This window comes from Streptomyces sp. NPDC058464, assembly GCF_042721035.1.
Taxonomy (GTDB): Bacteria; Actinomycetota; Actinomycetes; order Streptomycetales; family Streptomycetaceae; genus Streptomyces.
On record NZ_JBHXMA010000026.1, the window covers coordinates 110396 to 166832 of the forward strand.

48 protein-coding genes, 3 tRNA genes and 1 pseudogene (2 of these 52 cut by a window edge) are annotated in these 56437 nt (G+C 73.0%); 28 read left to right on the plus strand and 24 right to left on the minus strand.

The window, feature by feature from the left end; translation table 11 throughout:
* The 4 genes in view from ACFWPQ_RS31105 to ACFWPQ_RS31120 are tightly spaced (at most 57 nt apart) and all read right to left on the minus strand, a layout consistent with a single transcriptional unit that may run on beyond the window.
* Positions 1-2183 carry the 5' portion of a 3-hydroxyacyl-CoA dehydrogenase NAD-binding domain-containing protein gene (locus ACFWPQ_RS31105; protein ID WP_384041942.1) on the minus strand. It extends 13 nt beyond the left edge of the window, so 2183 of the gene's 2196 nt are visible here — the first part of the coding sequence; the start codon lies at positions 2181-2183; its stop codon lies off the left edge, out of view.
* 45 nt (positions 2184-2228) lie between these two features.
* Entirely contained in the window at positions 2229-3443 is a 1215-nt protein-coding gene (locus ACFWPQ_RS31110; protein ID WP_361290507.1) for an acetyl-CoA C-acetyltransferase, read from the minus strand.
* 57 nt (positions 3444-3500) lie between these two features.
* A complete protein-coding gene (locus tag ACFWPQ_RS31115; protein ID WP_384041945.1) occupies positions 3501-4514 on the minus strand; it encodes an LLM class F420-dependent oxidoreductase in 1014 nt (337 codons plus the stop codon).
* The gene (locus ACFWPQ_RS31120) at positions 4514-5755 is read right to left on the minus strand and encodes a CaiB/BaiF CoA transferase family protein (protein ID WP_384041948.1); all 1242 of its coding nucleotides are present in this window, start codon (positions 5753-5755) and stop codon (positions 4514-4516) included. The genes ACFWPQ_RS31115 and ACFWPQ_RS31120 overlap by 1 nt, the downstream gene beginning before the upstream one ends.
* A 179-nt stretch (positions 5756-5934) precedes the next feature.
* On the opposite strand from ACFWPQ_RS31120, the gene ACFWPQ_RS31125 reads away from it, so the two are divergent.
* Positions 5935-7113, plus strand: coding sequence for a saccharopine dehydrogenase family protein (locus ACFWPQ_RS31125; protein ID WP_384041951.1), 1179 nt, complete (start codon positions 5935-5937; stop codon positions 7111-7113).
* A 15-nt stretch (positions 7114-7128) separates the two neighbouring features.
* Here the strand turns inward: ACFWPQ_RS31125 and mmpA are convergent, their stop codons facing one another.
* From mmpA to ACFWPQ_RS31140, 3 genes are all read right to left on the minus strand, one after another.
* The gene (gene mmpA / locus ACFWPQ_RS31130) at positions 7129-7275 is read right to left on the minus strand and encodes a morphogenic membrane protein MmpA (protein WP_384041954.1); all 147 of its coding nucleotides are present in this window, start codon (positions 7273-7275) and stop codon (positions 7129-7131) included.
* 87 nt (positions 7276-7362) lie between these two features.
* Positions 7363-8055: an endonuclease V gene (locus ACFWPQ_RS31135; RefSeq protein WP_384041957.1), complete on the minus strand. Its 693-nt coding sequence runs from the start codon at positions 8053-8055 to the stop codon at positions 7363-7365.
* Positions 8056-8098: 43 nt separating this feature from the next.
* Positions 8099-9202, minus strand: a complete 1104-nt coding sequence (locus tag ACFWPQ_RS31140) for a WD40/YVTN/BNR-like repeat-containing protein (protein WP_384041960.1) — start codon at positions 9200-9202, stop codon at positions 8099-8101.
* Positions 9203-9405: 203 nt separating this feature from the next.
* Between ACFWPQ_RS31140 and ACFWPQ_RS31145 the strand changes: the two genes are divergently transcribed.
* Positions 9406-9822 (plus strand): SsgA family sporulation/cell division regulator, encoded by a 417-nt coding sequence (locus tag ACFWPQ_RS31145; protein WP_361290489.1) that lies wholly within the window; start codon positions 9406-9408, stop codon positions 9820-9822.
* A 1-nt stretch (position 9823) separates the two neighbouring features.
* Here the strand turns inward: ACFWPQ_RS31145 and ACFWPQ_RS31150 are convergent, their stop codons facing one another.
* Positions 9824-10669, minus strand: coding sequence for an isocitrate lyase/phosphoenolpyruvate mutase family protein (locus ACFWPQ_RS31150; protein ID WP_384041964.1), 846 nt, complete (start codon positions 10667-10669; stop codon positions 9824-9826).
* A gap of 352 nt (positions 10670-11021) precedes the next feature.
* On the opposite strand from ACFWPQ_RS31150, the gene ACFWPQ_RS31155 reads away from it, so the two are divergent.
* From ACFWPQ_RS31155 to ACFWPQ_RS31170, 4 genes are all read left to right on the plus strand, one after another.
* Positions 11022-12659, plus strand: coding sequence for an ABC-F family ATP-binding cassette domain-containing protein (locus ACFWPQ_RS31155; RefSeq protein ID WP_384041967.1), 1638 nt, complete (start codon positions 11022-11024; stop codon positions 12657-12659).
* 97 nt (positions 12660-12756) lie between these two features.
* Positions 12757-13533 carry a dimethylargininase gene (gene ddaH, locus ACFWPQ_RS31160; RefSeq protein WP_384041970.1) on the plus strand — a complete coding sequence of 259 codons (777 nt, stop codon included), beginning with the start codon at positions 12757-12759 and terminating at the stop codon, positions 13531-13533.
* Between the two features lie 226 nt (positions 13534-13759).
* A complete protein-coding gene (locus ACFWPQ_RS31165; protein WP_361290477.1) occupies positions 13760-14734 on the plus strand; it encodes an acyl-ACP desaturase in 975 nt (324 codons plus the stop codon).
* A gap of 67 nt (positions 14735-14801) precedes the next feature.
* Positions 14802-15647, plus strand: coding sequence for a hypothetical protein (locus tag ACFWPQ_RS31170; RefSeq protein WP_384041973.1), 846 nt, complete (start codon positions 14802-14804; stop codon positions 15645-15647).
* Here ACFWPQ_RS31170 and ACFWPQ_RS31175 read toward each other — a convergent pair whose 3' ends face one another.
* A complete protein-coding gene (locus tag ACFWPQ_RS31175; protein ID WP_384041976.1) occupies positions 15648-16259 on the minus strand; it encodes a hypothetical protein in 612 nt (203 codons plus the stop codon).
* A 329-nt stretch (positions 16260-16588) separates the two neighbouring features.
* Positions 16589-16668, minus strand: a tRNA-Trp gene (locus ACFWPQ_RS31180).
* 92 nt (positions 16669-16760) lie between these two features.
* Here ACFWPQ_RS31180 and ACFWPQ_RS31185 point away from each other — a divergent pair.
* On the plus strand, positions 16761-18164 hold the full coding sequence (locus tag ACFWPQ_RS31185; protein WP_384041978.1) for a hypothetical protein: 1404 nt from the start codon (positions 16761-16763) through the stop codon (positions 18162-18164).
* Positions 18165-19988: an AAA family ATPase gene (locus ACFWPQ_RS31190; protein ID WP_384041980.1), complete on the plus strand. Its 1824-nt coding sequence runs from the start codon at positions 18165-18167 to the stop codon at positions 19986-19988.
* A gap of 3 nt (positions 19989-19991) precedes the next feature.
* Here ACFWPQ_RS31190 and ACFWPQ_RS31195 read toward each other — a convergent pair whose 3' ends face one another.
* The 5 genes from ACFWPQ_RS31195 to ACFWPQ_RS31215 form a co-directional block, all read right to left on the minus strand.
* Positions 19992-21191, minus strand: a complete 1200-nt coding sequence (locus ACFWPQ_RS31195; protein WP_384041983.1) for a ribonuclease inhibitor — start codon at positions 21189-21191, stop codon at positions 19992-19994.
* A complete protein-coding gene (locus ACFWPQ_RS31200) occupies positions 21188-22516 on the minus strand; it encodes an SDR family NAD(P)-dependent oxidoreductase (RefSeq protein ID WP_384041985.1) in 1329 nt (442 codons plus the stop codon). Before ACFWPQ_RS31200 ends, ACFWPQ_RS31195 begins: the two co-directional genes overlap by 4 nt.
* A gap of 32 nt (positions 22517-22548) precedes the next feature.
* Positions 22549-22620: transfer RNA gene (locus tag ACFWPQ_RS31205), tRNA-Glu, on the minus strand.
* A gap of 11 nt (positions 22621-22631) precedes the next feature.
* Positions 22632-22703, minus strand: a tRNA-Gly gene (locus ACFWPQ_RS31210).
* 67 nt (positions 22704-22770) lie between these two features.
* The gene (locus ACFWPQ_RS31215; protein ID WP_384041988.1) at positions 22771-23025 is read right to left on the minus strand and encodes a WhiB family transcriptional regulator; all 255 of its coding nucleotides are present in this window, start codon (positions 23023-23025) and stop codon (positions 22771-22773) included.
* A gap of 259 nt (positions 23026-23284) precedes the next feature.
* On the opposite strand from ACFWPQ_RS31215, the gene ACFWPQ_RS31220 reads away from it, so the two are divergent.
* Positions 23285-24076 carry a VOC family protein gene (locus ACFWPQ_RS31220; RefSeq protein WP_384041991.1) on the plus strand — a complete coding sequence of 264 codons (792 nt, stop codon included), beginning with the start codon at positions 23285-23287 and terminating at the stop codon, positions 24074-24076.
* Positions 24077-24104: 28 nt separating this feature from the next.
* On the opposite strand, the gene ACFWPQ_RS31225 is transcribed toward ACFWPQ_RS31220, so the two are convergent.
* A complete protein-coding gene (locus tag ACFWPQ_RS31225) occupies positions 24105-25133 on the minus strand; it encodes a LacI family DNA-binding transcriptional regulator (protein WP_384041994.1) in 1029 nt (342 codons plus the stop codon).
* A gap of 120 nt (positions 25134-25253) precedes the next feature.
* Positions 25254-26273 carry a non-homologous end-joining DNA ligase gene (gene ligD, locus ACFWPQ_RS31230; RefSeq protein ID WP_384041997.1) on the minus strand — a complete coding sequence of 340 codons (1020 nt, stop codon included), beginning with the start codon at positions 26271-26273 and terminating at the stop codon, positions 25254-25256.
* A 140-nt stretch (positions 26274-26413) separates the two neighbouring features.
* Here ligD and ACFWPQ_RS31235 point away from each other — a divergent pair, with 140 nt between their 5' ends.
* Together ACFWPQ_RS31235 and ACFWPQ_RS31240 are read left to right on the plus strand one after the other, a co-directional pair.
* Positions 26414-27478: an ATP-dependent DNA ligase gene (locus ACFWPQ_RS31235; protein WP_384042000.1), complete on the plus strand. Its 1065-nt coding sequence runs from the start codon at positions 26414-26416 to the stop codon at positions 27476-27478.
* 110 nt (positions 27479-27588) lie between these two features.
* The gene (locus tag ACFWPQ_RS31240) at positions 27589-28584 is read left to right on the plus strand and encodes a DUF3048 domain-containing protein (RefSeq protein ID WP_384042003.1); all 996 of its coding nucleotides are present in this window, start codon (positions 27589-27591) and stop codon (positions 28582-28584) included.
* On the opposite strand, the gene ACFWPQ_RS31245 is transcribed toward ACFWPQ_RS31240, so the two are convergent.
* Positions 28554-29045 carry a MarR family winged helix-turn-helix transcriptional regulator gene (locus tag ACFWPQ_RS31245; protein WP_384042006.1) on the minus strand — a complete coding sequence of 164 codons (492 nt, stop codon included), beginning with the start codon at positions 29043-29045 and terminating at the stop codon, positions 28554-28556. The two genes, ACFWPQ_RS31240 and ACFWPQ_RS31245, sit on opposite strands and share 31 nt — an antisense overlap.
* A 184-nt stretch (positions 29046-29229) precedes the next feature.
* Between ACFWPQ_RS31245 and ACFWPQ_RS31250 the strand changes: the two genes are divergently transcribed.
* From ACFWPQ_RS31250 to ACFWPQ_RS31285, 8 genes are all read left to right on the plus strand, one after another.
* Complete coding sequence (locus ACFWPQ_RS31250) at positions 29230-29985, plus strand: CoA transferase subunit A (protein ID WP_384042009.1); 756 nt, start codon at positions 29230-29232, stop codon at positions 29983-29985.
* A complete protein-coding gene (locus tag ACFWPQ_RS31255) occupies positions 29985-30629 on the plus strand; it encodes a CoA transferase subunit B (protein ID WP_384042011.1) in 645 nt (214 codons plus the stop codon). Before ACFWPQ_RS31250 ends, ACFWPQ_RS31255 begins: the two co-directional genes overlap by 1 nt.
* Positions 30626-31867 carry a thiolase family protein gene (locus ACFWPQ_RS31260; RefSeq protein WP_384042014.1) on the plus strand — a complete coding sequence of 414 codons (1242 nt, stop codon included), beginning with the start codon at positions 30626-30628 and terminating at the stop codon, positions 31865-31867. The genes ACFWPQ_RS31255 and ACFWPQ_RS31260 overlap by 4 nt, the downstream gene beginning before the upstream one ends.
* 126 nt (positions 31868-31993) lie before the next feature.
* On the plus strand, positions 31994-32767 hold the full coding sequence (gene pcaH / locus ACFWPQ_RS31265; protein WP_384042017.1) for a protocatechuate 3,4-dioxygenase subunit beta: 774 nt from the start codon (positions 31994-31996) through the stop codon (positions 32765-32767).
* A 6-nt stretch (positions 32768-32773) separates the two neighbouring features.
* Positions 32774-33376: a protocatechuate 3,4-dioxygenase subunit alpha gene (pcaG, locus tag ACFWPQ_RS31270; RefSeq protein ID WP_384042020.1), complete on the plus strand. Its 603-nt coding sequence runs from the start codon at positions 32774-32776 to the stop codon at positions 33374-33376.
* Entirely contained in the window at positions 33373-34713 is a 1341-nt protein-coding gene (gene pcaB / locus ACFWPQ_RS31275; RefSeq protein ID WP_384042023.1) for a 3-carboxy-cis,cis-muconate cycloisomerase, read from the plus strand. The genes pcaG and pcaB overlap by 4 nt, the downstream gene beginning before the upstream one ends.
* The gene (gene pcaD, locus ACFWPQ_RS31280) at positions 34710-35825 is read left to right on the plus strand and encodes a 3-oxoadipate enol-lactonase (RefSeq protein WP_361304272.1); all 1116 of its coding nucleotides are present in this window, start codon (positions 34710-34712) and stop codon (positions 35823-35825) included. Before pcaB ends, pcaD begins: the two co-directional genes overlap by 4 nt.
* Positions 35826-35889: 64 nt before the next feature.
* Positions 35890-36681, plus strand: a complete 792-nt coding sequence (locus tag ACFWPQ_RS31285) for an SDR family NAD(P)-dependent oxidoreductase (protein ID WP_384042028.1) — start codon at positions 35890-35892, stop codon at positions 36679-36681.
* Positions 36682-36752: 71 nt separating this feature from the next.
* Here the strand turns inward: ACFWPQ_RS31285 and ACFWPQ_RS31290 are convergent, their stop codons facing one another.
* Positions 36753-39434 (minus strand): ATP-binding protein, encoded by a 2682-nt coding sequence (locus ACFWPQ_RS31290; protein WP_384042031.1) that lies wholly within the window; start codon positions 39432-39434, stop codon positions 36753-36755.
* 179 nt (positions 39435-39613) lie between these two features.
* On the opposite strand from ACFWPQ_RS31290, the pseudogene ACFWPQ_RS31295 reads away from it, so the two are divergent.
* From ACFWPQ_RS31295 to ACFWPQ_RS31305, 3 genes and pseudogenes are all read left to right on the plus strand, one after another.
* Positions 39614-40872 (plus strand): annotated as a pseudogene (locus ACFWPQ_RS31295) (MFS transporter).
* Between the two features lie 4 nt (positions 40873-40876).
* Positions 40877-42019, plus strand: a complete 1143-nt coding sequence (locus tag ACFWPQ_RS31300) for an anhydro-N-acetylmuramic acid kinase (RefSeq protein ID WP_384042034.1) — start codon at positions 40877-40879, stop codon at positions 42017-42019.
* 124 nt (positions 42020-42143) lie between these two features.
* Positions 42144-43241 (plus strand): DUF2510 domain-containing protein, encoded by a 1098-nt coding sequence (locus tag ACFWPQ_RS31305; protein WP_384042037.1) that lies wholly within the window; start codon positions 42144-42146, stop codon positions 43239-43241.
* Positions 43242-43395: 154 nt separating this feature from the next.
* On the opposite strand, the gene ACFWPQ_RS31310 is transcribed toward ACFWPQ_RS31305, so the two are convergent.
* On the minus strand, positions 43396-44010 hold the full coding sequence (locus ACFWPQ_RS31310) for a TetR/AcrR family transcriptional regulator (RefSeq protein ID WP_361304290.1): 615 nt from the start codon (positions 44008-44010) through the stop codon (positions 43396-43398).
* A 224-nt stretch (positions 44011-44234) separates the two neighbouring features.
* Between ACFWPQ_RS31310 and ACFWPQ_RS31315 the strand changes: the two genes are divergently transcribed.
* On the plus strand, positions 44235-45029 hold the full coding sequence (locus ACFWPQ_RS31315; protein WP_384042041.1) for a phosphatase PAP2 family protein: 795 nt from the start codon (positions 44235-44237) through the stop codon (positions 45027-45029).
* Positions 45026-45961, plus strand: coding sequence for a hypothetical protein (locus ACFWPQ_RS31320; RefSeq protein ID WP_384042044.1), 936 nt, complete (start codon positions 45026-45028; stop codon positions 45959-45961). Before ACFWPQ_RS31315 ends, ACFWPQ_RS31320 begins: the two co-directional genes overlap by 4 nt.
* 204 nt (positions 45962-46165) lie before the next feature.
* On the opposite strand, the gene ACFWPQ_RS31325 is transcribed toward ACFWPQ_RS31320, so the two are convergent.
* From ACFWPQ_RS31325 to ACFWPQ_RS31335, 3 genes are all read right to left on the minus strand, one after another.
* Positions 46166-48214 carry a phosphocholine-specific phospholipase C gene (locus ACFWPQ_RS31325; RefSeq protein WP_384042045.1) on the minus strand — a complete coding sequence of 683 codons (2049 nt, stop codon included), beginning with the start codon at positions 48212-48214 and terminating at the stop codon, positions 46166-46168.
* A gap of 203 nt (positions 48215-48417) precedes the next feature.
* Entirely contained in the window at positions 48418-48873 is a 456-nt protein-coding gene (locus ACFWPQ_RS31330) for a hypothetical protein (protein ID WP_384042048.1), read from the minus strand.
* A 92-nt stretch (positions 48874-48965) separates the two neighbouring features.
* Positions 48966-49901 (minus strand): hypothetical protein, encoded by a 936-nt coding sequence (locus ACFWPQ_RS31335; RefSeq protein ID WP_384042052.1) that lies wholly within the window; start codon positions 49899-49901, stop codon positions 48966-48968.
* A gap of 396 nt (positions 49902-50297) precedes the next feature.
* On the opposite strand from ACFWPQ_RS31335, the gene ACFWPQ_RS31340 reads away from it, so the two are divergent.
* The 4 genes from ACFWPQ_RS31340 (at position 50298) to ACFWPQ_RS31355 (ending at position 55946) form a co-directional block, all read left to right on the plus strand.
* On the plus strand, positions 50298-53348 hold the full coding sequence (locus ACFWPQ_RS31340; protein ID WP_384042055.1) for a BTAD domain-containing putative transcriptional regulator: 3051 nt from the start codon (positions 50298-50300) through the stop codon (positions 53346-53348).
* A 106-nt stretch (positions 53349-53454) separates the two neighbouring features.
* Positions 53455-54120 carry a M15 family metallopeptidase gene (locus ACFWPQ_RS31345; protein WP_384042058.1) on the plus strand — a complete coding sequence of 222 codons (666 nt, stop codon included), beginning with the start codon at positions 53455-53457 and terminating at the stop codon, positions 54118-54120.
* A 53-nt stretch (positions 54121-54173) separates the two neighbouring features.
* The gene (locus tag ACFWPQ_RS31350; protein ID WP_384042060.1) at positions 54174-54722 is read left to right on the plus strand and encodes an RNA polymerase sigma factor; all 549 of its coding nucleotides are present in this window, start codon (positions 54174-54176) and stop codon (positions 54720-54722) included.
* A 147-nt stretch (positions 54723-54869) separates the two neighbouring features.
* Positions 54870-55946: a C40 family peptidase gene (locus tag ACFWPQ_RS31355; protein WP_384042114.1), complete on the plus strand. Its 1077-nt coding sequence runs from the start codon at positions 54870-54872 to the stop codon at positions 55944-55946.
* Between the two features lie 54 nt (positions 55947-56000).
* Here the strand turns inward: ACFWPQ_RS31355 and ACFWPQ_RS31360 are convergent, their stop codons facing one another.
* Positions 56001-56437: the 3' portion of a PadR family transcriptional regulator gene (locus tag ACFWPQ_RS31360; protein WP_384042063.1), read on the minus strand. Its footprint extends 142 nt past the window's final position; 437 of the gene's 579 nt are visible here — the last part of the coding sequence; its start codon lies off the right edge, out of view; it ends in the stop codon at positions 56001-56003.

The following is a 56437-nucleotide window of genomic DNA, read 5'->3' on the forward strand; positions in this document are numbered from 1 at the left end:
GTGAAGGTCTCTCCCTTCTCCGCCTTCGCCACCAGCAGCGCGGGCGGCGTGAACCGCTCGCCGTAGGTCTCGGCGAGTTCACGCGCGCGTGCCACGAAGCCGGGCAGGCCCGCACCCGCCCCGCCGTAGGCGTCGTAGCCGTTGATGTACTGCAGGACGCCGCCGGTCCAGCCGGGGAAGCCGATGCCGAAGAGCGAGCCGATGTTGGCGTCGGCGACCGAGGTGAGGACGCCCTCCTCCACGAGGCGCACGGTGTCCAGGGCCTCGGAGAAGAGCATCCGCTCCTGCATGTCCCGGAACGGGATCTCGTGGCCGGGCTGGGTGAAGTGCTCGCGCAGGCCGGGCCACAGGGCGCTGCGGCTGCCGTCCTCGGCGTAGTCGTAGAAGCCCGCTCCCCCGCTGCGGCCGGGGCGGCCGAACTCGTCGACCATGCGGTCGATGACCGCCTCGGCGGGGTGCGCGGTCCAGGTGCCGCCGGCCTCCTCGACGGCCAGCCGCGACTCGCGGCGGATCTTCTGCGGGAGGGTGAGGGTGAGCTCGTCCATCAGGGAGAGCACCTTGGCCGGGTAGCCGGCCTGGGCCGCCGCCTGCTCCACGGAGGCGGGCTCGATGCCCTCGCCGACCATGGCGACGCCCTCGTTGATGAAGTGGCCGATGACGCGGGAGGTGAAGAAGCCGCGCGAGTCGTTGACGACGATCGGCGTCTTGTTGATCTGCCGGACCAGGTCGAAGGCGCGGGCCAGGGCCTCGTCGCCGGTGCGCTCGCCCTTGATGATCTCGACGAGCGGCATCTTGTCGACGGGCGAGAAGAAGTGCAGGCCGATGAAGTCGGTCTGGCGCTCGACGCCCTCGGCGAGGGCGGTGATGGGGAGCGTGGAGGTGTTGGAGCAGAGCAGGGCGTCGGGGGCGACGACGGACTCGATCTCCTGGAAGACCTTGTGCTTGAGGGCGGTGTCCTCGAAGACGGCCTCGATGACCGCGTCGCAGCCGGCGAGGTCCTGCGGGTCCGCGGTGGGCGTGATGCGGGCGAGCAGGGCGTCGGCCTTCTCCTGGCTGGTGCGGCCCTTGGCGACGGCCTTTGCACAGAGCTTCTCGGAGTAGCCCTTGCCCTTCTGGGCGGCTTCGCCGGAGACGTCCTTGAGGACGACGTCGATGCCCGCGCGGGCGCACGAGTAGGCGATGCCGGCGCCCATCATGCCCGCGCCGAGGACGGCGACCTTGGTGACCTTGCGGGGCTCGACGCCCTTGGGGCGGTTGGCGCCGGAGTTGACGGCCTGGAGGTCGAAGAAGAACGCCTGGATCATGTTCTTCGAGGTCTGCCCGGCGGCCAGCTCCACGAAGTAGCGGGCCTCGATGACCTGGGCGGTCTCGAAGTCGACCTGGCTGCCCTCGACGGCGGCGGCGAGGATGCGGCGCGGCGCCGGGTAGGGGGCGTTGTTGGTCTGCTTGCGCAGGCTCGCCGGGAAGGCGGGCAGGTTGGCGGCGAACTTCGGGTTGGCGGGCGTGCCGCCGGGGATCCGGTAGCCCGGCTTGTCCCAGGGCTGCTGCGACTCGGGGTTGGCGTCGATGAACGCGCGGGCCTTGGCCAGCAGGTCCTCCGGCGACTGGGCCACCTCGTGGATCAGGCCGTTCTGCAACGCGCGCGTGGCGTTGTACTGATTGCCCTGGAGGAGGACCTTCAGCAGGGCGTCGGCGATGCCGAGGAGGCGGACCGTGCGGACGACTCCGCCGCCGCCCGGGAGCAGGCCGAGGGTGACCTCGGGGCAGCCGATCTTGGTGCCGGGGGTGTCGAGGGCGACACGGTGGTGGCAGGCGAGGGTGAGTTCGAAACCGCCGCCCAGGGCCGCGCCGTTGATCGCGGCGACGACCGGCTTGCCGAGGGTCTCGATGCGGCGCAGGTTGCGCTTGACGCCGAGGCCGCCGTCGAAGAGGTCCTGGGCGGTCTCGGGGGTGACCCGGATGAGGTCGCGCAGGTCGCCGCCGGCGAAGAAGGTCTTCTTGGCGGAGGTGAAGATGACGCCCCGGATCGAGTCCTGTTCGGCCTCCAGGCGGTCGGTGACCGCGGCGAGGGACTCGGCGAAGGCCGCGTTCATGGTGTTCGCGGACTGGTTGGGGTCGTCCAGGACGAGGGTGACGACGCCGGTGTCGTCCTGTTCCCAGCGGATGGTGGTGCTCTCGGTCATGTGAGGGTCTCCGTGAAGTCTCTTGGTTCCGGTTCCGCCGGGGTTTCAGACGCGCTCGACGATGGTGGCGATGCCCATGCCGCCGCCGACGCACAGGGTGGCGAGGCCGTAGCGCTTGTCCTGGCGCTCCAGTTCGTCGACGAGCGAGCCGAGGATCATCGCGCCGGTGGCGCCGAGGGGGTGGCCGAGCGCGATGGCGCCGCCGTTGACGTTGACCTTGTCCAGCGACAGGCCCATGTCCTTCACGAAGCGCAGCACGACCGCCGCGAACGCCTCGTTGATCTCGACCAGGTCGATGTCGTCGATGGTGAGTCCGGCCTTGGCGAGGGCCTTGCGGGTGGCGGGGGCGGGGCCGGTGAGCATGATGGTCGGCTCGGAGCCGGAGACGGCGGCCGCGACGATCCGCGCGCGGGGGGTGAGGCCGTAGCGCTCGCCGATCTCCTTGGTGCCGATGGCGACCAGGGAGGCGCCGTCGACGATGCCGGAGGAGTTGCCCGCGTGGTGGACGTGGTCGATCTTCTCGACCCAGTGGTACTTCTGCAGGGCGACCGCGTCGAAGCCGCCCAGTTCGCCGATGTCGGCGAAGGAGGGCTTGAGCCTGGCGAGGGAGTCGGCGGTGGTGCCGGGGCGCAGGTGCTCGTCGTGGTCGAGGACGACCAGGCCCGCGCGGTCCTTCACGGGGACCACGGAACGCTCGAAGCGGCCCTCCTTCACGGCGGTCGCCGCGCGCTCCTGGGAGAGCGCCGCGTACTCGTCGACGTCCCGCCGGGAGAAGCCCTCGATGGTGGCGATCAGGTCGGCGCCGATGCCCTGCGGCACGAAGTTGACGGCCAGGTTGGTCATCGGGTCGTTGAACCAGGCGCCGCCGTCCGAGGCCATCGGCACCCGGGACATCGACTCGACACCGCCCGCGAGGACGAGGTCCTCGAAGCCCGAACGGACCTTGGCGGCGGCCATGTTGACGGCCTCCAGGCCGGACGCACAGAAGCGGTTCTCCTGTACGCCGGCGACCGTGTCCGGCAGTCCGGCGGCGATCGCGGCGATCCGCGCGATGTCGGAGCCCTGGTCGCCGACCGGGCCGACGACACCGAGCACGACGTCGTCGATCGCCGCCGGGTCGAGGTCCGGGAAGCGGTCGCGGATCTCGTGGATGAGGCCGACGACCAGGTCGATGGGCTTCGTGCCGTGCAGGGCGCCGTTCGCCTTGCCGCGGCCGCGCGGGGTGCGGATCGCGTCGTACACGTACGCTTCGGTGCTCACTGACAAGCCTTTCAACGAGGGTTTTTCACGAAACGAGGGTTTTCAGGAGAGCGCGGGTCAGAGCCAGTTCTTGACCGTCTCGACCAGGCGGGCCGGGTCCGGGCCGACGGGGGCGATCTCCAGCATGGTCACGCCCGCCTCGCGGAAGGCGGCGATGCGGTCCCGGACGTAGCCCTCCGGGCCGCACAGGGATATGAGCTCGCAGAACTCGTCCGGCACGGCCGCCTCGGCCTCCTTCTTACGGCCGGCGAGGTACAGCTCCTGGATGAGCCGGGCCTCCTTCTCGTAGCCGTAGGCGACGGCGAGGTCGTTGTAGAAGTTCTTGCCGGGGGCGCCCATACCGCCGACGTACAGGGCGATCCGGGGGCGGGCCAGGTCGCGTACGGCGGCCGCGTCCTCACCGATGGCGAGCAGGCCGCCGGCGACGATCTTCAGCTCACCGAGGGCCGGGTCCCGGCGGGCGGCGCCCTCCGCCAGGGGCGTGCCCCAGACCTGGTGGGCCTTCTCGGGGATGAACAGGGTGGGCAGCCAGCCGTCGGCGATCTCGGCGGTCATCCGGACGTTGGCGGGGCCCAGCGAGGCCACGTAGAGCGGGACGTCGGGGCGGACCGGCTTGGTGAGGATCTTCAGGGGCTTGCCGAGGCCGCCGGGGCGGGGCATGTCGGTGATGCCGTGGTGGTCGATGACCTCGCGGCGCAGGATCCGCCGGGTCAGCTCGATCGTCTCGCGGGTACGGCCGAGGGGCTTGTCGTAGGCCTTCCCGTGCCAGCCCTCGACGACCTGCGGGCCGGAGGCGCCGAGCCCGATGATCGCGCGGCCGCCGGAGACCGCGTCGAGGCCGGCGGCCGTCTGGGCGATGAGGGCGGGGGTGCGGGAGTAGACGTTGAGGATCGCGGAGCCGATCTTCATACGTTCGGTGCGGGCGGCCAGGTAGCCCATGAGCGTGGGCGAGTCGAAGCCGTAGGCCTCCGCGACCCAGACCGCGTCGAGGCCCGCCGACTCCAGTGCGGCCGCCTGGTCCGCGGCGGCACGCGGGTCGCCCGCGTAGTCGAGGAAGGTCGAGAGCTCCATCAGGTGGCGTCCTTGTCGTGGTCGGCGTGAGCGTCGTGGTCGGCGTGAGCGTCGTGGTCGGCGTGAGCGTCGTGGTCGTCGTGATCTGCGTGGTCGTCGTGATCTGCGTGGTCGGCGAGGAGTGCCGGTACGTCCCAGTCGTGGGCCACCTCGGCGGTGTCGGCGCCCGGCCGGGCGGGGGCGGTGCGCACGGTCGTGGGGGTCGCGGAGAAGCGCGGGGCGGGGGCCGGCTGGGTGATGCCGCCGTGGTCGGTGAAGGTGCCGCGGGCGGCCAGGTGGGGGTGGTGCGGGGCCTCGCGGAGGGAGAGGACGGGGGCCACGCAGGCGTCGGAGCCCTCGAAGACCGCCGTCCACTCGTCCCGGGTACGGGCCTTGAAGCGGGCGGCGACGCGTTCGCGCAGTTCGCCCCAGCGGGTCCAGTCCTTGCGGGCGTCGGCCAGGTCGTCCAGGCCGCCGAGCAGCGTGAGGAACTCCGCGTAGAACTGGGGCTCCAGGGCGCCGACCGCCATGTGGCCGCCGTCGGCCGTCTCGTAGGTGCCGTAGTACGGGCAGCCGCCGTCCAGCAGGTTGGCCCCGCGCCGGTCCTGCCAGCCGCCCGCGGCCACCATGCCGTGGATCATCGCGGAGAGGTGCGCGGTGCCGTCCACGATGGCGGCGTCCACGACCTGGCCGGTGCCGCCCGCGCGCGCGTGGTGCAGTGCGGCCAGGACGCCGACGACGAGGTAGAGGGAGCCGCCGGCGTAGTCGCCGAGCAGGTTGGCGGGGACGGCCGGGGGCTCGTCGGGGCGGCCGATCATGCCGAGGGTGCCGGTGAGGGCGATGTAGGCGATGTCGTGGCCCGCGCGGTGCGCAAGGGGCCCCTGCTGGCCCCAGCCGGTCATCCGGCCGTAGACCAGGCGGGGGTTGCGGGCGTGACAGTCCTCGGGGCCGACGCCGAGCCGCTCGGCGACGCCGGGTCGGTAGCCCTCGATCAGGATGTCGGCGTGTGCGGCCAGGTCGAGGACGCGGGCGGGGCCGTCCGGGGACTTGAGGTCGACGAGCACCGAGCGCTTGTTGCGGTTGGTGACGTCGTACGCCGGGTCGATGGCGAGCCCCGGACCGCCGGGCCGGTCGACGCGGACCACGTCGGCGCCCAGGTCGGCGAGGAGCATCGCGGCGAACGGGCCGGGGCCGATGCCGGCCAGCTCGACCACGCGCACGCCGGAGAGCGGGCCGTGTCCTGGCGTCCCTGCCGTGGTCATGCCGCCCCCAGTCATGTGACACAACTGATGTAACACCGACGATGCTAAGAACACGTTCCACTGGGCACAAGAGTGGACGAGCAAGCGCTTAGTCAAGATACCCGGTGGGGGTGCGTCCGCACTCCTCACGCTAGCCTCAGCCACCGACAACGGCACGGGTTGCAGGACCGAGAGGTGTCATGAGCAGGCTGAAGACGACGGACCGTCCCTACGACCTCGTGCTCTTCGGAGCCACCGGCTTCGTCGGCGAGCTCACCGCCGAGTACCTCGCCGCGCACGCGCCGGAAGGCCTGCGCTGGGCCGTCGCGGCCCGGGACGAGCGCAGGCTGCAGGCGCTGCGCGAGCGGCTGCCGGGCGGCGCGGAGGTCGGGGTGCTGCGCGCCGACGCGGCGGAGCCCGCCACGGTCCGCGCCCTCGCGGAGCACGCGCGCGTGGTGGCCACGACGGTCGGCCCCTACGGCCGGTACGGCGAGGACCTGGTCGCGGCCTGCGCGGACACCGGCGCCGACTACCTGGACCTGTGCGGCGAGCCGGAGTTCGTGGACCTGACGTACGTCCGGCACGACGCACGCGCGCGTGAGACGGGCGCCCGCCTCGTGCACGCCTGCGGTTTCGACTCGGTCCCGCACGACCTGGGCGCGTACTTCACGGTGCGGCAGCTGCCGGAGGGCGTGCCGCTGACCGTGGACGGGTTCGTGACCGCCGACGCGGCCTTCTCCGGCGGCACCTTCGCCTCCGCGCTGGACCAGTTCGCGCGCCCCCAGCAGATACTCGCCGCCGCGCGGGACCGCGCCCGGCACGAGCCCCGGCTGCTGGGCCGCCGGGCGAGCGCGCCGACGGGCGTCCCGCGCTTCGCGCCCGAGGTCGGCGCCTGGGCGCTGCCGCTGCCGACCATCGACGCCCAGATCGTGCGCCGCTCGGCGCGGGCCCTGGACCGCTACGGCCCCGACTTCCGCTACCGGCACTACGCGGCCGTCAGACACCTGCCGATGGCGCTCGGCGGGGTCGCGGCCGTCGGCGCGGTCACCGCGGCCGCCCAGCTGCCGCCGGCCCGGCGCTGGCTGTCGGACCGGCTCAAGCCCGGGGACGGGCCGGACGCCGAGAAGCGGGCCCGCAGCTGGTTCACGGTCCGGTTCGTCGGCGAGGGCGGCGGACGACGGGTGTTCACGGAGGTCTCGGGCGGGGATCCCGGCTACGGCGAGACGGCGAAGATGTTCGCCGAGGCCGCCCTGTCGCTGGCCTTCGACGACCTGCCGCCGACGGCCGGCCAGGTCACCACCGCGCAGGCGATGGGCGACGCGCTGACCGAGCGGCTGCGCGCGGCCGGGATCGGGTTCCGGGTGGCTGCAACGTTCTAGGCGACTCGGACGCCGTCAGGACTGCCACTGCACCACGGTGTAGAGCATCCCGACGATCCAGGCGAACCCCGCCACCGCGGCGAGGACCAGTGCCGCGTTCACGGCGCGCTCGGCGGACTGGGCGGGCTGGGCCGCGGACTTGGGGGCACGGTGTGTCGTCATGCGGGCAAGCCTGCCGTCGAACGGTAACAGCGGCATCCGTACTAGTACTCAGAATCGCTACTCATGATCGCCGCTCAGGATCGCTGCTCAGGCCTGGGCTTCGCGCAGCGCCCTACGGCACAGCGCGTCCGCGCGGCGGGTGGTCTCCGGGAGGCGGTACTCCGGGGTGAGCGCCAGCGTGTGGGCGCAGGCGTTGTCGAGGCTCACCCGGTGGCCGACGGAGACGAACACCGGTTTCACGCCGTCCCGGGTGCGCAGGGCACGGCCGACCTCCTCGGTGCCGGCGAGCAGCGGCGCGTGGCTGCCGCGGGAGGCGTCCGGGTCGTCGTACGCGAAGGTGAAGGGGTTCTTGGCGACGCCGACGGTGGGCAGGCCCGTGAGGACGCCCAGGTGGCTGGCGAGGCCGAAGCGGCGGGGGTGGGCGAGACCGTAGCCGTCGCAGACGACCAGGCCCGGCGGGCAGGGCAGGGCGTCGAGGGCGGCCCGTACGGTCGGGATCTCGCGGAAGGCGAGCAGTCCCGGCACGTACGGGAAGGACACCCGGCCGACGGCGGTCGCCTCGGCGACGACCGCCAGGGTCGCCGCGTCCAGGACGACGGCCGCGGCGGCCACCAAATCGCGCTCGTCGTCGTAGGCCACGTCGACGCCGGTGACGTGCCCGGTGCCGGGCGCCGGGCCCGGCTCGTCGAGGACCACCCGCCCCCGCAGCTCGTCCTGCACGGCCAGGGCCGCTTCCTCGGTCGCGGGCCAGCCCGCGGGTACGCCTACCGTCGTCGTCATGGTGGACACGAGCGTACGGCGCCGCACGCGCGTGGAGTGCGGGTCAGTTCTCCAGGCGTGCCGCCCGCCCCTGCTCGCCGGCCGCCCAGCAGCTGAGATCCGGTGTGCAGGTCACCGTGTCGTACGAGCCGGTGTCGACCGTCCGCCAGGTGCGGCCGCCGTCGGTGGTCAGGTCGGTGCCGGTGGGCCCGACGGCGAGCGCCGTGGTGCGGCTGTGCGGGAGCCAGGCGGCACCCGAGCGGTAGGCGGGCGGCGGGGTGGCGGCGGGCCGCCAGCTGCGGCCGCCGTCCGGGGTGACCGCCGCCGCCTGCGGTGAGGCCTGGTCGGCGCGGTAGTCGCCGCCGACCGCGAGGCCGTGGACGCGGTCGCGGAAGGCGAGGGCGAAGACGCCCTTGGCCGGATCGCCCGCCGGGACGGGCGTGTCGGCGGCGGTCCAGGTCAGGCCGCGGTCGGTGGAGTGCAGCACGCGCGCGTGGGCGCCGCCGCCGGTGGCCAGCCAGGCGTCCCTCGGCCCGGAGGTGACCAGGCACTGGCCGCTCGCGGCGAAGCCCGCCTCCCCGTCCAGGGCGGCCGGCATCCCGTCGTTCGGCAGCACGCGCCACGAACGGCCGCCGTCGCTCGTCGACAGGATGCGGAACCTCCCGTCGACCGGGTCGCTCATGGCGAGGCCGTGGCGGCGGTCGAAGAAGGCCATGCAGTCGTAGAAGGCGGCGGGGTCGGCGTTGCGGAAGGACTCCGTCCAGGTCCGGCCGCCGTCGTCGGTGCGGTAGACCCGGGACGCCTCGCCCTCGCCGATGGCCAGCACCACCGCGCGGTGCGCGTCGAACGCCTCGACGTCCCGGAACTGCAGGTCGCCCGCACCCGGCGGAGAGACGTTCCGCCAGCTCGTCCCGCCGTCCGTGGTGCGCAGTACGGTGCCGCCGGTACCGGCCAGCCAGGCGGTGTTCCGGTCGACGGCGGCCAGGCCCCGGAACCGCACGTCCGGGGTGCCGGTGTCCTTCAGCACCCAGTGCGGTGCCCGCGTCGTGGCCTGTGCGGAACCGGCGGTCAGCGCGGCCAGCGCCGCCGCGCACGCCACCCCCACCACGGCCGCCCGGCCGGTACGTCGGGCTCGTCCTGTGCGTCGCGTGCTCCCCAAGCGCCTCATGGCGCGCGAAGCTAGCCGACCGTCACGGCGCCGTCCAGAGGACCCCTCAGCCCCGCGTGGCAGGTAAGCCCCGGGTGTGAATAGCACCGGTGACGGAGGTCACTCGCACTTCGCGTGCACGGATCGGCCGCTTCCGTCGTCTCTTCCAGTGCCAGGTCTCACACGCCCGGAAATTCGTACAGCCGTCACGAGGGAGCAAGGCGTTGTCCATCGTCATCGAGCAGCCCGTAGAGGCCCGCCTGGTCGCCGCGTCACCGCGCATGCCGAGCATTCCCGCCACCCTGCGCTACGACCGCGAGGACCCCTTCGCCGTGCGCATGACCTTCCCGGCCCCGGCCACCCTGGAGGGGGTCGACGTCTGCTGGACGTTCTCCCGCGAGCTGCTGGCGGCCGGCCTGCACGCCCCCGAGGGCAGCGGAGACGTCCGGGTACGGCCGTACGGCTACGACCGGACCGTGCTGGAGTTCCACGCCCCCGAGGGCACCGCCGTCATCCATGTGCGCACGGGCGAGATACGCCGGTTCCTGGAGGCGACCGGCGACCTGGTCCCCACCGGTCTCGAACACCTCCAGCTGGACCTGGACCACGACCTGGCCGAACTGATGCGGGACGCCTGCTGAGTCAGCTCTCCCGCGCCAGCAGGGCGTTGAGCTCGCCGTAGCCGAGCCCGCCCGCCGGCGCGCCGTACGTTCCCGCGTCCAGCAGTTCCCGCGCGGCGCGGCGGACGGCCGCGTGCGCGACCTCGGCCAGGCCGGAGCCCGCGCTCACCCGGGCCACGCCGAGGGCGGCCAGTTCGGCGACGGCCGGCGCGCCCGGGCCCACCAGCACGTTCAGCGGCCCGTCGACTCCCTCGACGAGCTCCTTGACCGTCTCCGGATCGACGACCCCGGGGACGAAGATCCCGTCGGCGCCCGCGGCCCGGAAGGCGGCGGCCCGCTCCAGGGTGGTGTCCACTCCCCCGGCGGCGCGCAGGAAAGTATCGATCCGGGCGTTCACGAACAACGGCACACCCTCCTTGTCCGCGGCCTCACGCGCGGCGGCTATCCGCTCGGCCTGCCCGGCGACCGACCGCAGTGGCCCGTTCCCCTCCTCGTCGCCGTACAGGGCGTCCTCGATGTTGACGCCCACCGCGCCCGCCGCGAGCACCGCGCGGACGGTGTCGGCGACGCCCGCCGGGTCCTCGGCGTACCCGCTCTCGATGTCGGCGCTGACCGGAACCCGCACCGTGGCGACGATGCGCCCCACGGCCTCCAGCGCACGCCCCCGGTCCAGCCGGTCGCCGTCTGCGGCGCCGAGGGCCCAGGCGAGCCCGGCGCTGGTGGTCGCCACCGCGGCGGCGCCCGCGTCCTCGGCGAGCCGGGCGCTCACCGCGTCCCAGGCGTTCGGGAGGACGAGCGGCCGCCCCGGGACGTGCAGGGCGTGGAAGGCGAGGGCGCGGTCCCGGAGGGTGCTCTGGTTCGTCGTCATGCGGACGACTCAACCACCCGGTTCCGGAGGGAGGCTGGCAGGAATCCGACATGCATGTGGAGGCCGGCCGGGCTCGCGTTCGACGCGTTGACGCCGCGGTTTAATGCGTTGACGCCTCGCCGGGCCCGCTCCTACGGTGGTGCACGTCCTGTTGTCGCCGATTGGAGAAGGACGTTGCTCGTCTGAGGTCCTGAGACACCGCGTCACACCCGTGAGGTGTGTCTGTGGCGTTCGACCTCGGCGTGTGAGCCGTCCTCCCGGCACAGGATCTCCCCCTGGCCCTCTCGGCTGCTGCCTCGCGGTGTCTCGACACGCGTTTGCCCCCGACACCGCAAGCAACCGCGAGGCGCCCATGTCTGCTTCCGTCACCATCACGTCCCTGTCCTTCGCCTGGCCCGACGGCTCCCCCGTCTTCGACGGCCTGGACATCTCCTTCGGCCCCGGCCGCACCGGCCTGGTCGGCGTCAACGGATCAGGGAAATCAACACTCCTGAAGCTCGTCGCCGGTGAGCTGACCTCCTCCGACGGCACCCTGAAGGTGGCCGGCGAGGTCGGACACCTGCGGCAGAACGTCACGCTCGACACCGCCCTGCGCGTCGACGAGGCGCTCGGCATCGCCGCTCAGCGGGCCGCGCTGCACGCCATCGAGGCAGGTGACGTGTCCGAGGCGCACTTCGAGACGGTCGGCGACGACTGGGACGTCGAGGAGCGCGCCCTGGCCGCCCTCGGTGAACTCGGGCTCGGCCACATCGGCCTGGACCGGACCGTCGGCGAGGTCTCCGGCGGCGAGTCGGTGCTGCTGCGGCTGGCCGCGCTGCTCCTTCGGCGCCCGGACGTGCTGCTGCTCGACGAGCCCACCAACAACCTCGACCTGTTCGCCCGCAGGCGGCTGTACGCGGCCGTCGCGTCCTGGCCGGGCGTGCTGATCGTGGTCAGCCACGACCGTGAACTCCTCGACCTGGTCGACCAGATCGCCGACCTGCGCACCGGGGAGGTCACCTGGTACGGCGGCAACTTCTCGGCGTACCAGGAGGCGCTCGCGGTCGAACAGGAGGCGGCCGAGCGCATGGTGCGGGTCGCCGAGGCCGATGTCCGCAAGCAGAAGCGCGAACTGTCCGACGCCCAGGTCAAACTGGCCCGCCGCAAGCGGTACGGGCAGAAGATGTTCGAGCAGAAGCGCGAGCCGAAGATCGTCATGGGGGCGCGCAAGCGCGCGGCCCAGGAGTCCGCGGGCAAGCACCGCATCATGCACGAGGAACGGCTCAGCGAGGCGAAGGAGCGGCTCGACGAGGCGGTGGAGGCGGTGCGGGACGACGACGAGATCCGCGTCGAACTGCCGTACACGGCCGTTCCACCGGGCCGGAACGTGCTGACGCTGGAGAACCTGGAACTCGCGCACGGCTCGCGGGTGAAGGGGATCCTCGATCTTCGCGGGCCCGAGCGGATCGCGCTGATCGGGCGCAACGGCGCGGGCAAGACGACGCTGCTGCGGACGATCGCCGGGGAGCTGGCGCCGGTCGCGGGCGAGGCGCACGCGCACGTGCCGCTGCGTTTCCTGCCCCAGCGGCTGGACGTCCTGGACCCGGAGCTGACCGTCGCCGAGAACGTGGCCCGGTTCGCGCCGGACGCCGGCAACAACCGGATCCGGGCGCGGCTCGCGCGCTTCCTGTTCCGGGGCGCCAGGGCCGACCAGCAGGCGGGGACGCTCTCCGGCGGCGAACGCTTCCGGGCGGCGCTGGCGGCCCTGCTGCTGGCGGAGCCCGCGCCGCAGCTGCTGATGCTGGACGAGCCGACGAACAACCTGGACATCGCGAGCGTCCGGCAGCTCACCACCGCCCTGGAGTCGTACGCGGGCGCCCTGATCGTGGCCAGTCACGACCTGCCGTTCCTGGAGTCGATCGGGATCACGCGATGGCTGCTGATGGCGGACGGGGAGCTGACCGCCACGTCGCCGGAGGAGGTGGCGCGTCTCGGGGAGGGCACAGCCTGACAACGGGGGGTTTTGTCGACACGTACCCGCCCTGCATGATGGCGGTCCGGCGCCCCGCCATGGGCGCCGGGCCGAACCCCGACCCCGGAGACCCGTCGTGCCCAGCAAGAAGGCCCTCATCCGCCGCCCCAGCCCGCGCCTCGCCGAAGGCCTGGTGACGCACATCGAGCGGGAGAAGGTCGACGTCGAGCTCGCCCAGGAGCAGTGGGAGGCGTACGCGGAGACCCTGCGCACGCACGGCTGGGAGACCGTCGAGGTGGACCCGGAGGACGACTGCCCGGACTCGGTGTTCGTCGAGGACACGGTCGTCATGTACAGGAACGTGGCGCTGATCACCCGGCCCGGCGCCGAGTCGCGGCGCGAGGAGACGGCCGGCGTCGAGGAGGCGGTGGCCCGCCTCGGCTGCTCGGTGAACTGGATCTGGGAGCCGGGCACCCTGGACGGCGGTGACGTCCTCAAGGTCGGCGACACCGTCTACGTCGGCCGCGGCGGGCGGACCAACGCGGCCGGGGTGCAGCAGCTGCGGGCCGCGTTCGAGCCGCTGGGCGCACGCGTGGTCGCCGTACCGGTGAGCAAGGTGCTGCACCTGAAGTCGGCGGTGACCGCGCTGCCCGACGGAACGATTCTGGGGCACATCCCGAACGTGGACCGGCCCTCGCTGTTCCCGGGCTTCCTGGCGGTGCCCGAGGACGCGGGCGCCCATGTGGTGCTGCTCGGCGGCGGCAAGCTGCTGATGTCGGCGAGCGCCCCCAAGACCGCGGAACTGCTGACCGACCTCGGCCACGAGGTGGTCACGGTCGACATCTCCGAGTTCGAGAAACTGGAGGGATGTGTGACGTGCCTCTCGGTGCGGCTGCGGGAGTTGTACGCCTGACGGGTGATCGTCTCACCTCTTCAGCCCCGGGACCTGCGAGTCCCTGGGCTGGTTGGCATGTCCCGATTCGCCTTGCGCACCGGGCCTGATCAGCAGTCTTTACAGCACACTTAACCTACGGCTTCGTAACCTACGGTTTCGTAGCCTACGATCACGTAGGTTCCGGTACCGCTCGCCGGTCTCCTCCCGTTCATCCGCTCTTGTTCGGCGTCCCCCTGGAGTTCTCGTGACGATCACTTCTCCCCATCTCGGCAGCTCGTCCGCCTGGACCGACGCGCGGCTGCTGTACGCCCTGGAGGAAGTGGTCGAGAAGGAGCTGAACCGCCATCTGAAGGTCGCCAAGGACTGGATGCCGCACGAGTACGTGCCGTGGACGGACGCCCGTAACTTCCCCGGCTTCTTCGAGGACGGCCAGGTCTGGGAGAAGGAGCAGTCCAAGGTCACCGAGATCGGCCGGATCGCGCTGGTGGTGAACCTGCTCACCGAGGACAACCTGCCCAGCTACCACCACGAGATCGCCTCGCTGTTCGGCCGGGACGGCGCCTGGGGCACCTGGGTGCACCGCTGGACCGCCGAGGAGGGCCGGCACGGCATCGTGATGCGCGACTACCTGCTCGCCTCGCGCGCGGTGGACCCGGACAAGCTGGAGCAGTTCCGGATGTCGCACATGAGCGAGGGCTTCGAGTCGGACAACCGGCACTCGATGCTGCACTCGGTCGCCTACGTCGCCTTCCAGGAGCTCGCGACCCGCATCTCGCACCGCAACACCGGCCACCAGTCCGGCGACCCGGTCTGCGACCGCATGCTGGCCCGCATCGCGACCGACGAGAACCTGCACATGGTCTTCTACCGGAACCTCCTGAAGTCCGCGTTCGAGCTGGCCCCCGACCTGACCATGCAGGCGGTGCGGGACGTCGTGGTCGACTTCCGCATGCCCGGCCACGGCATCCCCGGCTTCGAGCGCGCCGCCGCCCAGATGGCGATCGGCGAGGTCTACAACCTGCGTATCCACCACGACGACGTGCTCCAGCCGGTGCTGCGCCACCTGAAGGTCCTGGAGATCGACGGCCTCGGCCCGGAGGGCCTGCAGGCGCAGGAGGAACTCGGTCTGTTCATGGGCGGGCTGGACGCGGAGGCCACGAAGTTCGACGAGAAGCTGGCCGCGCGCAAGGCGCGGATGGCGGCGCGCGCCGGCGCGTGACGCCACCACGGACGGGCGCCCGGATTTCCCGGTGCGCCCTGTCGGTGGCCTGCGGCATCATGCGCGCATGCGTGCTGACACCACCTCCGGCCGGGCGGTCGGCTTCCTCCTGGACCTGATCGACTCCGCGGACGCCGACCGGGTACGCGCGCGTGTCGGCCTGCCCCGGCCCGCACCCGAGGACCTCCGGGAGGCCAGGCGCCGGATCCCCTGGGGGCTGCCGGCGCTGCCGTCCTCGGTGGTGCTGTGGATGCTCCAGGAGGACGACCCGGATCTCAACACCGTGGTCTGGCGGCTGCTCACCCACCGGGACACGGCGCTGCAGCGGGCCATTCTGGACGGGGTGCCGTTCGGCCCGGGGCGACTGCTCGCGGTGGAGGTCGACCAGGTCCTGCGCGACGACTACGAGGCACCGCCGGTCCCCGAGCCGGTCGCCCGCCTGGGACTGGTGCCCGCCCTGCGCGCGTCCGCCTCCATGCCCGCCGCGCGGCAGGCCACCTCCATGGTCTACCGGCGTGAGCACTGGCAGACGGTCGCCGAGGCGGACCGCGAGAACTCCCTGCCCGGCTACGTCCGCTGGGCCCTGTCCGTCCGCCCGGACTGCCCGCCCTCGCTGCGCGCCCAGTTCGGCAGCCACCGCAAGTTCGACTTCCGCGTCCGCCAGGCGGGGATCCTGGGCGGGCCGGCCGACTACGCACTGGACCACGGACCGGCCCTGGACGTGCTGAAGGTGCTCTCCCTGGGACACGTGATGTTCCCGCGCCGCGCCGCCGAGGCCGGGGACGCGCTGCGCCCGCTGGTCCGGGACCACCTGGGCGACCGCGAGGAGGCCTGGGCGGTACTGGCCCAGCTCCTCGACACCTTCCACGGCACGACCAGGGAACTCGTCAGGACCGCGGGGGCCATCGCCTGACTAGGCCCCCACCCGCTGCTTGTACCGGTCCGGATAGCGCTCGGTGAACTTCACCGCCCAGACCAGCAGGGCGACGGGGACGACCCAGTCGAACCAGTCGCTGCCCGCCGGGATCAGGATGGCCAGCCAGGTGGAGAGGGCCATCAGCGCGAAGACCGCTCCCCAGGCCGCCGTCAGCACCGTGTTCACGTGCTTGAAGACGGGCGAGTCCCAGTACTCGCGGGGAACCGAGTGGCGGGCGTACTGCGCGGTGAAGGGGTCGGACAGCAGGGAGCCGAGCGCCACGAGGGCCACGACCGCGCTGGAGATGACCTGGGCGTACGTCTCCAGCCAGATTAGCTCGTGGCGGTCCAGGGCCAGGGCGAGGACACAGAGCACGGCGAAGAACACGATGGCGACCATGTCCAGGAGGAAGAACCGGCCCCGGAGCATGTCCTTGCCGGAGAGCACGGCGGCGGCGATCAGCGCGGCCAGTGCCGCGTACTCCCACGTGCTGGGGCTGGCCACGACGCCGAAGATGACCCATGGGGCGAAGGAGAGGAACACGCTTCCGGCACCGACGGGCTTCTCGGCCCGGGACCGGGTGGCGGGTCGCTGTTCGGTGTGTCCCATGGGAACTCCTCCCATCACCATGTCGCTCTCCTACCAGCGTGCCGCTCGGGCGGGCCGCTCGCATGCCTGGCCCGGTGTGCGACCCGGCGGCACGGCTCCTGACGTGGGAAGGGCCGCCGACGCGGGCGCCGGGAGCGTTCCGGTGCCCGGGGCTCGTATCCGGTGACCGGGGTCCGCATCCGGTACCCGTCGGCGTGGGAAAGCCGGCCGCCATGCCCCACCGGTTCGCCGAGGCCCCCTCGCCCGCCCCCGCTGCCGAGGCCTCCGCCCGTCCCTGCTGTTGTCGGCGGACGCCGGATCGTGCCGGTCGGCATCGGCCGGGCCGACTCTGGGGGGGCGGGGCGGCCGGATTCGAACCGGCGTGTTCTGGTTCTGGAGACCGGTGCGCCTGCCTCTGCGCTACGGCCCCGCCCTTGCGCCAGATCGTAATGCCTTGGCCCGTTGTCAGTGCCGGCTGGTACCAATGGAGCACTGGGGGAACTGCGGCACGGGGGACGGCACATGGCGTACGGAGAGCGGGGGCGGCCACGCCCTCTCGTGGTCGACCTGGCCGACCGCAGGGCACTCGAGGCCTACCGCCCGGCGGATCCGGAGGTCGTGGCGGAGGCACGGCGGCTGAAGGAGGCCGCGCTGCTGGACTTCGGGCTGACGGAGTCGGCGGTGGCCTCGTGGCTGTACTCGAAGTGCCCGCACCAGATCCCGACGACGGCGGTGGACACGGCGGCCGTGGTCGCCTCGGGCGACGGCACCTGTCTGCTGCTCTACAACCCGGACTTCTTCGTCGGACTGGGCCTGGACGGCGTGAAGTTCGTGCTGTTCCACGAGGCCCGGCATCTGGTGCACCGGCATCTCCTGGCCGGTCCCGAACTGCGCGAGGACCCGGTCTTCACGCTCGCCGCCGAGGTCGCCATCAACCACGTGGCCCTGGTCCGTCTGGGCCGCACGGAGCTGCCCCTGGTGGCGGGCCGGCCGACGGGCGTGGACCCGCGCGCGGTGCACGACACCTACCTCGAAGACCTGACGGCCCACGGCCTGGAGCCCCTCGCGTACGAGGAGTTCATCGAGACCGACATGCGCATCTACGGCGAGCTGAAGCGCATGTGCGATCCGCCGGCGCCGCCGCCGCTGTGCCCGCACCTGGTGGCCGGTCTGGTCCCCGCCGACCAGGAGACGGTCGACGCGGTGACCTCGTCCGCGCTGCTCAACTCCCTGCTGGCGGCCCGGCGCGGCCACGCGGGCGCCGAGCGCGAGCTGCTCGACCTCATGAACCGCACGGAGGAGGGTTCGGCGCGGGCCGCGAAGCTCTGGGGCAGGCTGGGCGCGGGCATGCTGCGCGGCGAGACCACCCGCACCGGGACCGTCGACTGGTGGCAGCGCTGGCTGGTCGACGTCCTGGGCTCCCGGCTGCGCGACGGCGAGCGGCTGGTGTACCCGAAGAAGCGCGGCGCCCTGCTCGCGGCCCTCGGCCAGGACCCGATGCTCGCCCGCCGCGGCCCGGTGCGCGACAAGGTGCTGGTCATCGCCTACGACACCTCGGGTTCGATGCCGGACCGGGTGATCGACTGGCTCACCCGGCTCGTCGGCCGGATCGACGGGGTGGCGGCGCACTGGCTGTCCTTCGACGCCGTGGTGATGCCGTTCCGGCCCGGCGAGAGGGTGTACGGCGGGGGCGGCACCAGCTTCCAGGCGGTCGCGGACTACGTGGAGGGCCGTACCGAGGTGGCGGGCCGTCGCTGCGAGGTGGACCCGGACGCGGTCGTCGTCCTCACCGACGGATACGCGCCGCCGATCACCCCGGCCGAGCCGGAGAAATGGATCTGGCTGATCACCGAGGGCGGCAACGACTGGCCCGAGACGCACACACCCGCGATGGACTGCCATCGCGTCACCACGGGATCGCGGTAGATGACCACAGAGACGCAGAAGACACAGCAGGCGCAGAAGACACCGGAGCCCACCGCCTCCCGTCTGGAGTCCTTCATCGACGCGATGATCGACCTGGGGCAGACCGGACAGGTCTTCGGCGAGCACGGCATCGGCAAGACGGCGACGTTCTTCTCGCACCTCGCCCGCGCCCACCCGGACACCACCCTGGTGTACGTGCCGGCGGCGAACCTGACCCCGGACGACCTGCTGGTCAACGCGCCGGTCCGGGACCCGCAGACGGGCGAACTGGTGCTGCGCCAGCTGGTGATGAGCCAGCTCAGGCCGGGCCGGCCGTTCGTGCTGCTGATCGACGACTCGCTGCAGGCGGGCGACACGATCCAGTCGCAGCTCATGCAGATCGCGTGCAACTGGTCGCTGGGCGAGCACGATCTGCGCGCCCTGGGCTGCGTCGGCGTGTTCCTGACCGACAACGAGTCGCTGTCGGAGACCTCGGCACGCCGTGGTGACCTGGCGCTCCTGGACCGCATGGTGACGATCCGGATCTCGGCGAACGACACGTCGTGGCGTCGGCATCTCGCGGCCAAGTACCGCCCGTGGGACCTGCGTCCGGTCTTCTCGCTGTGGGCGTCCCTCTCCCCCGCGCTGCGCGAGCTGTTCTCCCCGCGCACCCTGGACCATGTGCTGGCCAACGCGCGCGAGGGCTTCCCGCTGCGCTGGGGCCTGCCGCTGGTCGACGGCGAGCGGCTGCGGCTGGCCGAGCCGGGCCCGGACGGACGGCCGGGGCAGAACCGCACGGCCGAGATCCTCGACCGGATCGCGGCGAGCGTGGGCGTGGCCAACCCGGCGACGGTCGCGGACCCGGTGCGGCGGGTGGTGCGGGCGGCGCTGCGCAACCGGTGGACGGTGCTGCTCCAGGGGCCGCCGGGCTGCGGCAAGACGGAGCTGGTCCGGGAGACCCTGCGCGAGGGGCTGGGCCGGGACGCCCTGTACTTCTCGCTGCCGGTGACGAACGTCGAGGACCTGTGCGCACCCGTCCCGTCCCCCGACGGCACGCTCGACAACCTCCTCGCCGCGCCCTTCACGGGTCCGGAGCCCAAGGCGATCGTGTGGGACGAGTACAACCGGCCCAAGGACAAGGCCGCGTTCGCCAAGCTGATGGAGGTCACCCAGGAGTGGTCGCTGGCGGGACGCCGGATCGAGAACCTGCGGGCCCAGATAGCCGTGCAGAATCCGCCGTACCACCTGGGCCGCAAGCTTCTGGTGTCGCGGAACAACATCGCCCAGGCGACCCGGTTCACGGCGTCGCTGCTGGTCGAGCCCGAGGACATCCCGGCCAACGAGTGGCTGCTCGCGCGGTACGGCCGGGACGCCGAGACGGTCCTGGAGTGGTGGAAGCACGACATCGACGACGAGGGCCGGGCCTGGATCACCAAGCGGACCCTGGAGCGGCTGGTCAAGCTGCACCGCAAGGGGCTGCCGTTGGAGATGGGCACGGTCTATCTCGGCGACGGCGAGTACGCGCCGGTGCCGCTGACCGCCCTCGTGGACCGTTTCAAGGGCCGCCCGGTCACCGGTCTGCGCGAGCTGGCCCGGGACGTCGACGCCTGGGAGGCCCGGCTGCGCAGGGCCGCCGCGCACTCCGACGAGGGCGGTGACGACAGCGACGTGGTGCACCAGATCCTCGCCAACGCGGAGCTGTCCCAGCTGAAGAGACACCGGGCGGCGGTGGGCCGCCTGGTGGCGCTGCTCCCCGCCAAGTTGCGCGCGACCTACCTGGTGGGGGCATCCGAGCGGCAGCAGCGGTACTGGATGGAGGTCTTCACGGACCTGCGCCGGAGCTGACGGTCAGGCCTCCGGCGGCGCGGTCCGGTGGACGCTGCGTACGGCGGCCACGTCGGCCGGGACGGCGGGAGCCGGGATGTGGGAGCTGAGGTCGGCCAGGCGGCGCTTGACACTCGCGGCGATGCCGGCGCCGAGCCGGTAGCGGGTGGCCGTGCCGGCTCGGTCCGCGTGGTCGAGGAGGCGGTGGGCTTCGCGGCTGCGCATCCCGGTGTCGGTGAGTACGAGGTGGGCGAGGCGGTGTTCGGAGCCGGACAGGGCCCGGCCGATCGTGTCGGCGGCGGCCAGGTCGATCCGGTTGTCGGCGGCCGCGAGCACGGCCGCCGCGCGGACCCGCCCCAGGTCGAGCAGGGTCACTCCGGCGGCGGCCGCCACGGTCACCAGACGGGCGGCGGCCGACGGGCCGATGCCGTTGCTGGCGACCGCGAGCCGGGTGAGCCGTCCGTACGGCGCCCGCTCCAGGGCGTCGGCCAGCTCCAGCGCGCCCGCGTCCCCCAACCGGGCGGCGGACACGTACAGTTCACCGAGCCCGCCGCCGGCGACGACTGCGGCCAGGGCCCGCGCCCCGGCCGCGCCCAGCGGGTTGCCACCCACGAAGAGCCGCTCGATCCGGCGCCCGTTGCCGGCCGCCGCCAGCAGCGCGTCGGCGAGCACCGCCGCTCCGTCCGGGTCGAGTCCGGTCTGGACGAGGTCGAGGGTGCGCAGGGAGCGTGCGGACTCGATGAGTTCGGCGGCGGCCTGCCCGCCTGCGCCGCCCAGCGGGTTGCGCTTGAGCCACACCCCGGTGGCGACCTGCGGCGAGGCCCGCAGCTGGTCGGCGATCCGGCAGGCACCGCCCGCCGTGATGCCGTTGCAGCCCAGGTAGAGCGTCTCCACCTCGGCGCCGGAACCGGCCACGGCTTCGGCGCCCTCGTCGCCGAGCGCGTCCGTGCCGAGCAGCAGGTGCCGTACCGGGGTGGGCCCTTGGCCGAGGGCCTCGGCGATGAGGGCGGCGCCCGCCGCGCCGACGTCCTGCTTGCACAGGTCGAGGCGGCCGTCCGGCAGGGCCGTGCCCGCCGCGAAGTCCAGCCGTTCCCCCGCCGGGCGGCCGGCCCGCAACCAGTCGAGCAGCGGGGCGAGTTCGGCGGCCGGGCGCGGCACGACGTGCGGGACACCGGCGAAGGTGTCCCGCCGAAGGTCCTGCGGGTCCTGCGGGTCCTCGGTCACCACTCCGCCTCCCGGTAGTCCTTCAGGAACACCCCGGACACCGGGTGCCCGGCCTCGCCGCGCACGATCGGGTCGTAGACGCGGGCCGCGCCGTCGACGATGTCGAGGGGGGTGCGGAAGCCGGCGCCCGCCATCCGGGCCTTCTTCGGCGCCGGGTTCTCGTCGGTGATCCAGCCGGTGTCCACGGCGCACATGTGGACGCCCCGCTCGGCGAGTTCGGTGGCGCTGGTGCGGGTGAGCATGTTGAGGGCGGCCTTGGCCATGTTGGTGTGCGGATGGCCGGCCATCTTGTTGCGGACGGCGAACCGGCCCTCGACGGCGGTCACGTTGACCACGTACCGGCGCGGGTGCGGCGAGGCCAGCAGCAGCGGCAGCAGCCGGTCGCACAACAGGGCCGGGGCCAGGGCGTTGACGAGCTGGGTCTCCAGGACCTCGGCGGGGTCGAGGGCGCCGAGCCGGGCCGACCAGGAGTTCTCCGGCGACGGATCGGGCAGCAGCCCGGCCTCGTCGGCCTCGCGCAGCGCGACGGGCAGGGCCGCGGCCGAGCCCGCCAGCCTGCGCATCGGGGTGAATCCGGGCGCCTGCCGGGCGCCCGGGGGCAGCGCCTCGGGTTCGCCGGCGGCCAGCAGGGCGTAGGACTCGGGCGGTCTGCGCACGGTCTGGGCAGCGTTGTTGACGAGGACGTCCAGCGGCTTCCCCTCCTGCCGCAACTCCTCGCACAGGCCGAGGACCTGGCGCGGGTCGCGCAGGTCGACGGCGAGGACGGTGAGCCGGTCCAGCCACCCGTCGCTGCCCGGAACCGCCTCGAAGCGCTGCCGGGTGTCGTACGGGAAGCGCGAGGTGACGAGGACTTCGGCGCCGTCGCGCAGCATCATCAGCGCCAGCTGGAAGCCGATCTTCACCCTGCCGCCGGTGAGCAGCACCCGGCGGCCGCCGAGGTCGGTGCTCAGCGCGCGGCGCGCGGTGTTGTCGGCGGCGCAGTCGGGGCAGAGCCGGTGGTAGAAGGTGTCGACGTGTCGATAGGGCGACTTGCAGACGTAGCAGGTGCGCGGCTTGCGGAAGACGCCGCCGGCGCCGGGCACGGCAAGGGGCGCGTCCTCGCGGCGGTCCAGGGCCCCGGTCGCGGTCGCGGCCATCGTCGCGGCGTCCGCCGTCGACACCTCGTCGCTCCGTGTCCTGCGGCGGCGCAGCCGTCCGTCGCGGGCGAAGGAGGCGGCGACCTGCTCGGCGCGCAGCCGCACCGGGTCGTCGACGGGCAGCGCCCGCAGCTTCCCCACCACCTGGTGGAAGGCGGCCAGTTCCGCCTCGGTGATCGCCTCGCTCATCCGCCCCGCCCAGCCCCGTGTCCGCCGTACCGTGGTCCCGGCCGGATTCGAACCGGCGTATCCACCTTGAGAGGGTGGCGAGTCTGCCTCTGCTCTACAGGACCTCGTCACGCGGCCCGGACGACCGGATTCGAACCGGCGTGTTCGCCTCGGCAAGGCGGTGCGTCTGCCTCTGCGCTACGTCCGGCCGCGTGCCCGGATGATAACCGGGAAGGGACGCACGGCCGTACGCGTTTTCCGGGGCGGCCGTGGGTTCAACGGGACGCGCGCCGCAGCTCCAGCCGCTCCTTCTCGGACAGACCGCCCCAGACGCCGAAGCGTTCGTCGTTGTCCAGCGCGTACTCCAGGCAGGCCGCACGCATCTCGCACATACCGCAGATGCGCTTGGCCTCGCGCACCGAGCTGCCGGGCTCGGGAAAGAAGAAGTCCGCCCCGGTCTGCGCGCACAACGCCTGCGCCTGCCAGGCCGGGACGGGCGTGCGGGGCGGGATGACGGTGTCGAAGTGCATGGCCAGGATCGTGCCGGGCGGCGAAAAACGTTCGATCAACGCCCGCTCAACGCGACGGCGACAGACCACGGCAGCCTCGATCATGCGCCTGCGCGCCACGCCCGCGCACGGCGGCGCGCGGAACGATTCCGAAACTCGCCGAGTGCGTCGGGTGACCCACGGTAACCGGCCTGCGGTGGGCGTGGTCGGGCAGCGATTGTCAGTGGACGGTGGAAGACTCGGCGCAGCAGAGAACAGGACCCTTCCGAGGAGGGCGACGATGCTCACCACCCGTTTCGTCAACGGCGCTCCCAACTGGATCGACCTCGGCACACCCGAGATCGACGGCGCCATCTCCTTCTACAACGGTCTCTTCGGCTGGCAGTTCCAGTCGGCGGGGCCCGACGCCGGCGGTTACGGCTTCTTCCAGTTGGACGGCAGGACCGTCGCCGGCGGTATGCAGACCACCCCGGAGCAGGGTCCGCCGTCCTGGACGGTGTACTTCCAGAGCGAGGACGCGCAGGCCACCGCGAAGGCGGCCGAGCAGGCGCACGGCAGCGTCCTCGCCCAGCCGATGGACGTCATGGGCCAGGGCCACCTGGCGATCCTCGCCGACCAGGCGGGGGTGCCCTTCGGCATCTGGCAGCCGGCACTGACCAAGGGCGTCGACGTGGCGGGCGATCCGGGTTCGCTGTGCTGGGTCGAGCTGTACACCCCGGACATCGCGGCCGCCGCGGCCTTTTACCACAAGACACTCGGTCTGGAGACCTCCGGCGTGCCCTTCCCCGGCGGCACCTACACCTGCGTCAACCCGGCGGGCGGTGACGACGCGTCGATGTTCGGCGGGATGGTCCCGCTGGCCGAGGACCCGGCCGAGGCGCAGGCCGGCGCGTACTGGCTGCCGTACTTCGAGGTGGAGGACCCGGACGCGGTGGTCGAGAAGGCCCAGCAGACGGGCGGCCGGGTGCGGATGCCGGCGACCACGCTGGAGGGTGTGGGCCGGATGGCCAAGCTGGCCGACCCGTACGGCGCCCGCTTCGCGGTGATCAAGGGCGAGCCGCAGCAGACCTGAGGGCGGGCGCAAAAGCGGAGACGGGCGGCTAGGCGGTCGCGCGCCGTATCAGTGTCGTGGGCAGGACGACGCCGGCCGGCGCGCCGGTCGCCGGCTCGCCGCGGTTCAGCGTGGTCAGCAGCAGCCGGGCCATCAGCCGGCCCATCTCCTCGATGTCCTGACGGACCGTCGTCAGCGCGGGCTCGGTCTGTTCGGCGACGGGCAGCACGTCGTCGAAGCCGATCACGGCGACGTCCTCGGGCACCCGGCGGCCGCGCTCGCGCAGGACGCGCAGGGCGCCGAGCGCGGTGAGGTCGTTGGCGGCGAACACGGCGTCGACGTCCGGGCAGCGGTCGAGGAGCTCGCTCATGGCGCGCTCGCCGCCGGACGGGGTGAAGTCGCTGGCGACGACCAGCCGTGGATCGGTCTCCCCCATGACGTCCCGGTATCCCTGGAGGCGGTCGGCGGCCGACGTCTGGTCCAGCGGCCCGGTGATGTGCGCGATCCGGGTCCGGCCGAGGCCGACGAGGTGGCGCACGGCGTCCTCGGCACCGCCCCGGTTGTCGCAGTCGACGTACACGGCGTTCTTCGCGCCGCCGCTCCAGCCGGGCCGGCCGCCGAACACGGTGGGGACGCCGGCGCCCTCGATCAGTCCGGGCAGCGGGTCGTCGAGGTGGAGCGAGAAGACCAGTGCGCCGTCGACATGGCCGCCGGCGAGATAGCGGGCCACCCGTGCGTGGTCGTCCCGTCCCTCGGTGAGCAACAGCACGAGCTGGTTGTCCTGGGCGGTCAGTTCCTTGCTGATGCCGCGCAGTTGGAGGGCGAAGAAGGGGTCGGTGAAGATCCGGGTCTCGGGTTCGGCGATGACGACGGCGACGGCGTCGTGCCGTTTGGTGACGAGGCTGCGGGCCGCCTGGTTGGGGACGTAGCCGAGTTCCTCGACCGCCCGGCGCACCCGTTCGACGAGGGGCTCGCGCACACCGTCCCCGCCGTTGACGACCCGTGACACGGTGGCCCGGGAGACCCCGGCCCGCGCGGCCACGGCCTCCAGCGTGGGGCGCGACACTGCCTCGGACACCTCGGCCCTCCTCGTCGGCGGCTGACGATCAGCATAGTCCCGGGCGCCGGAAGGCGGTCAGAGCGCTCTCGGGGCGGCACCGCTCGCCGACCGCCGGCGAGGTTCCCCCAAGTGACGTCGTCAGGAAGGCTGTTCGGGCCGCGCCCGGCTCGGCTGGACGCGCTTGGGCTCGCCCGGCATCTTCGGGTACTCCGGCGGGTAGGGCAGGTCGCCGAGGCCGTGGTCCTGTTCGTCGCGGCGGGCGAGTTCCAGGAGGGCGTCCAGGGAGTAGGCGTGCTCGTCCATGTCGGCGTGCACGTCGCCGACTTCGGCGAACCGGGCCGGCATCGTGGCCAGGTCGAAGTCCGCGGGCCGCACGTCGTCGACCTCCTCCCAGCGCAGCGGCGCGGAGACGGGGGCGTGCGGGCGGGGCCGCAGGGAGTAGGCGGAGGCGATGGTGCGGTCGCGCGCGGTCTGGTTGTAGTCGACGAAGATCCGCTCGCCGCGTTCCTCCTTCCACCACTTGATGGTCACCCGGTCCGGCATCCGGCGTTCCAGCTCCCGGCCCACGGCGATCGCCGCGCGCCGGACCTGGGTGAAGGTCCACCTCGGTTCGATGGGCACGAAGACGTGCAGGCCACGGCCGCCGGAGGTCTTGGGCCAGCCCCGCAGGCCGCCGAACTCGTCCAGGACGGCGCGGAGTTCGTGGGCGGCACGGACCGCGTCGGCGAAGTCGGTGCCGGGCTGCGGATCCAGGTCGATGCGGAGCTCGTCGGGCCGGTCGACGTCGTCGCGGCGCACCGGCCAGGGGTGGAAGGTGAGCGTGCCGTACTGCGCCGCCCACACCACGGCGGCCTCCTCCGTGGGGCACATCTCGTCGGCGGTGCGGCCGCTGGGGAAGGTGATGTGGGCGGTGGGGATCCAGTCGGGCATGCCCTTGGGGGCGCGCTTCTGGTAGAACCACTCGCCCTCGATGCCGTCCGGGTAGCGCTGCAGGGTGGTGGGGCGCTCGCGCAGGGCGCGCAGGATGCCGGGGGCGACGGCCGCGTAGTAGCGGGCGACGTCCAGCTTGGTGAAACCGCGCTCCGGGAAGAACACCTTGTCCGGGCTGGACAGCCGTACGGTCCGGCCGGCCACCTCCAGTTGCACCGCATCGCCCATGCGGCCACGGTAGGCGCACCACCCCCACCGCGCATATCGGCTCGACACGATCCCCGGGTCCGGGAGACGACGGGTCCCGGCCCCGAACCGGAGGTGCCGCGTGACGAGCGCGCGCCGGGGACCGCTCGTACAGTCGTGGCATGGATCTGCCGGTGATGCCGCCCGTGAAACCGATGCTCGCCAAGTCGGTGGCGACGATCCCGCCGGACATGCAGTACGAGGCGAAGTGGGACGGCTTCCGTGCGATCGTGTTCCGGGACGGTGCCGAGGTCGAGCTCGGCAGTCGTACCGGGAAGCCGTTGACCAGGTACTTCCCCGAGCTGGTGGCGGCGCTGAAGGAGCGGGTGCCCGAGCGGTGCGTGCTGGACGGGGAGATCGTCATCGCCCGGGAGGGCCGGCTGGACTTCGACGCGCTGACCGAGCGGATCCATCCGGCGGACTCCAGGGTGCGCACGCTGGCGGAGCGGACGCCCGCCTCCTTCGTCGCCTTCGACCTGCTGGCACTGGCCGACGAGTCACTGCTCGACATGGTGCTGACCGACCGCCGCGCGCTGCTCACGCGGGCGCTGGAGGGGGTGACCCCGCCGGTGCATCTGGCGCCGGCCACGACCGATGTCGAGGTGGCCCGGCGGTGGTTCGAGCAGTACGAGGGGGCCGGCCTCGACGGGGTCATCGCCAAGCCGCTCGACCTGCGCTACCGGCAGGACGAGCGTGCCATGTTCAAGGTCAAGCACGAGCGGACGGCCGACGTCGTGGTGGCCGGCTACCGCTTCCACAAGAGCGGCCCGGTGGTCGGCTCGCTGCTGCTCGGCCTGTACGACGACCGGGGCGCCCTCCAGCACGTGGGCGTGTCGGCCGCGTTCCCGATGAAGCGGCGGGCTGAGCTGATCGAGGAGCTGGAGCCGCTGCGCATGGCCGACGTCTCCGGGCATCCGTGGGCGGCCTGGGCGGAGGAGGCCGCCCATGAGTCGGCCCGGCTGCCCGGCGCACCGAGCCGCTGGTCGGGCAAGAAGGACCTGTCCTGGGTGCCGCTGCGGCCGGAGCGGGTGGCCGAGGTGGCGTACGACCACATGGAGAACGGCGCGCGCTTCCGGCACACGGCCCGGTTCCGCCGCTGGCGCCCGGACCGCACACCGGACAGCTGCACCTACGCCCAGCTGGAGGAGCCGGTGCGCTACGACCTCACGGAGATCCTGGGGTCCTGACCGTCCGTCCCCGATCGGTTTCGACCAGGTATGGCCTCCGATGACCTGATGAGCACACAATCGAGAGGCTCAACGGGGGCGCACGGGGTGGGACGGACGGGGTGGCAGCGGTGGGCAAGCGATTCGGGGCGCCGACGCGCCGGAGCGTACTGACGGCGGCACTGGCGGCGGCTGCGACGGCGGCCTCCTTCACGGCGGGCTGCACCCGGCACGGCCCGACGGACGACGGACGCGCACCGCAGAGCACTCCGACGCCGAGCGTGGGCACCCCGGCACCGAGCGAGCCGCAGGCCACCGGATCCGTACTGGCCGTGAAGATCGACAACGTGGCCGCGGCCCGCCCCCAGACCGGGCTGGACTCGGCGGACGTGGTGTACGCGGAGCAGGTGGAGGGCGGGCTCAGCCGGCTGATGGCGGTGTACGCCACCCGGCTCCCGGAGGTCATCGGCCCCGTCCGGAGCGCACGCGAGTCCGACCTGGAGCTGCTGCGCCAGTTCGACCGCCCGAGGCTCGCCTTCTCCGGCGCCCAGAAGAAGCTGCTCCCCCTGATCCGCCGGGCTCCGCTACGGCCGGAGTCACCCGCGGAGGCGTCCGGCGCCTACTACCGGGGCAGCGGCCGGGCGGCCCCGCACAACCTGTACCTCCGCCCGGCCAGGCTGATGGACGGGGCTCCCGGCGAATCGGCGCTCACCACCGGCTTCCGCCACGGCCCGGCCCCGGCCGGCGGCACGGTCACCACCGTACGCACCGTGCGGTACCCGGCGGCCCGCTTCGCCTTCACCTGGTCCGCCGGCCGGAACCGCTGGCTGGTGTCGATGGACGGCACCCCGGCGAGGACTTCGGCCGGCGACCGGCTGGCACCGGCGACGGTCGTGGTGCAGCACGTGCGGGTGACGAAGTCGGCGTACCACGACGTGCTCGGCAACTACACGCCGTTCACCGAGACGGTGGGCTCCGGGAAGGCCGAAGTACTGCGGGACGGGCGGTCGTTCGAAGCCACCTGGTCGCGCCCGGAGGCCACCGAAGGAACCACGTTCACGGGCGCGGACGGCGGTCCGGTGAACTTCGCCGACGGTCAGGTGTGGGTGGTGTTCGCGAAGGCCTGACCCTGCGGCTCGGCCGGCTCGGCCGGGTTGCGCAGGTCCTCCGCCGCGTCCGAGACCCGGCGGATCAGGTCGAAGAACTGGGTCTGCTCCGCGGCCGAGAGCGGGGCCAGGAAGACCTGGTTCATCCGGGCGGTGCGCACGGAGAGCTTGCGGTGGACCCGCACCCCCTCGTCGGTGAGGCGCAGCAGGAAGCGGCGGCCGTCCTGCGGGTCGCGCACCTTGTCGAGGAGTTCGCGCCGCCCCAGCCGGCTGATGACCTCGGCGATGGTCGACCGGTCCAGCCCCACCCGCTCCCCCACGGTCCGCTGGTCCAGTCCCGGCTCGGCGACGAGCGCGTTCAGCACGGCGAACTGCGGCGAGGTGATCTCCTCCGAGACCATCGTGTTCCACAGCAGGTAGTGGGCCTGCTGGAGCCGCCGGGCCAGGTGCCCGGGGTGGGTGGTGAGGTCCACCGCGGCCATATGCGCTCCCGTGGTCCGAATTCGTTGGTGTACTGAACGATACCCGCAGCCACCCTTCCTGTCTGTACACCCGTCTGCCATCAGTGCAGGTCTTGACGGGTGGCGACGACAGTGGCAGCGTGGCAGACATCTCGCTGAAATACTCAGTGCCCTGATTAATTCGCTGAGAGATGAGGCTGCACGGATGGACAAGGTGGTCGCCACTGCCGCGGAGGCGGTGGCCGATGTGCCGGAGGGCGCGTCGCTGGCGGTGGGCGGGTTCGGGCTCAGTGGTGTGCCGAACGTGCTGATCGGGGCGTTGTACGAGCGGGGCGTCAGCGGCCTGTCGGTGGTCTCGAACAACTGCGGGGCGATGGACACGGGTCTGGCCGTGCTGCTCGCGGCGGGGCGGATCGCGCGGGTGACGGGTTCCTACATCGGGGGCAACAAGGAGTTCGCGCGGCAGTACCTGGCCGGTGAGCTGGAGGTGGAGCTGATCCCCCAGGGCACCCTCGCCGAGCGGTTGCGGGCGGGCGGCGCCGGGATCCCCGCGTTCTACACCCCCGCCGGGGTGGGCACGCAGGTCGCGGAGGGCGGGCTGCCCTGGCGCTACGACGGCTCCGGCGGGGTGGCGCTGGCCTCGTCGGCGAAGGAGGTGCGGGAGTTCGACGGCACCGAGTACGTGCTGGAGCGGGGTATCCGTACGGACTTCGCGCTGGTGCGGGCGGCGAAGGGCGACCGGCACGGGAACCTGGTGTTCAACAAGTCCACCCGCAACTTCAACCCGCTCGCGGCGATGGCCGGGAAGGTCACGATCGCCGAGGTGGAGGAGCTGGTGGAGCCCGGCGAGATCGATCCGGACGCGGTGCACCTGCCGGGGATCTTCGTGCAGCGGGTGGTGGCGTTGACCCCGGAACAGGCCGGGGACAAGAAGATCGAGCAGCGGACGGTGAGCAGCTGATGGCCTGGACGCGCCAGGAGATGGCCGCGCGGGCGGCGCGCGAGCTGCGGGACGGACAGTACGTGAACCTGGGGATCGGGCTGCCGACGCTGATCCCGAACTATCTGCCCGAGGGGGTGGAGGTGGTCCTGGAGTCGGAGAACGGCATCCTGGGCACCGGCCCCTACCCCACCGAGGACGCCGTCGACCCGGACCTGATCAACGCGGGGAAGGAGACGGTCACGGTCCTGCCGGGGGCGTCGTTCTTCGACTCGGCGCTGTCGTTCTCGATGATCCGCGGCGGCCACATCGACGTCGCCGTGCTCGGGGCCATGCAGGTCTCCGCGCGCGGGGACCTGGCGAACTGGGCGATCCCGGGGAAGCTGGTCACGGGGATCGGCGGGGCGATGGACCTGGTCCACGGCGCCCGCACGGTCATCGTCGTGATGACCCACACCGCCAAGGACGGCTCGGCGAAGATCCTCGAACAGTGCGCGCTGCCGCTGACGGGGAAGGCGTGCGTGGACCGGATCATCACCGACCTCGCCGTCCTCGACGTGACCGACGAGGGACTCGTCCTCGTGGAGACCGCGCCCGGGGTCGGTGTCGAGGAGATCATCGCCAAGACCGACGCGAAACTCACTGTCCCGGAGGGTCTGCTGTGAACACGGTGTACATCGTCGACGCGGTCCGCACGCCGATCGGCCGCTACAACGGCGGCCTCGCCGGCGTACGCCCCGACGACCTGGCCGCCCACGCCATCCGTGAACTCCTCGCCCGCACCCCCGGCCTGGACCCGGCCCGGATCGAGGACGTCTACTTCGGCAACGCCAACGGCGCCGGCGAGGAGAACCGCAACGTCGGCCGGATGGCCGCGCTGCTCGCCGGGCTGCCCACCAGCGTGCCGGGCGTCACCGTCAACCGGCTGTGCGCCTCCGGCCTGGAAGCGGTCATCCAGGCCGCCCGCGCCATCGCGGTGGGCGACGCCTCCATCGCCGTGGCCGGCGGTGTGGAGTCCATGACCCGGGCACCGTACGTGCTGCCCAAGAGCGACCGGCCGTTCCCCGCCGGGAACGCCGAGCTGTACTCGACCACCCTCGGCTGGCGCATGGTCAACCCGAAGATGGACCCGCAGTGGACCATCCCGCTGGGCGAGTCCGCGGAACGTATCGCGGACAAGCACAAGATCAGCCGGGAGCAGCAGGACGAGTTCGCCCTCGCCTCCCACCAGAAGGCGGCCGCCGCCCAGGAGCAGGGTCTGTTCGACGCCGAGCTGGCCCCCGTGTCCGTCCCGCAGCGCAAGGGCGACCCGGTCTCCTTCGCCGCCGACGAGTGTGTACGGCCGGATGCCTCCCTCACCGCGATGGCCAGGCTCAAGCCGTCCTTCCGCACGGGGAGCGAAGCGAGATGGGGGTCCCCCCGGCCGGAGGCTGGGGGAGGCACCGTGACCGCGGCCAACGCGTCCCCCCTCAACGACGGCGCGGCGGCACTGCTGCTGACCGACGAGGAGGGACTGAAGGCGGTCGGGCGGGAGCCGCTGGCCCGGGTCAGCGCGACCGGGGTGTCCGGGATCGACCCGGACTACTTCGGACTGGCGCCGGTCGAGGCCGTGACGCGGGCGCTGGGCAAGGCCGGCAAGGGGTTCGGGGATCTGTCGGTGCTGGAGTTGAACGAGGCGTTCGCGGCGCAGGTGCTGGGGTGTGTCGCCGAGTGGCCCGAGTTCGATCCGGCGATCCTCAATCCGCAGGGTGGGGCGATCGCGTTGGGGCATCCGCTCGGCGCCTCCGGGGCGCGGCTCGCCGGTACGGTCGCGCACCAACTCGCCCGGCGCGGCTCCGGTGTCGGCGTGGCCACCCTTTGCATCGGCGTCGGGCAAGGGCTCGCGCTCGTTCTTGAGCGATAGAGCGATAGAGCGATAGGTCGTAGGGCACCTGCGGGTGCGTTGTGGCTGGTCGCGCCCACGCGGCGGAGCCGCATATTGACACAGCCCCGCGCCCCTGAAGGCAGGGCGCCTCACCGAGGACTTTCTATGACACTCACCCAGGGCGACATCGACCTCGAAATCGCCGCCGAGAATGCCGCCTATGAAAAGCGTGTCGCCGACGGTGCTCCCGTCGAGCATCATCCCCGGCGGGACTACGCCCCCTACCGGTCCTCCGTTCTCCGGCATCCGAAACAGCCTCTGGTCGCCATCGACACGGCCAAGGACCCGGAGCTGGTGGAGCTGCACTCGCCCGCGTTCGGGGAGCGGGACATCACCGGGATAGACAATGACCTGACCCGGCAGCACGACGGTGAGCCCATCGGTGAGCGGATCACCGTCTCCGGGCGGCTGCTCGACCGGGACGGGCGGCCGGTCCGGGGCCAATTGATCGAGGTCTGGCAGGCCAACTCGGCCGGCCGCTACGCGCACCAGCGCGAGCAGCACGACGCCCCGCTGGACCCCAACTTCACGGGTGTCGGCCGTACGATCACCGACGCCGACGGCGGCTACCACTTCACCACCATCCAGCCGGGCCCCTACCCCTGGCGCAACCATCTCAACGCCTGGCGTCCGGCCCACATCCACTTCTCGATGTTCGGTTCGGCGTTCACGCAGCGGCTGGTGACGCAGATGTACTTCCCGAGCGACCCGCTGTTCCCGTACGACCCGATCATCCAGTCGGTGACGGACGACGCGGCCCGGCAGCGCCTGGTCGCGACGTACGACCACGGTCTGTCCGTGCCGGAGTTCTCGATGGGCTACCACTGGGACATCGTGCTGGACGGCCCGAACGCCACCTGGATCGAAGAAGGACGCTGACCTGCCATGACGAAGATCGACACGAGCAGCCCGGAGAGCGTGCTGCCCACGCCGTCGCACACGGTCGGCCCGTTCTACGGGTACGCGCTGCCGTTCCGCGGCGGCGAGGACATCGCGCCCCTCGGGCACCCGGACACGGTCACGGTCCACGGGTACGTCTTCGACGGCGAGGGCACCCCGCTGCCCGACGCACTCGTGGAGCTGTGGGGCGCCGATCCCGACGGGAACGTGTCCACGACCGACGGTTCGATCCGCCGCGATCCGGCCACCGGCGACTACCTCGGCCGCAACGGCGTGGAGTTCACCGGCTGGGGCCGGATCCAGACGGACACCAACGGGCACTGGTACGCGCGGACGCTGCGGCCCGGCGTCCGTGGCGGCGGCGCGCCCTACATCAGCGTGTGCGTGTTCGCGCGCGGGCTGCTGGTGCACCTGTTCACCCGGATCTACCTGCCGGGCGACGACGCGGCGCTCGCCGCCGACCCGCTGCTCACCCGGGTGGGCGAGCGACGCGACACGCTGGTCGCCGCCGACGAGGGCCGGGGGACCTACCGTTTCGACATCCGCCTTCAGGGAGAGGGCGAGACGGTCTTCCTGGAGTTCCAGTGACAACAGCGGATGACGGCGGCGGCGACGGCGGGCTGCTCGGTCCAGGGTGGTCCGGTTCCGCCGCCGCGGCCGCGACGAGCGACGGCGCGTACCTGCGGGCGCTGCTCGACGCGGAAGCGGCCCTCACCCGTGCCCAGGCCGCCCTGGGGCTGGCCCCGGCCGCGGCCGCGACGGCGGTGACCGAGGCGGCCGGGCACGGCCGTTTCGACCTCGGGTCCCTGGCGGAGCGCGCCCGGGGCGGCGGCAACCCGGTCATCCCGCTGGTCGCCGATCTGACGAAGGCGGTCGGCGCGGAGCACGGGCCCTACGTGCACCGGGGCGCGACCAGCCAGGACATCATGGACACGGCGACGATGCTGGTCGCCGCCCGCACTCTGGACCTCGTACTCGCCGACCTCGGACGGACCGGGCAGGCACTGGCCCTGCTGGCCGCCGAGCACCGCGACACGCCGATGCCGGGCCGCACGCTCACCCAGCACGCCGTGCCGACGACGTTCGGGCTGAAGGCGGCCGGCTGGCGCTCGCTGGTCCTCGACGCCCGGGACCGCGTGGCCCTGGTCCGGGAGTCGCTGCCCGCCCAACTCGGCGGCGCGGCAGGCACGCTGGCCGCCTTCGGCGCGTACGGCGCCCGGCACGCCGAGGAGCTGCCGGCCACGTACGCCCGTGAACTCGCCCTCGCCGCCCCGCTGTTGCCCTGGCACACCCTGCGCACGCCGATCGCCGACCTCGCCGGATGTCTCGCCTTCGCGGCCGGGGCGCTGGGGAAGGTCGCCGCGGACGTGCTGACCTTGTCACGTACCGAGATCGGCGAGGTCTCCGAGGGCGGCGGGGGCGGTTCCTCGGCGATGCCGCACAAGGCCAACCCGGTGCGGTCGACGCTGATCGCGGCGGCCGCGCGGCGGGCCCCGCAGCTCGCGGCCGTCCTGTACGGCTCGATGACCGCGGAGGACGAGCGGCCGGCCGGTGCCTGGCACGCCGAGTGGGAGCCGTTGCGGGATCTGCTGCGGACCGTGGGCGGTGCGGCGCGGGACGCGGCGGAGCTGGCGGAGGGGCTGCGGGTGCACCCGGAGGCGATGCGTCGGCACCTCGACCTCACCAACGGACTGATCGTCTCGGAGCGGCTCTCCGCCGAACTGACACCCGTGCTCGGCCGGGGCCGCGCCAAGGAGCTGCTCACCGAGCTGGCCCGCCGCACCCACACCGAACACCGGGCGCTGCGTGAACTCCTGGCCGAGGAGCCCGACTTGAAGGACGTCGACCTCGACAGCCTGACCGATCCCGCCCGCTACACCGGCTCCGCCGGTGTGCTCACCGACCGTGCTCTGGAGCGACGTTGACCGAGAACCTCCTCAACCACCGTGTCGAGGGCCCTGCTTCGGCTCCCCCGCTGCTCCTCGGGCCGTCCCTCGGCACCTCGTACGCCCTGTGGGACGCCGTGGCGCCCGAACTGTCCACCGCCCACCGGGTGGTGCGCTGGGACCTGCCGGGTCACGGCGGTTCGGCACCCGACCTGATCAAGGCGGGGGCGACCGTCGGTGACCTCGCCGACCTGGTGCTCGCGCTCGCCGACTCGCTCGGCATCGAGCGGTTCGCGTACGCGGGGGTGTCGCTGGGCGGTGCCGTGGGCCTGCACCTGGCCGTCCACCACCCGGACCGGCTGGAGAACCTGGCGGTGATCTGCTCCTCGGCCCACTTCGGCGGGTCCCGTCCGTGGGAGGAGCGGGCCGAGCGGGTGCGCCGGGAGGGCGTGGAGTGGCTGGCGGAGAACGCCCCCGGCCGCTGGTTCACCCCCGGCTTCACCGTGCCGCGCCTGGTCGAGGACCAGCGGACGGCCGACCCGGAGGCGTACGCCGCCTGCTGCGACGCGCTGGCCGCCTTCGACCTGCGGGACCGGCTCGGCGAGATCGCAGTCCGCACCCTGCTGGTCGCCGGCCGGCAGGACCCCGCGACCCCGCCGCCGCATCTGCGGGAGATCGCGGACGCGGTGCCGTCGTCCACGCTGGTCGAACTGCCGGGCGCGGCGCATCTGGCGCCCGCGCAGTGCCCCGAGGCCGTCCTCACCGCGCTCCGCGCCCACCTGGACGGCGGTGCCAGGCGCGGGATGGCGGTACGCCGCGAGGTCCTCGGCGACGCGCACGTCGACGGCGCCCAGGCCCGGCAGACGCCCTTCACGGCCCGCTTCCAGGACTTCATCTCGCGCTACGCCTGGGGCGAGATCTGGACCGACCCCACCCTCTCCCGCCGCGAACGCAGCATGATCACCCTCACCGCGCTGGTCGCCCACGGCCACTACGACGAGCTGGCCATGCATGTGCGGGCCGCCCGGCGCAACGGGCTCACGCCGGAGGAGATCGGCGCGGTACTGCTGCAGACGGCCGTGTACTGCGGGGTCCCGGCGGCGAACTCGGCGTTCGCGACGGCGCAACGGGTGCTGGCGGAGGAAGGGTGACCCTGCCGGTCGTACCTCCAGCGGCACCACCCACCCCGCGCCGCCCCGTGCCTAGGCTGGAGGCATGTCCACTGTTCTGATCACCGGTGCCACCTCCGGGCTCGGCCGGTACGTCGCCTTCGAACTGGTCCGCTCCGGCCACCTCGTCCTCGCGCACGGCCGCGATCCGGGCCGTACCGAGCACCTGGTCGAGGAACTGCGCACCGAGGGCGACGCGGAGGGCTTCGTCGCGGACCTGGCCTCACTGGCCCGGGTCCGCGAGCTGGGCGCACAGGTCGCCGACGCGCATCCCGACCTGGACGTCCTGATCAACAACGCGGGCATCGGCGCCGGCACACCCGGCTCGGGCCGCGAACTGAGCACGGACGGCCACGAGTTGCGCCTGGCCGTCAACTACCTGGCCCCGGTGACCCTCACCCGCGCCCTCCTCCCGGTACTGCGCGCAAACGCCCTCGCCCGGATCGTGAACGTCGGCTCGGCGGGCCAGGAGCCGCTGGACTTCGACGACCCCGAATTCACCCGCGGCTACCAGGGTTTCGCGGCGTACTGCCGGGCGAAGTTCGCCCTCGCGGCCCACACTTTCGCCCTGGCCGAGGAGTTGGCGGAAACAGGCATCGCGGTGAACGTCCTGCACCCGGCGACCTTCATGGACACGGCGATGGTGAGGGAGGGCGGGGTAGCGCCCTGGAGCACGGTGGCGGACGGCGCTCCGGGGGTACTGGCCCTGGCGACGCAGGACTTGGGAACGGGCGGCTACTTCGATGGCCCGAATCCCACGAGGGCCCACGAAGCGACGTACGACCACGACGTACAGAAACGCTTGTCCGCGGTCACTGATCAACTACTTGCTCTGTAGCGCCCCTTCTTTTAGGGGCGCGGGGAACTGCGCGAGCAACCACGCACGACCCGCACCCCGCAACGCACCTCTCACCGCAGCCCCCTCCCCGTATCCAGCACCTCCCGAGCCTGAGCAACCAACCCATCGGCGCCACAGGACCGAGCCAACGCCAGCCCTCTGTTCAACTCGGCCACCGACCGCGCAGCGATCCCGTACTCCACCCGCGCCGCCGCATGCTCGTACTGGCAGGGCGACGCCTCCAGATAGGCGACGGCCTGCGAGGCCAGCCGCACCTGCCGTTGCCCGGTCTCCAGCGCGGCGGCGCACCGCAGCGCCTCGCCGATCGCCGTGTCCGTGCCGAACCGCTCGGCCTGCCGCCGCGCGTCGCCCGCCAGTTGCGCGGCCCGCGCCGGGTCCTCGCTCGCGAGGGCCCGGGCGAGATCGAGTGCCCAGGGCACGACCACGGGGTTGAAGTGGCCGCGCGCGGCGGCCGCCTTCTCCGCCGCCTCCAGTTCGTTCACGGCCTCCTTCGTGCGGCCGACGGCGAGCAGCAGCCGGCCGCGCACCGACCGCGGGTCCGGCATCACGATGGTGGAGGGGTACGGCGGTGCGAAGCCGTACTGTTCGGCGGTCTCCCAGGCCTGCTGGACATGGCCGCGGGCGAGCAGCGTGTCCACGAGATTGCAGGTGGCCGTCCAGTACAGGGGCAGCCGGCGGCCGACCCGCTCGGCGATCCGCAGGGACTCCCGCAGGGAGATCTCCGCCTCCCGCAGCCGGCCGCGCCTGCGGTGGCCGAGGCCGACGTAGGCATGGGCGAGGGAGAGGTGGCCGCCGCTCCAGCCGGAGGACTCGTAGGCGCGCAGGCCCTCGTTGTACAGGCTCTCCGCGCGGTCCAGGCGGTCGGTGTAGACGTAGGAGTTGGCGAGCATCAGCAGGAGTTCGATGCCCCACTCGGTGTCGGTCCAGCCGAGGCCGGGCGCGAGGCGGCCGTTGACGAGGGCGCGGTCGCACAGTTCGACGACCTCTTCGGCGTTCTCGCCCTGGATGAGGAGGTCGAAGCCGCGCAGCATGAGCAGGGCGCGCTCGGAGTTGTCGCGGCCGGTGCAGGTGGCGGCGAGGTCGGCGAGCCGTTCGGAACGGCGTGGGGAGACGGCCTCGCCCGCGATGCCCTCCCACATGAACTGGACGGCCTGGAGCCGGAGTCTGGCGGGTCCTGCCTCGTGCCGGGCGGCCTCCGCCTCGACCGTGCGGACGGCTTCCTCCAGCTGGTCGTTGTGGAGGAGGGCCTGGGAGAGCCGGAAGACGGCGTCCACGCGTTCGGGACCGGCGAGGCCGGACATGCCGAGGGCGCTCTGCAGGTGGCCGATGGTGACGGCGGGGTTGGTGAGGAGGGTGGCGCAGCCCAGTTCGTAGAGCACGCGCGCGTGGACCTCGGGGACGGGCGGTTCGGCGAGGGCGCGTTCGAGGCAGCGGCGGGCCGCGTCCGGGGCGCCGACGGCGAGGTGCTCCTTGGCGGCGTCCCGCAGCTGTTCGACGAGTTCCTCGTCGTCGTCCGGGTGCACCTTCAGCAGATGGCGGGAGGCCTCGGCGATGCCCCGGCCGTCGTCGATGACGATCTGGGCGGCGATGCCGTGCATGGCGGTGCACATCGCGGGCGGGATGGAGTTGTAGACGGCGGTGGCGATCAGCGGGTGGACGAACTCCAGGTCGCCGGCGTGGGACCGGGAGCCGGCCGGGTCGGGTTCGGTGAGGATACGGGCGCTGCACAGCAGTTCGGCACAGCGCTCGGCGTCGTCCACGGCCATGCTGGCGAGCTGGGCGACGAGGCCCACGGAGATGCCGGTGCCGAGGATGGCGGCGGCCCAGGCGAACCGGGTGGCGTCGACGCCGAGGCCTTCGAGGCGGGTGACGAGGCCGCCGCCCCTGGCCGAGCGGTTGAGGGCGCGCAGTTCGCCGGCCCGGGACTCGACGGGTTCGACCTCGCTGTCCTGGACCTTGGCGAGGAGTTCGACGGTCTCGTAGGGGTTGCCGCCGGTGACGGCCCAGACCTCGCGGCAGAACGGGGCGTCGGCGTGCTCGCCGAGGGTGGCACGGGTGAGGCCGGCGGTGGCGTCCGGGGTGAGGGCGCTGATGGTGCGGACGGGGCGGCCGGCCGCGGCGGCCACCGCGTCGAGGTAGCGGGCGCTGTCGCCATTGACCTCGCCGGGGCGGCGGGCCATCAGGACCAGCACGGACAGGTCGTCCAGGCGTTCGACGAAGGCGGCGAGCCAGGCCAGGGTCTCCTGGTCGGCCCAGTGCGCGTCGTCGATCAGCAGGACCAGCGGCCAGTCGCGTTTGGCGAGTCGGCGGACGGCGGCGACCAGGCCGTCGCAGACGCCCTGCGGGTCGGCCAGGCGGTCTCCGGGGTCCGTGATGCCGAGGGCGGGGCCGGCGATGTCGTACCAGTCGCCGAGGTACTCCCGGGCCTCCTCGGGCAGCAGGGAGACCAGGGCGGGCTGTAACAGCTGGCGTACGACGTGGAAGGGCACGCTGCGCAGGGTCTCGACGCCGCGGGTGGACCAGACGGTGCAGCCCCGGCGTTCGGCGATGCGGCGGGTCTCGGCCAGCAGCGCGGTCTTGCCGAGCCCGGCCTCGCCGCGCAGCACCAGCAGGTTCCCGGAGGTGGAATGGTCGGCGCCCAGTGCGTCGAGCGCCTCGGTGATGGCGGCGATCTCCTCCTCGCGCTCCCAGAGGGGGGCCGAGGCGCCTCCCGGGAGCTGCTCCTCCGTCATCCCGTTACCTCCCCAAGTCGCCCGAACGACGTACAGACCACGAGCGTAGCCGTCCGGTTGGCTGTCCGGAGGCGGGTCCGGGCAGCTGTTGCCGTGACGGGTGAAAGTGGCTGCGGCCGGGCGACGCGGGAAGCCTCGCGACCAGCGTTTGCGGAGGTCAGAACCGTCAACAACGGCCCGTGAATGTCACCGAGCCCGCCAGCAGGGTCCTGCCGATCGACAAGGATCGCGCTCGCAGGGCTCTGCTGGCGGGCTCGGTGGGCAACTTCATCGATTGGCCTCCTCCCCCCGCTGAGACGGGAGGATTCCAACCCTGACAGGTTGAGGTTCACGGACGCTCGACCACAAGCGCGGTGTCGTCCCTCAGGCAGGCCCTGCCACGACGCCCCTAACAGGGCGCTGCCAATCTAGCACGGAGCGTCAGCGGTCGACGCCTGTCCTGGCAGCCTCGCTCATGACGGGCGCGACGGCGCTGATCGGCGTGCTGCCGACGTACGCGCAGGCCGGTGCGCTCGCGCCGTGGCTGCTGACGTTCCTGAGGGTGGTCCAGGGGCTGTCGGCGGGAGGGGAGTTCGGGGGCGCGGTGGCGATGCTGACCGAGTTCGCGCCGCCGGGGCGGCGGGGGCTGTACGGGGCGTGGCAGTCGTTCACGGTGGCGCTGGGACTGCTCGGCGGGGCGGGGGCGGCGGTGGGGCTGTCCGTGCTCCTGACGGCGGACCAGTTCGGTTCCTGGGGGTGGCGGCTGCCGTTCCTGCTGGCGCTGCCGCTGGGTGTGCTGGCGCTGTGGCTGCGGATCGGGCTGGACGAGACCCCGGAGTTCCGGGAGCCGGGCGCGGGCCCGGCCGTGGGCGCGGTGAGGGTGCCGGTCGGGGCGATCGCGCTGGCCGCCGCCCGGGTGATGGGCTGGTCGGCGGCCGGGTACACCTTCCTGGTGGTGCTGCCGTCGTACCTGCAGGCAGCGCTGCACACCGGCTTCCGTGAGGCGCTGCTGGCGACCGTGGTGGCGAACCTGGGGTTCGCGGCGGCGATCCTGCCGGCGGGGCTGCTCAGCGACCGGGTGGGGCGGCGGCCGGTGATGCTGACGGGCGCCGGGCTCGTGGTGGTGCTGGCGCTGCCCCTGCTGCACCTCCTCCATGATCCGGGGACGTCGGCCGCCGTGCAGGGGGCCGCCCTGTGCGGGGCGGGTGCGGTGGTGGGGCTGATGGCCGGGCCGGGGCCCGCGCTGCTGGCCGAGATGTTCCCGGCGCGGGCCCGCTGCACGGGCCTCGGACTCGCCTACGCCCTGTCCAATGCCGTGTTCTCGGGCTGTGCCGGCCTCATCATCACGGAGGCGGTGCGGCGCACCGGGAATCTCGACGTTCCCGGCTACTACGCGGCGGCGACCTGCGCGGTCAGCGTGCTCGCGCTGCTCGGGCCCCCGAGGACGAAGGCGGGTTGAGACATTGCTGGTGATCGGCCTGATGTCCGGGACGTCGTACGACGCGGTGGACGCGGCGGCGGCCGAGCTGCGGCTGGTGGACGGCACGCTGCTGCTGAAGCCGCTGGGGATGGTGAGCACGCCGTACGACGAGGAGCTGCGCGAGGCGCTCGCCGGGGCGCTGCCCCCGGCGGCCGTACCGCTCGCGCGGGTGTGTCTGCTGGACACCCGGATCGGGCAGGCGTTCGCGGCCGCCGCGGTCCGGGCGAACCGCGAACTGTGCGGCGGGCGGGCCGAATTGGTGGTCTCGCACGGGCAGACGGTCTATCACTGGGTGGAGGGCGGCCGGGTGCACGGCACCCTGCAGCTCGGGCAGCCGGCGTGGATCTCGGAGGCGACGGGACTGCCGGTCGTCGCCGACCTGCGGCCGCGGGACGTGGCGGCCGGGGGCCAGGGCGCTCCCCTGGTGAGCCTGTTCGACCTGCTGTGGCTGCGCGGGCGGCCGGGGACGCCGGTGGCGCTGAACATCGGCGGGATCGCCAACGTCACCGCACCGGACGGCACGGCCTTCGACACCGGGCCCGGGTGCGCGCTGATGGACGCGGCGGTCCGGGAGTTCACCGGAGGGCGGCTGGCGTACGACGTGGACGGGGCGCTGGCGGCGCGCGGCCGCCCGGACGGGCCGCTGCTCGACGAGTTGCTGGCGGAGCCGTACTACGCGCTGCCCGCGCCGAAGACCACCGGCAAGGAGCTGTTCCACGCCGGGTACCGGCAGGCGCCGGCGGGCCTGTCGGCCGAGGACGCGCTGGCGACCCTCACCCTGCTGACGGCGCGGACGGTGGCGGACGCGGTGCGCAGCGTGGCAGCGACGGAGGTGATCGCTTCGGGCGGCGGCACCCGCAACCCGGTGCTGATGCGGATGCTCGGCGAGCTGCTGCCGGAGATCCCGGTACGCGTCTCCGACGAGCTCGGTCTGCCCGCGGCGGCGAAGGAGGCGTACGCCTTCGCGGTCCTCGGCTTCCTCACCGCCCACGGCCTCCCGGCCACGGTCCCGACCGCCACCGGTGCCCGCCACCCGAGCCTCCTCGGCTCCCTGACCCCGGGACGCGACGGCCTGTGCCTGCCGCCTCCGGCACCGGGGCCGCCGGTCCGGCTGCGGATCGAATGACGCGCGCCGGACCGCCTCGAACGACGGGCGCGGACCGCCTCGAACGACGGGTGCGGACTGCCTCGTACGAACATTGCCGGATCCTCTCATCCGACTTTCACCGATGCCTCATACGGTGGGGGACATGACGCAGGTGACTCCTCCCGGGTGGTATCCCGATCCCGGGCAGACAAGTGACGGTCCGGCCACCGAACGCTGGTGGGACGGCAAGGCCTGGACGGAGCAGACCCGGCCCGCCGGGTCGGCCGCCGACTGGGGTCCCCCGCCGCAGCCGCCGACCGAGGGGGCTCAGCCGGCCGACGGCGCACAGCCGCCGTACCCGGCGTACCCGGCCGACGGGGCGTACCCCGCGTACCCGGGTTATCCGGGGTACCCGGCGCCACCGGCGACGGGTAGGCGCGGGCTGCGAACCGGTGTTGCCGTGGGCATCGCCGTGGCGGTCCTCGCCGCCATCGGGGTGAGCGCGTGGGCGCTCACCGGCAGCGGCGGCGGCGACAGCGGCAACCAGCAGGCCTCGCAGCAGGGCTCGGGCGGCCAGGGCGGGTTCGGCCAGGGTGGTCCCGAGGGGCAGAACGGCGGACAGGGCGACGGGCAGAACGGCGGGCAGGGCTTCCCGTTCGGCGGGTCGGGTTCCGGTGGCACCGACGGGGGCGCCTCGCCGTCGCCGGGCCAGTCCGAGGCGCCGGAGGTCAAGGGCGGCGGCACGGTGCCGGACTCGACCAACGCCATCAGCATCCCGGTGCCGGACGGCTGGACCGGGCAGGCGATCGACTACGGCGCCCAGGTCAGCTCCGACGACTCGTACAAGTGCCCGGGCGACACCTCGCAGACCTGCACCGCCGGCGGGGCCTACTCACGGCCCGCGGTGCTGCTGGGCACCAAGGGCGACACCGCCGAGGCGGTCGCCAAGGCGGACATCTCGGCCAACGCCACGGAGTCGTACGGCGGCAAGAGCTACGGGTCGATCACCTCGCACGAGGTGCTGGCGTCCAAGGCGGTCACCGTGGCCGGGCAGAAGGGGTACCTGGTCCGCTGGAAGGCGATCACCAGCAAGGGCGCCGACGGCTACGTCGAGTCGCTGGCCTTCCCGTCGCCCGCGAACTCCGCGCAGATCGTCGTCGTCCGGTTCGGCGTCGACGTCGGCCAGAAGGAGTCGATCATCGACACGATCACCAGCGGGATCAAGGTGTCCTCGGGCAGCGGCAGCGGTTCGAACGTCTGACCTGCCCCGGTCCCGGAACAGCAGTCGGCCGGGTGGAGCGCCCCTCCGCTCAAAGGGGCACCCCACCCGGCCGGGGGGTGCGCGCCGCCCCCGTCCCCACGGTGCGGCGCGAGCAGGTCGCCGTCCGGTCATCCCGTGGACGGCGGCCTGGGTCCTAGGTCAGTCCGAGTGCGGGCAGCGCGACGGCCTCCACGAACCGGACGAGATAGTCGGCGTCGGCGTACTCGCCGGTGAGCACCGGCCGCACCCGCAGGACGCCGAACATCATGGCGGGCACGTAGTCCAGCGCCGGATGCCCCTCGGGCACCTCGCCGCGCTCGACCCCGCGGCGCAGGATCTCCTGGAGCGCGGCGATCTCGGGCTGGACGAGCGCCTCGCGCAGCGCCTGCGCCAGCTCCTCGTCCGCGGTGACCGCGTGCCCCAGCGCCTGGAGCGTCTTGGTGTCCTTGCGTGACCAGTCGCCCGCGGCCCGCGCGACCTCGCGCAGGTCCTCGGCGAGCGACCCGGTGTCGATACCGACGAAACGCACCCTGCGGTTGGCGCGCAGCGCGGCCGCGACGAACTGCGGCTTGGTCTTCCACTGCCGGTAGAGCGTGGACTTGCTGCACCGGGTGCTGGCGGCGACCCCCTCCATGGTCACGGAGTCATAGCCACACTCTCGGATCTGTTCGAGCACGGCGTCGAAGAACTCCCGCTCACGCTCCGGCGTGATCTTGGAGCGGCGCGAGGCGGCGACCATGTCCGGTCCGTCCGCGGCCTGCGACGTCATGTGCCCTGCTCCTCACTCGTTCATCACGTTCGGATCACTTCCGCCCCGCCCTCCGTTCGGCCGGCGCGGAAACCTACAACCAGTGTGGCCTACGTCTATCGATACGCCACTGTACCGGTACTCGACCGTATCGGTACAGTGGCGTATCGGTACGCTTCCGTATCGAAGAGTTCGGGCCACCGTCCGGTACTCGCACAGCACCACCGTCAGTGAGGGGGCCTGGGATGAGATCCCAGTCCGAGCCGGCATCAGCGGAGCCGGGCGCGATAGCCCGGCCGCCGCTCGTCCGTGAGCTGCTGCTCGTCGCAGGGCTCTTCCTCGTCTACAAATTCGGGCGCCAGCTGGCCACCGGCCATACCGCCGAGGCCCTGCACAACGCCCACCGGATCTGGGACCTGGAACGGACGCTGCACCTGCCCTCGGAGGTCGACGTGCAGTCCGCACTGCTGCACGGCGACACCCTCGTCCACCTGGCCAACACCTACTACGCCACGATTCATTTCCCGGCCACGCTGGCCTTCCTGGTCTGGCTCTACCTGAAGCGGCCCGCCCACTACGTCTGGGCCCGCCGGGTCCTGGCCGTGGTCACGGCCGCCGCCCTGGTCCTGCCCTTCACGTTCCCGCTGGCGCCGCCCCGGATGCTGGCCGCGACCGGCCTCGTCGACACGGCCCATGTCTACGGCCCCTCCGTCTACGGCCCGCCCTCCAGCGACCACCTCTCCAACCAGTTCGCGGCGATGCCCTCGCTGCACTTCGGCTGGGCCCTGATGGTGGCGATCGGCCTGATCGTCGCGACCCGGTCCCGCTGGCGCTGGCTGTGGCTGCTGCACCCCGCGATCACCCTTCTCGTGATCGTCGGCACCGCCAACCACTACTGGCTGGACGCGATCGTCGCCACCGCGATGCTCGGCGTGGCCCTCGCCCTGATCCACCCGCCGCACCGCACGGCCACCACGGCCGGGCGCGGCACCCGGCACCTCGTCTCCGAGGAGCCCGCGCTGGTGGGGGCGGGCCGATGAGCGCCGCGGCCCTCGTCGCCGTCGCCCTCTCCCTGGTCTCGGCCGTCGCCTACGCGGCCGCCGCCGTGGCCCAGGAGCGCCTCGCCTCGAAGACCGACGGAGCCGGCCTGCTGCGGCTGCTCGGCTCCGGTCCCTGGTGGGCGGCGGTGGGCCTGAACGCCGGCGCCGCCCTCCTGCACGTCGTGGCCCTGAAGTACGGCCCGCTCACCCTGGTCCAGCCGCTGGGCGCGCTCACCCTCGTCGCGGCCGTGCCCATGGGCGCCCGGGTGGCCGGCCGCCGGGTCACCGCGACGGAGTGGCGGGGCACCGCCCTCACCCTGCTCGGCCTCGGCGCCCTCCTGGTCACCGCCTCCGGCCCCGCACCCCACCAGGTACTGAGCCTCACCGAGGCCCTCGCCGTCGCCGGTACGACAGCTGCCCTGATCGGCGCCCTCTCCCGCCCCGGCACCCGCCCGGGCCTGCGCCACGCGACCGCGTCCGGCTTCGCCTCGGGCGTCGCCTCGGCCCTCACCCAGACGGTGACGGTGGCGGCGACGGACCGCTCGGGCCCGGCCCTGAGCGTCGAGGTGGTCGTGGTGGCCCTGCTGGTCGCCGCGTTCGCGGTCGGCGGCCTGCTGCTCTCCCAGACGGCCTACCGCGGCGGCCTGGGCGCCCCGCTGGCGGTGGTCACCCTGTCCAACCCGATGGCGGCGTCGGTCATCGGCCTGGCCCTCCTGGGCCAGGGACTCCAGGGCGGAGTCTGGGGCGTCCTGCTCGCGCTCACGGGCGCGGGCCTCGCCTCCTGGGGCGTGGTCCTGCTCACCCGGGTGACCCCGCCGACCCCGGTCCTCGAACTGGACGACGACGAACACCCGGTGGCAGCGGTCCTGGCCCTGGACCCGACGCTGCTCCCTCGGCAGACACCGGAGCCGAGAAAGCTGACGGCTCACTAGTGCCCGGGCGGGCCGCGTCGGTCGGATGCGGCTGGGTGGGGGCTGGTCGCGCAGTTCCCCGCGCCCCTCAAGGGGCGACGCGCCCCCGAAGGGGCGCGGGGCTGTATTGACTGTGCGGCTGCCGCCGCGTGGGCGCGACCAGCCACGGACCACCCGCAGCCGCCGCACGACAGTCCCCCACGCCCCTTGGGCGCACGCGCACTCTCACACCGTGATGATCGCCGGGTCGCTGACCCCCGGCTCCCCGTTCTCCACGTGCCCGGCGAACCGCCGCACGAAGCTCGCGTCGGCCTCGGACGTGACCGTCAGGTCGTACCACCGCTCGCTGTGGTTGAGGTGCACGATGTGCGTCACGACGGCCCCGGCCCGCACCGTGAACGTGCGGCCCCGGCCGCCGTACCCGTCGGCCACCGCCAGCTTCACCGTGCCGCTGCCCTTGTTGGTGAACGTCAGCTCGACGTCGTCACCGTGCGGCCGGGCCGTGACCTCGGGTCCGGCCACCTTGCCGCGCCCCTGGAAGGTGCGCAGGAAGCCGTTCGGGCCGTGCACGGTCAGGTCGTAGGAGCCGCCCGAGTACACCGAGTTCCAGGTGTCGGAGACGGACTTGCCGGCCTCGGTGGTGTAGCTCCAGGGACCGTCGGTGCGGTTGTTCGAGGTCACCAGGAAGGCGGCACCCGCGTGCGCGCCCGACGCGAAGGTGAGCGTGAACTTGCCGGCCGCCGCGTCCAGCGAACCGTCCACCAGCGGGGCGTACTTGAGCGGCCGGGTGGGCCGCGAGCCGCGCTCCTGCTTGGGCAGGGAGGGGTTGGCGGGCGGGGTGGGCACGTAGTCGGGGTGGCGGTTGCCGTCCGGCGGCTGATAGCCGTCCGTGGACGGCAGGGCGACCGGCTTGGTGTCCTTGCGGGAGAAGTCGAACGCGGAGGTCAGGTCGCCGCTGACGGTGCGCCGCCAGGGCGAGATGTTGGGCTCGTGGACGCCGAAGCGGGCCTCCATGAACCGGATGATCGAGGTGTGGTCGAGCGTCTCGGAGCAGACGTAACCGCCCTTGCTCCACGGGGAGACGACGAGCATCGGGACGCGCTGGCCGAGCCCGTAGGCACCCGCGGGGTGGCTCGCGTTGCCCGCGAAGAGGTCCAGGGCCGGGTCGACCGTGGACTTGCCCTGCGCGGCGGAGGCCGGCGGGAACGGCGGGATCAGGTGGTCGAAGAAGCCGTCGTTCTCGTCGTACGTGATGAACACGGCCGTCTTCGCCCACACCTTGGGGTCGGCGGTGAGCGCGTCGAGGACCTGGGAGACGTACCAGGCGCCGTAGTTGGCCGGCCAGTTGGGGTGCTCGGTGAACGCCTCCGGGGCGACCACCCAGGAGATCTGCGGCAGCTTGCCGGCCTTGACGTCCGCCTTCAGCTGGTCGAAGAAGCCCTCGCCCTTGGTCGCGTCGGTGCCGGTGCGGGCCTTGTCGTACAGCGGGTCGCCGGGCTGGGCGTTCTGGTACTGCTTGAAGTAGAGCAGCGAGTTGTCGCCGTAGTTGCCGCGGTAGGCGTCCTGGATCCAGCCCCAGCCGCCGGCCGCGTCCAGGCCGTCGCCGACGTCCTGGTAGATCTTCCAGGAGACGCCGGCCTTCTCCAGGCGCTCCGGGTACGTCGTCCAGCTGTAGCCGGCCTCGTCGTTGCCGAGGACCGGGCCGCCGCCCTGGCCGTCGTTGCCCGTGTAACCCGTCCACATGTAGTAGCGGTTCGGGTCGGTGGAGCCCATGAACGAGCAGTGGTAGGCGTCGCAGATGGTGAAGGCGTCGGCGAGCGCGTAGTGGAACGGTATGTCGTCCCGGTTCAGGTACGCCATGGTCGTGCTGCCCTTGGCCGGCACCCACTTGCCGTACTTGCCGCCGTCGACGGCGGTGTGCGTGTCGTTCCAGCCGTGCGGGAGGTCCTGGATGAAGGCGAGGCCCAGGTCGTCGGCGTCCGGGTGGAAGGGCAGGATGTCCTTCGTGCCGTCCGACTGCTTCCAGACGGACTTGTTGTTCTGGGTGACCGAGCGGGGGTCGCCGAAGCCGCGGACGCCGCTGAGGGTGCCGAAGTAGTGGTCGAACGACCGGTTCTCCTGCATCAGGACGACGATGTGCTCGACGTCCTCGATCGACCCGGTGCGGTGGTTCGCGGGCAGTGCCGCGGCGCGCTGGATGCTGCTGGACAGCGCGGTGAACGCCGTGGTGGCGCCCGCGAGTTGGAGGAATCGGCGCCGGTTTACTTCGGGCATGGGTGAGCGACCTCTCATCCTGACGCACGGGTTGGCCGGAACAGGGCGGATTGTGCGCGCTGCGAGTGTTCCAAGGGCATCGAACGTCAGGGAAGGGTCGGGTGTCGCGGATGTGAAAGTCGGCGGTACGTGAGGTAGGTAATCGGTAAGGAGACGGCGCCGGCCGCGGGCGGGGGAACGGTGACCGCGGCCGGCGCCGGGCTTCAGCTGATGAACGAGCCCGCGGCGCAGGCGCTCGCCGTCACCCACTGGTGGGACAGGATGTTGTCGTTCATGGGGTGGCCGTCGGTGAAGTGGTCGCGGGTGAGGTCGTCCACGTAGAGCTCGCCCGGCTTGAGGCAGCCGTAGCCGCCCCCGTAGTTGGCGTAGTAGTAGAAGGCCACGACGTCCTTGCCGCCGACGTAGCCGCTGTTCATCACGGAGGAGGCGACGTTGCCGACGCCCTGGAAGCCGCCTGCGCCGTCGGCCCAGTTGGCGTCGTTGCCCGCGCTGACGCCGAGCAGGCCGCCCGCGCAGTCCCAGTCCTTCCAGGCCCGCACGTTGCCGTCGCGGCCCGGCCAGGCCGCGTTGCAGCCGGCGGAGGCGTGGGCGTTCACCGGCAGGGCGAAGCCGACGGCGGCGAGGGCCAGGGTGGTGAGGGCGAGGGTCATTTTGCGCATGATGAATCCCGTTCTGCCTCGTCGGAGGCGGTCGGTGTGGGAGAGGGCCGCGGCGGGCGCCGCGGAGTCATGGGGTGCGGCAGGCGCAGGTGTCAGGTGCGGGCGGGCACGATCCGCTCGGCGCGCTCCAGCGCCGTCAGGCGCACCTGCCGGTAGGCGTCCAGCCGGGCGCCGTACGCGCCGTCCAGCCGGGCCAGGTAGTGGGCCTCGCGGTCCTGGCCCACGGACCTGAGGGAGACCTGGCGGGCGCAGGTGGCGTCGGCGACCGCGATCCGGGTCTCGGCGGCGAAGCTCCGGGCCTCCTCGGCCCGGCTCTGGACCGCGGGGTGCTCCCGGGCGGCCTGCCGGGCCGCGTCCGGGTCCGGGTAGGGATGGCCGGCCCGCTTCATGCAGGCCGACCAGGCGTGCACGGCGGCGGTGAACCGCCGGTCGTGCAGCAGCTTGCCGACGTAGAGCGGGCGCAGGTTGCTCGCCGTGGTGTCGAGCCGGAACCAGGTCTGCGGATCGCCGTAGAGCCGGCGCTCGGCCTCGGCGTCGCAGCCGCCGGTCTGCTTCCTGACCTCGCCCCCGCCCGGGACGTCGGTGCGCAGCAGTTCGGCCCGCCGACCGCCGTCGAGCGCGGTGTCGTACGCGGCCTGCCGGGTGGCGGTGAGGCCCTTGCGGTAGGCGCTGTTGGGGTTGTGCAGCCGGGCGCGGTCCTCCTTCGCCGTGATCCGGCTGCCGTATCCGTAGGTGCGGGCCCAGTTCACGTCGTCCTGGACGTAGCCGAGCGGCCTGCTCTCGGCCAGGCTCAGCGGGCGGTCCGTCCAGTAGCGGAACCCGTGGCGGGCCATGCACCGGGCGACCAGGCGCTGTTCGGCGTCCGATACCCGCAGGTCCTCCGCGTAGGTCAGGTCGCGGACCCGGTGCGCGGCGACGGGGGCCGAGCCGTCGCCGGACGTCCGGGAGCAGCCGGTGAGGGCGAGCGCGGCCACGGCGGCGACGGCGCTCAGTCGCGCGGCACTTCGGCGGAAGGCGGTGCGCTTCATCGGGTCACTCCCTGGCATGCGGCGAACGGCTCGGGTCCTACGGGCCGTTGACGCCATCGGAAGGGCGTTCGTATGACATGCGGCCGCCGGGTTTTTTCGGCGCCACGGAATTCGCGGCGGACCGGGGAGCGCGGTCATACGGGAGCCGGCCGCCGCCCGTCTCCCGCACAGAGGCCGCTATGGCCACCCACAGAAACCAGCCAACTGCGGCAGGAGGGAGAACGGCTCCCGCAGCGCCGAAGGGTCAAGGCCCCGTCCGGTACGCCGGGCGTCGTGGGGGTTCCGTCCGACCGGTCGGGCGGAACGGTTCCGGACACGACGGCCCGGCTGTCGGCCTGCCCGGACGGTGGCCGCCGATATCGTTGTCGATATCCGCGGGGCGGCGATCGGGGACCGATGTTCGAAGTACGTCTGCTCGGCCCGGTGGAGGTCTGGGAGGGCGGCAGGCGGGCCCCGCTCGGCGGCTCCCGGCCACTGGCCGTCCTCGCCGCCCTCGTCGTCCATCTGGGCGAGGTGATCTCCACCGAGCGCCTCGTGGACTTCGTCTGGGACGAGGAGGCGCCGGCCACCGCGGGCGCCCTGGTCGCCACCCATGTCTCCGCCGTACGCCGGGCCCTGGCCCGGGTCGGCACGGCCGAGGTGATCCGCACCCGGCCCCCTGGCTACCTCGCCGACCTCGCCCCGGACCGGGTCGACGCCCGCCGCTTCGAGGAACTCCTCGCGGCCGGGCGGTCCCTGGGCCGCACGGAGGAGGCCGCCGACGTCCTCGCCGAGGCGCTCGGGCTGTGGCGGGGCCGGGAGGCGCTGGAGGGGCTCGGCCAGTCGTTCGCCCGGATCGAGGCGGCCCGGCTCGGTGAACTGCGGCTGGTGGCCCAGGAGGAGTCCTTCGGGCTGGCCCTGGACCTGGACCGCGCGGACCGCGCCATCGCACCGCTGCTCGCCCATGTCGCCGCGCATCCGCTGCGCGAGCGGCCGCGCGGCCAGCTGATGACCGCCCTGTTCCGCACCGGCCGGGTCTCCGACGCCCTGCGCGTCTACCAGGAGGGCCGCGCGGTGCTCCGCGACGAACTGGGCATCGACCCGGGACCGGAGCTGCGGGCGGTGCACCAGGCCGTCCTCACCCATGACACCGGCGTGCTGGGGACCGGACAGGCGGCGGCCCGGCCGGTACCGGCTCCCCGGAGCGGGCGGCCGCGCCCCGCGCCCTCCCATCTCCCGCCCGACATCGCCGACTTCGTGGGCCGGGCGGACCAGGTCGAGTGGGCGACCGAGCTGGTGCGGGGCGTCGGCGACACCGGCCGGACCGCGCCGCCGATCGGGGTGATCTCCGGGCGCTCCGGCATCGGCAAGACGGCTCTCGCCGTGCACGTCGGCCACCGCACCGCCGACCTCTTCCCGGACGGCCGGCTCTTCGTGGACCTGCGGGCCGCCGACACCACCCCGCTGGAACCCGCCGACGCGCTGGCCCGGCTGCTGCGCGCGATGGGCGTCGACCCGGACACGCTGCCCTCCGGCGTCGAGGAGCTGACCGGCCTGTACCGCACGCACATCGGGCACCGGCGGACCCTGATCGTCCTGGACAACGCGGCCGGTGAGGCGCACCTGCGGCCCCTGCTCCCGCCGGGCCCCGGTTCGGCGGTGCTGATCACCAGCCGCCGCCGGCTGGTGGCACTGGAGGGCGCCGCCCATCTGGACCTCGCCGTCCCGGACGAGGCCGAGGCCCTCGACCTGCTGCGCCGGGTGGCCGGTGCGGGGCGGACCGGGGCGGAGCCGGAGCGGGCCGCCGAGATCGTCGCCCTGTGCGGGCGGCTGCCGCTCGCGGTGCGGATCGCCGGCGCCCGCCTGGCGGCCCGCCCGCACTGGGCGCCCGGCCGGCTCGCCGGACGGCTGCGCGACGAGCGCCGCCGGCTCAACGAACTCAGCGCCGGGGACCTGGAGTTGCGCACCAGCCTGGAACTCGGCTACGCCGACCTCGGCCCGCAGGAGCGCCGGGCGCTGCGCCGCCTCGCCCTGCTGGACCTCCCGGACTTCGCGGCCTGGATCGCCGCTCCGCTGCTCGGCATAGGGACGGAGGAGGCCGAGGAGGCCGTCGAGCGGCTGGTGGACTGCCACTTCATCGACGTGATCGGCGTGGACGGCACCGGGCTCGCCCGCTACCGCATCCACGACCTCGCCCGCGAGCACGCCCGCGAGCGCTGCCTCGTGGAGGAGAGCGCCGAGGACCGGGCGGCCGCGGTGCTGCGGCTGGCCGCGAGCTGGCTGGACCTCGCCCGGAAGGCGGCCGCCCGGGGCCCCGGCGGCGCGGCCCGCCACTTCCCCGAACCGGCCGCGGTCCGCCCGCTCGACCCGGAGACCGAGGAGGCGCTCCTCGCCCGGCCGGCGGCCTGGTTCGCCGCCGAGCAGGCCGGGCTGCTGGCCGCCGTGACGCACTGCGCCGACCACGGCATGGCCCGCACCGCGCGTGATCTCGCCGGGGCGCTGATCGCGAGTTCGGCGGCGCTGTACAACCAGTTCGACGCCTGGTCCCGCGCGCACACCGCGGCCATGGCGGCGGTGCGGCGCGGCGGGGACGTGGAGGGCGAGGCCTGGCTGCTCACCGGGCTCGGCCGACTCCGTTACGAGCAGGACCGCTTCGAGGACTCGTACGGCTACTTCGCGGACGCGCTGCGGCTGTTCGGGGAACGGGTGCCGGACGGGTCGGCCGTGGCACTCGCCGGGATGGGCACCGCCCGCCGCGAACAGGCCCGCTACGCCGAGGCGCTGGAGCTCCTGGAGACCGCGCTGGAGCGGTACGGCGACACGGGCGACGCCGGCGCCCGGGCGGGGGTGCTGTACGGCATCGGCTATGTGCACCTCGAACAGGGGCGCGGCCCGCGGGCCCGGGCGGCGCTGTCCGGGGCCCTCGCGCTGTACCGGACCGCGGCCGACCTGCACGGCGAGGGGCTCACGCTGCGCCTGCTGGCCCTGTGCGACCGGGCCGACGGACAGTACGCCGACGCCGAACGGCTGCTCCACGACGCGCTGCGGCTCTTCACCGGCCTGCAGGACACCTTCGGCGTGATGTACACCGAACAGGCCCTGTCCAAGGTGGAGTTGCGCATCGGACGGACGGCGGAGGCGGGACTTCGGCTGGCCCGCTGCCTGGCGGTGGCCCGGGAGCGGCAGGACCGGTTCGGCGAGGCGCTGGTGCTGCGCACGCTCGGGGAGCTGCGGCTGGCGGACGGGGACACCGACGCGGCCCGGGAGCCGCTGGAGCTGGCCGCGGCCCTCTGGGCGGAGCTGGGACTGCCGCTGTGGCGGGCCCGCACGGTGTGGGACCTCGCCGCGGTGTGGTCGGCGGACGGCGAGACGGAACGGGCCCGGGCGGCACGGGCAAAGGCGCTGGAGGTGTTCCGGTCGCTGGGCGGACGGGAGGCGCAGGAGCACGCGGGCGACGAGCTGTTGTAGCCGTGCCGTGGGCGCACCGGGCCCGACTGCGGCTGCAGAAGCGCTGGTGGCCCGCTTGCAGGGAAGCTGCAGAGCAATTGCAGGGGCCCCGGGCACGCTGTTCTGCGTGACGGACATCATCACGCTCTCCGACTCCCGGGTCGCCGAGGTCACCGAGCAGGAGTGCGGTGAACCCCTGGTCGACCTGCGGGAGACACCCGGCCTGCGGATCGACCTCCGCCAGGCCGACGCCGACGGCAGCTACGCGCACCTGCGCCTCGGGGCGCTGCGCCGGCTGCTGCAGGCCCAGTCCCTGCTGCCCGCCGGGGTCCGGTTCCTGGTGGTCGAGGGGTTCCGGCCGCCCGAGCTGCAGCGCCGCTACTTCGAGCAGTACGCGGCGACCCTGCGCGCGGCCCACCCCGACGCCGGTCCGGAGCGGATCCGCGAGCTGGCCAGCGCCTACATCTCGCCGCCGGAGGTGGCCCCGCACGTGAGCGGCGGGGCGGTGGACCTGACCCTGTGCACCGCCGACGGCACCGAGCTGCCGCTGGGCACGGAGGTGAACGCCACCCCGGAGGAGAGCGCGGGCGCCTGCCGTACCGGGGCACCGGACGTCGGTGCCGAGGCGCGCGCCAACCGGGCGCTGATGGGCCGGGCGCTGACCACGGCCGGCTTCGTCAACTACCCCACGGAGTGGTGGCACTGGTCCTACGGCGACCGGTACTGGGCCCTGCTGAGCGGGGCACCGGCCGCCCGCTACGGACCCGCCGCCACACCCGTCCGGCCCGCCTGACCGACGGACCGGACACATCTTCCGCACCACCAACCACCATCGGGGGGACGACCATGGAGAACCACGGCGGCACCTGTACACGGGACCCGCGCGACGGCTTGGACGACGTCCACGAGCCCATGAGTCCGGCGGAGTTCGACGCCGGCTTCACCGCCGACATGCCCAGACTGCGCAGACGGCTGCTCGCCCTGACCGGCAACCCGCACGACGCCGACGACCTCGTCCAGGAGACGTACCTGCGGCTCTCCCGGCGGGCCCGCGCCAGGAACCTGACGTCGCAGCGGCATCCGTACGCCTACACCTGCGCGGTCGCGCTGAACCTGCTGCGCGATTCCTGGCAGCATCCGTCCCGGCGGGAGAGCACCACCGACCGGCTGCCGGAGGCCGGCTGGGACGGCGGCCTCGGCACCTACGAGGCCTCGGCCACCGCCCTCGCGCTGCTGAACGTGCTCTCGCCGAAGGAGGCGGCCGCGGTGATCCTCGTCGACCTGGTGGGGCTCACCCACGACACGGCCGGGGAACGGCTCGGCGCCCATCGCGGCACCGTCCAGCGCAACCGCATGCGGGCGCTGGCCAAGATGCGCGCGGCGCTGGCCGGTTGAGCTCCGGGTGCCGCGCCCCGACGGGGGTGGGGCGCGGCACCCGGTGGATCCGCCCGACCCCCGCACCCGGCTCCACGTCGACGAAGGATGCACACCTTGAACCTCATCACGCCTGCCCGGACGCTCGCGGCGGTCGCGGCCCTCGCGATGGCCCCGCTGCTGCCCGTCACCGCGCATGCCGCCGCCCAGGACACCTCGTGCGGTGTGCAGGCCTCCGGCGCCTCGGCCACCGCGCAGGCGGCCGTCGCGGCGGCCTGCTCCCAGATCGGCGTCTGGTACAGCTGGGGCGGCGGCCACGGTGCCACGCCCGGTGCCACGTACGGCTACTACGACGGCTCCGACCCGGACAGCCTGCACGACAACGAGCGCATGGGTTTCGACTGTTCGGGCCTGATGCGGTACGCGTACTACCGGGCGACCGGCCGTGACCTGCTCAACGGCACCGCCGACGACCAGTTCCACAGCCCGCAGGCCTCGGCCCGCTTCTCGGCGGGCCAGGGCACCGCTCCGCTGGTCCCCGGCGACCTGATGTTCTGGGGCAGCGGGTACATCCACCACGTCGCCATGTACCTGGGCGCGGGGCAGATGGTCGAGGCGTACGAGTCGGGCACCCACATCCGCGTGACCCCGGTCCGCACGGGCGGCGACTACGCGGGCGCGATCCGCATCAACCCGACCGGCACGCCGGTGCCGCCGCCGGCGAACGGCGGTTCGACGTTCCAGACGTGGGGCACCGGGGTGCACACGCACTCCACGCCGAGCGTGCACGCCCCGGTCGTCGACACCTTCGCCGGTCCCACGCAGATCTCCGTCCAGTGCCAGGAGCACGCGGAGGAGGTGAGCGCCGAGGGCTACACCAACGACATCTGGGCCAAGCTCGCCGACGGCTCCTGGATGACCAACATCTACATCAAGGGCCCGGCCGAGCTGCCCGGCATCCCGGACTGCGGCGGCGACAACCCGACGCCGCCGAGCGGGGGCAGCACGGCGTTCCAGACCTGGGGCACGGGCGTGCGCACGCACAGCCAGCCGAACGTGAACGCCGGTGTCGTGGACTACTTCGCGCAGCCGACGACGGTCAACGTGGTCTGCCAGGCGCACGCGCAGACGGTCACCGCCGAGGGCTACACCAACGACGCCTGGTCCAAGCTGACCAACGGCGCGTGGATGACGAACATCTACATCAAGGGCCCGGCCTGGCTGCCGGGGGTGGCGACCTGCTGACCTGAGCCGACCGCGGGGTGCCCGGCCCACCGGGCACCCCGTCGTCGCGTAGCACTACTCACTTTTTTGACTATGCAGAGCCGCCCGCTGTTCGAGTCTGCGCAGCGCCAGCTCCCCCCACTGCAGGTTCTCCCGCTCGAAGGACATCCCGCGCAGCAGGGTCAGGTACGGGCCGATGCGCTCCGCCTCGGCGAAGTAGGCCTCCTCCGAGCGGCCGGCGAGCAGGCGCTGCCGGATCCGTTCGTAGCGGGCCAGTTTGGCGATGGCCCACTCCAGGCGCCCGGCGACGGCGGTGCGCACCGCGTCCAGGTCGCCCGCGTCCGCGCACTGCACCTTGACCAGCAGCTCGTCACGGACCACGGACGGCCGGGCCGGGGGCTCGGCCGTGTACGCGCGGACCGCGTCGCGTCCGGCCCGGGTGAGGGAGAACAGCCTCTTGTTGGGGCGGCGTTCCTGCTCGACGACGCGGGCGGTGACCAGCCCCTCGGCCT

Coding starts and splice junctions, on each gene's coding strand:
- ACFWPQ_RS31355 (WP_384042114.1), top strand. CDS start 54,870: ATGGCCCCGCTGCTGCCCGTCACCGCGCATGCCGCCGCCCAGGACACC.
- ACFWPQ_RS31135 (WP_384041957.1), bottom strand. CDS start 8,055: ATGACGACGACGGTAGGCGTACCCGCGGGCTGGCCCGCGACCGAGGAA.
- pcaG (WP_384042020.1), top strand. CDS start 32,774: ATGACGAAGATCGACACGAGCAGCCCGGAGAGCGTGCTGCCCACGCCG.
- ACFWPQ_RS31175 (WP_384041976.1), bottom strand. CDS start 16,259: ATGGGACACACCGAACAGCGACCCGCCACCCGGTCCCGGGCCGAGAAG.
- ACFWPQ_RS31235 (WP_384042000.1), top strand. CDS start 26,414: ATGGATCTGCCGGTGATGCCGCCCGTGAAACCGATGCTCGCCAAGTCG.
- ACFWPQ_RS31310 (WP_361304290.1), bottom strand. CDS start 44,010: ATGACGTCGCAGGCCGCGGACGGACCGGACATGGTCGCCGCCTCGCGC.
- ACFWPQ_RS31245 (WP_384042006.1), bottom strand. CDS start 29,045: ATGGCCGCGGTGGACCTCACCACCCACCCCGGGCACCTGGCCCGGCGG.
- mmpA (WP_384041954.1), bottom strand. CDS start 7,275: ATGACGACACACCGTGCCCCCAAGTCCGCGGCCCAGCCCGCCCAGTCC.
- ACFWPQ_RS31150 (WP_384041964.1), bottom strand. CDS start 10,669: ATGACGACGAACCAGAGCACCCTCCGGGACCGCGCCCTCGCCTTCCAC.
- ACFWPQ_RS31330 (WP_384042048.1), bottom strand. CDS start 48,873: ATGCGCAAAATGACCCTCGCCCTCACCACCCTGGCCCTCGCCGCCGTC.
- ACFWPQ_RS31215 (WP_384041988.1), bottom strand. CDS start 23,025: ATGCACTTCGACACCGTCATCCCGCCCCGCACGCCCGTCCCGGCCTGG.
- pcaH (WP_384042017.1), top strand. CDS start 31,994: ATGACACTCACCCAGGGCGACATCGACCTCGAAATCGCCGCCGAGAAT.
- ACFWPQ_RS31190 (WP_384041980.1), top strand. CDS start 18,165: ATGACCACAGAGACGCAGAAGACACAGCAGGCGCAGAAGACACCGGAG.
- ACFWPQ_RS31325 (WP_384042045.1), bottom strand. CDS start 48,214: ATGCCCGAAGTAAACCGGCGCCGATTCCTCCAACTCGCGGGCGCCACC.
- ACFWPQ_RS31155 (WP_384041967.1), top strand. CDS start 11,022: ATGTCTGCTTCCGTCACCATCACGTCCCTGTCCTTCGCCTGGCCCGAC.
- ligD (WP_384041997.1), bottom strand. CDS start 26,273: ATGGGCGATGCGGTGCAACTGGAGGTGGCCGGCCGGACCGTACGGCTG.
- ACFWPQ_RS31125 (WP_384041951.1), top strand. CDS start 5,935: ATGAGCAGGCTGAAGACGACGGACCGTCCCTACGACCTCGTGCTCTTC.
- ACFWPQ_RS31350 (WP_384042060.1), top strand. CDS start 54,174: ATGGAGAACCACGGCGGCACCTGTACACGGGACCCGCGCGACGGCTTG.
- ACFWPQ_RS31315 (WP_384042041.1), top strand. CDS start 44,235: ATGAGATCCCAGTCCGAGCCGGCATCAGCGGAGCCGGGCGCGATAGCC.
- ACFWPQ_RS31320 (WP_384042044.1), top strand. CDS start 45,026: ATGAGCGCCGCGGCCCTCGTCGCCGTCGCCCTCTCCCTGGTCTCGGCC.
- ACFWPQ_RS31285 (WP_384042028.1), top strand. CDS start 35,890: ATGTCCACTGTTCTGATCACCGGTGCCACCTCCGGGCTCGGCCGGTAC.
- ACFWPQ_RS31185 (WP_384041978.1), top strand. CDS start 16,761: ATGGCGTACGGAGAGCGGGGGCGGCCACGCCCTCTCGTGGTCGACCTG.
- ACFWPQ_RS31220 (WP_384041991.1), top strand. CDS start 23,285: ATGCTCACCACCCGTTTCGTCAACGGCGCTCCCAACTGGATCGACCTC.
- ACFWPQ_RS31200 (WP_384041985.1), bottom strand. CDS start 22,516: ATGAGCGAGGCGATCACCGAGGCGGAACTGGCCGCCTTCCACCAGGTG.
- ACFWPQ_RS31340 (WP_384042055.1), top strand. CDS start 50,298: ATGTTCGAAGTACGTCTGCTCGGCCCGGTGGAGGTCTGGGAGGGCGGC.
- ACFWPQ_RS31305 (WP_384042037.1), top strand. CDS start 42,144: ATGACGCAGGTGACTCCTCCCGGGTGGTATCCCGATCCCGGGCAGACA.
- ACFWPQ_RS31140 (WP_384041960.1), bottom strand. CDS start 9,202: ATGAGGCGCTTGGGGAGCACGCGACGCACAGGACGAGCCCGACGTACC.
- ACFWPQ_RS31115 (WP_384041945.1), bottom strand. CDS start 4,514: ATGGAGCTCTCGACCTTCCTCGACTACGCGGGCGACCCGCGTGCCGCC.
- ACFWPQ_RS31120 (WP_384041948.1), bottom strand. CDS start 5,755: ATGACCACGGCAGGGACGCCAGGACACGGCCCGCTCTCCGGCGTGCGC.
- ACFWPQ_RS31170 (WP_384041973.1), top strand. CDS start 14,802: ATGCGTGCTGACACCACCTCCGGCCGGGCGGTCGGCTTCCTCCTGGAC.
- ACFWPQ_RS31255 (WP_384042011.1), top strand. CDS start 29,985: ATGGCCTGGACGCGCCAGGAGATGGCCGCGCGGGCGGCGCGCGAGCTG.
- ACFWPQ_RS31250 (WP_384042009.1), top strand. CDS start 29,230: ATGGACAAGGTGGTCGCCACTGCCGCGGAGGCGGTGGCCGATGTGCCG.
- ACFWPQ_RS31335 (WP_384042052.1), bottom strand. CDS start 49,901: ATGAAGCGCACCGCCTTCCGCCGAAGTGCCGCGCGACTGAGCGCCGTC.
- ACFWPQ_RS31290 (WP_384042031.1), bottom strand. CDS start 39,434: ATGACGGAGGAGCAGCTCCCGGGAGGCGCCTCGGCCCCCCTCTGGGAG.